This is a genomic window from Streptomyces sp. CNH189, from assembly GCF_000527195.1.
The window spans coordinates 55,332-112,725 of sequence record NZ_AZUS01000012.1; the positions used below are offsets into that span (position 1 = coordinate 55,332).

At 72.0% G+C, this 57,394-nt stretch carries 51 protein-coding genes and 1 tRNA gene (2 of these 52 only partly in view); 27 read left to right on the plus strand and 25 right to left on the minus strand.

Going from position 1 to position 57,394, the window contains the following annotated elements; translation table 11 throughout:
* Nucleotides 1–128, plus strand: the 3' portion of a protein-coding gene (locus B100_RS0117635) for a serine/threonine-protein kinase (RefSeq protein WP_024885751.1). It extends 1,744 nt beyond the left edge of the window; 128 of the gene's 1,872 nt are visible here — the last part of the coding sequence; its start codon lies beyond the left edge, outside the window; the stop codon is at nt 126–128.
* Between the two features lie 36 nt (nt 129–164).
* Here B100_RS0117635 and B100_RS36500 read toward each other — a convergent pair whose 3' ends face one another.
* Complete coding sequence (locus tag B100_RS36500; protein ID WP_158686729.1) at nt 165–764, minus strand: hypothetical protein; 600 nt, start codon at nt 762–764, stop codon at nt 165–167.
* Between the two features lie 302 nt (nt 765–1,066).
* Complete coding sequence (locus B100_RS0117645; RefSeq protein ID WP_024885753.1) at nt 1,067–1,813, minus strand: SLATT domain-containing protein; 747 nt, start codon at nt 1,811–1,813, stop codon at nt 1,067–1,069.
* 292 nt (nt 1,814–2,105) lie between these two features.
* Between B100_RS0117645 and B100_RS0117650 the strand changes: the two genes are divergently transcribed.
* The 3 genes from B100_RS0117650 to B100_RS0117660 all read left to right on the plus strand — a co-directional run bounded on the left by B100_RS0117650 (nt 2,106) and on the right by B100_RS0117660 (nt 3,802).
* On the plus strand, nt 2,106–2,447 hold the full coding sequence (locus tag B100_RS0117650) for a YbaB/EbfC family nucleoid-associated protein (RefSeq protein ID WP_024885754.1): 342 nt from the start codon (nt 2,106–2,108) through the stop codon (nt 2,445–2,447).
* Between the two features lie 103 nt (nt 2,448–2,550).
* Nucleotides 2,551–3,150 (plus strand): recombination mediator RecR, encoded by a 600-nt coding sequence (gene recR, locus B100_RS0117655; protein WP_024885755.1) that lies wholly within the window; start codon nt 2,551–2,553, stop codon nt 3,148–3,150.
* Nucleotides 3,143–3,802, plus strand: coding sequence for a DUF5063 domain-containing protein (locus tag B100_RS0117660; RefSeq protein ID WP_024885756.1), 660 nt, complete (start codon nt 3,143–3,145; stop codon nt 3,800–3,802). The genes recR and B100_RS0117660 overlap by 8 nt, the downstream gene beginning before the upstream one ends.
* A 44-nt stretch (nt 3,803–3,846) precedes the next feature.
* Here B100_RS0117660 and B100_RS0117665 read toward each other — a convergent pair whose 3' ends face one another.
* Together B100_RS0117665 and B100_RS34865 are read right to left on the minus strand one after the other, a co-directional pair.
* Complete coding sequence (locus B100_RS0117665; protein ID WP_024885757.1) at nt 3,847–4,119, minus strand: hypothetical protein; 273 nt, start codon at nt 4,117–4,119, stop codon at nt 3,847–3,849.
* 83 nt (nt 4,120–4,202) lie between these two features.
* Entirely contained in the window at nt 4,203–4,676 is a 474-nt protein-coding gene (locus tag B100_RS34865) for a hypothetical protein (protein WP_024885758.1), read from the minus strand.
* A gap of 680 nt (nt 4,677–5,356) precedes the next feature.
* On the opposite strand from B100_RS34865, the gene B100_RS0117675 reads away from it, so the two are divergent.
* From B100_RS0117675 to B100_RS0117690, 4 genes are all read left to right on the plus strand, one after another.
* Nucleotides 5,357–6,634, plus strand: coding sequence for an aspartate kinase (locus tag B100_RS0117675; RefSeq protein WP_024885759.1), 1,278 nt, complete (start codon nt 5,357–5,359; stop codon nt 6,632–6,634).
* Nucleotides 6,634–7,716 carry an aspartate-semialdehyde dehydrogenase gene (locus B100_RS0117680; protein ID WP_024885760.1) on the plus strand — a complete coding sequence of 361 codons (1,083 nt, stop codon included), beginning with the start codon at nt 6,634–6,636 and terminating at the stop codon, nt 7,714–7,716. Before B100_RS0117675 ends, B100_RS0117680 begins: the two co-directional genes overlap by 1 nt.
* Before the next feature lie 425 nt (nt 7,717–8,141).
* Entirely contained in the window at nt 8,142–8,813 is a 672-nt protein-coding gene (locus B100_RS0117685; protein ID WP_186568499.1) for a SigE family RNA polymerase sigma factor, read from the plus strand.
* Nucleotides 8,810–10,315, plus strand: coding sequence for a hypothetical protein (locus B100_RS0117690; protein ID WP_024885762.1), 1,506 nt, complete (start codon nt 8,810–8,812; stop codon nt 10,313–10,315). Before B100_RS0117685 ends, B100_RS0117690 begins: the two co-directional genes overlap by 4 nt.
* On the opposite strand, the gene B100_RS0117695 is transcribed toward B100_RS0117690, so the two are convergent.
* Nucleotides 10,282–11,184: an SURF1 family protein gene (locus B100_RS0117695; RefSeq protein ID WP_024885763.1), complete on the minus strand. Its 903-nt coding sequence runs from the start codon at nt 11,182–11,184 to the stop codon at nt 10,282–10,284. The genes B100_RS0117690 and B100_RS0117695 overlap by 34 nt on opposite strands.
* Nucleotides 11,185–11,430: 246 nt before the next feature.
* Here B100_RS0117695 and B100_RS0117700 point away from each other — a divergent pair, with 246 nt between their 5' ends.
* Nucleotides 11,431–13,278 (plus strand): prolyl oligopeptidase family serine peptidase, encoded by a 1,848-nt coding sequence (locus B100_RS0117700; protein WP_024885764.1) that lies wholly within the window; start codon nt 11,431–11,433, stop codon nt 13,276–13,278.
* A 207-nt stretch (nt 13,279–13,485) separates the two neighbouring features.
* Here B100_RS0117700 and B100_RS0117705 read toward each other — a convergent pair whose 3' ends face one another.
* Nucleotides 13,486–15,360 carry an NAD(P)-binding protein gene (locus B100_RS0117705; protein WP_024885765.1) on the minus strand — a complete coding sequence of 625 codons (1,875 nt, stop codon included), beginning with the start codon at nt 15,358–15,360 and terminating at the stop codon, nt 13,486–13,488.
* A 714-nt stretch (nt 15,361–16,074) separates the two neighbouring features.
* On the opposite strand from B100_RS0117705, the gene B100_RS0117710 reads away from it, so the two are divergent.
* Nucleotides 16,075–17,280: a cation:proton antiporter gene (locus B100_RS0117710; RefSeq protein ID WP_024885766.1), complete on the plus strand. Its 1,206-nt coding sequence runs from the start codon at nt 16,075–16,077 to the stop codon at nt 17,278–17,280.
* Between the two features lie 155 nt (nt 17,281–17,435).
* Here the strand turns inward: B100_RS0117710 and B100_RS0117715 are convergent, their stop codons facing one another.
* The gene (locus tag B100_RS0117715; RefSeq protein WP_037722996.1) at nt 17,436–17,924 is read right to left on the minus strand and encodes a cation:proton antiporter regulatory subunit; all 489 of its coding nucleotides are present in this window, start codon (nt 17,922–17,924) and stop codon (nt 17,436–17,438) included.
* A gap of 644 nt (nt 17,925–18,568) precedes the next feature.
* Between B100_RS0117715 and B100_RS0117720 the strand changes: the two genes are divergently transcribed.
* The 4 genes from B100_RS0117720 to B100_RS0117735 are packed head-to-tail and all read left to right on the plus strand — an operon-like array spanning nt 18,569 to nt 23,791.
* On the plus strand, nt 18,569–19,585 hold the full coding sequence (locus tag B100_RS0117720; protein ID WP_486585656.1) for a macro domain-containing protein: 1,017 nt from the start codon (nt 18,569–18,571) through the stop codon (nt 19,583–19,585).
* A complete protein-coding gene (locus tag B100_RS0117725; protein ID WP_486585657.1) occupies nt 19,576–20,226 on the plus strand; it encodes a hypothetical protein in 651 nt (216 codons plus the stop codon). The genes B100_RS0117720 and B100_RS0117725 overlap by 10 nt, the downstream gene beginning before the upstream one ends.
* A 3-nt stretch (nt 20,227–20,229) precedes the next feature.
* Entirely contained in the window at nt 20,230–20,904 is a 675-nt protein-coding gene (locus B100_RS0117730) for an RES family NAD+ phosphorylase (RefSeq protein WP_024885770.1), read from the plus strand.
* A gap of 1 nt (nt 20,905) precedes the next feature.
* Nucleotides 20,906–23,791 (plus strand): CHAT domain-containing protein, encoded by a 2,886-nt coding sequence (locus B100_RS0117735; protein WP_024885771.1) that lies wholly within the window; start codon nt 20,906–20,908, stop codon nt 23,789–23,791.
* Between the two features lie 20 nt (nt 23,792–23,811).
* Here B100_RS0117735 and B100_RS0117740 read toward each other — a convergent pair whose 3' ends face one another.
* The gene (locus B100_RS0117740; protein WP_024885772.1) at nt 23,812–25,653 is read right to left on the minus strand and encodes a caspase family protein; all 1,842 of its coding nucleotides are present in this window, start codon (nt 25,651–25,653) and stop codon (nt 23,812–23,814) included.
* A 475-nt stretch (nt 25,654–26,128) separates the two neighbouring features.
* On the opposite strand from B100_RS0117740, the gene B100_RS0117745 reads away from it, so the two are divergent.
* Nucleotides 26,129–26,968, plus strand: a complete 840-nt coding sequence (locus B100_RS0117745) for a hypothetical protein (protein WP_051490009.1) — start codon at nt 26,129–26,131, stop codon at nt 26,966–26,968.
* A gap of 98 nt (nt 26,969–27,066) precedes the next feature.
* Here B100_RS0117745 and B100_RS0117750 read toward each other — a convergent pair whose 3' ends face one another.
* Nucleotides 27,067–27,957, minus strand: a complete 891-nt coding sequence (locus B100_RS0117750; protein ID WP_024885774.1) for an NmrA/HSCARG family protein — start codon at nt 27,955–27,957, stop codon at nt 27,067–27,069.
* Between the two features lie 84 nt (nt 27,958–28,041).
* Nucleotides 28,042–28,482, minus strand: coding sequence for a MarR family transcriptional regulator (locus tag B100_RS0117755; RefSeq protein ID WP_024885775.1), 441 nt, complete (start codon nt 28,480–28,482; stop codon nt 28,042–28,044).
* A 312-nt stretch (nt 28,483–28,794) separates the two neighbouring features.
* On the opposite strand from B100_RS0117755, the gene B100_RS0117760 reads away from it, so the two are divergent.
* Nucleotides 28,795–29,151, plus strand: a complete 357-nt coding sequence (locus B100_RS0117760; protein WP_024885776.1) for a DUF6233 domain-containing protein — start codon at nt 28,795–28,797, stop codon at nt 29,149–29,151.
* 119 nt (nt 29,152–29,270) lie between these two features.
* Here the strand turns inward: B100_RS0117760 and B100_RS0117765 are convergent.
* The 3 genes from B100_RS0117765 to B100_RS0117775 form a co-directional block, all read right to left on the minus strand.
* Nucleotides 29,271–29,344 (minus strand) — tRNA-Pro (locus tag B100_RS0117765).
* A gap of 47 nt (nt 29,345–29,391) precedes the next feature.
* Nucleotides 29,392–30,144: a Pr6Pr family membrane protein gene (locus B100_RS0117770; protein ID WP_024885777.1), complete on the minus strand. Its 753-nt coding sequence runs from the start codon at nt 30,142–30,144 to the stop codon at nt 29,392–29,394.
* A gap of 232 nt (nt 30,145–30,376) precedes the next feature.
* Nucleotides 30,377–31,300, minus strand: coding sequence for a metallophosphoesterase (locus tag B100_RS0117775; protein WP_024885778.1), 924 nt, complete (start codon nt 31,298–31,300; stop codon nt 30,377–30,379).
* Nucleotides 31,301–31,404: 104 nt separating this feature from the next.
* Between B100_RS0117775 and B100_RS0117780 the strand changes: the two genes are divergently transcribed.
* Nucleotides 31,405–31,869, plus strand: coding sequence for a GatB/YqeY domain-containing protein (locus B100_RS0117780; protein WP_024885779.1), 465 nt, complete (start codon nt 31,405–31,407; stop codon nt 31,867–31,869).
* Nucleotides 31,870–32,028: 159 nt separating this feature from the next.
* On the opposite strand, the gene B100_RS0117785 is transcribed toward B100_RS0117780, so the two are convergent.
* Nucleotides 32,029–34,305 carry a transglycosylase domain-containing protein gene (locus B100_RS0117785; RefSeq protein ID WP_024885780.1) on the minus strand — a complete coding sequence of 759 codons (2,277 nt, stop codon included), beginning with the start codon at nt 34,303–34,305 and terminating at the stop codon, nt 32,029–32,031.
* 428 nt (nt 34,306–34,733) lie between these two features.
* Between B100_RS0117785 and B100_RS0117790 the strand changes: the two genes are divergently transcribed.
* Nucleotides 34,734–35,072, plus strand: a complete 339-nt coding sequence (locus tag B100_RS0117790; protein ID WP_024885781.1) for a WhiB family transcriptional regulator — start codon at nt 34,734–34,736, stop codon at nt 35,070–35,072.
* Between the two features lie 370 nt (nt 35,073–35,442).
* On the opposite strand, the gene bagB is transcribed toward B100_RS0117790, so the two are convergent.
* Both bagB and bagA read right to left on the minus strand, forming a co-directional pair.
* On the minus strand, nt 35,443–36,825 hold the full coding sequence (gene bagB / locus B100_RS0117795; RefSeq protein WP_024885782.1) for an ATPase BagB: 1,383 nt from the start codon (nt 36,823–36,825) through the stop codon (nt 35,443–35,445).
* A gap of 172 nt (nt 36,826–36,997) precedes the next feature.
* Nucleotides 36,998–37,975: an ATPase BagA gene (bagA, locus tag B100_RS0117800; protein ID WP_024885783.1), complete on the minus strand. Its 978-nt coding sequence runs from the start codon at nt 37,973–37,975 to the stop codon at nt 36,998–37,000.
* Between the two features lie 163 nt (nt 37,976–38,138).
* On the opposite strand from bagA, the gene sp36 reads away from it, so the two are divergent.
* The 4 genes from sp36 to B100_RS0117820 all read left to right on the plus strand — a co-directional run bounded on the left by sp36 (nt 38,139) and on the right by B100_RS0117820 (nt 40,664).
* Complete coding sequence (sp36, locus tag B100_RS36505; protein WP_003975360.1) at nt 38,139–38,300, plus strand: Sp36 family protein; 162 nt, start codon at nt 38,139–38,141, stop codon at nt 38,298–38,300.
* Nucleotides 38,297–38,767: a RidA family protein gene (locus tag B100_RS0117810; RefSeq protein WP_024885784.1), complete on the plus strand. Its 471-nt coding sequence runs from the start codon at nt 38,297–38,299 to the stop codon at nt 38,765–38,767. The genes sp36 and B100_RS0117810 overlap by 4 nt, the downstream gene beginning before the upstream one ends.
* A gap of 188 nt (nt 38,768–38,955) precedes the next feature.
* A complete protein-coding gene (locus B100_RS0117815; protein ID WP_024885785.1) occupies nt 38,956–39,837 on the plus strand; it encodes an NUDIX hydrolase in 882 nt (293 codons plus the stop codon).
* Complete coding sequence (locus B100_RS0117820; protein ID WP_024885786.1) at nt 39,834–40,664, plus strand: MBL fold metallo-hydrolase; 831 nt, start codon at nt 39,834–39,836, stop codon at nt 40,662–40,664. Before B100_RS0117815 ends, B100_RS0117820 begins: the two co-directional genes overlap by 4 nt.
* 115 nt (nt 40,665–40,779) lie before the next feature.
* Here the strand turns inward: B100_RS0117820 and B100_RS0117825 are convergent, their stop codons facing one another.
* Entirely contained in the window at nt 40,780–41,454 is a 675-nt protein-coding gene (locus B100_RS0117825; RefSeq protein WP_006132548.1) for a Crp/Fnr family transcriptional regulator, read from the minus strand.
* A 554-nt stretch (nt 41,455–42,008) separates the two neighbouring features.
* Here B100_RS0117825 and nth point away from each other — a divergent pair.
* The 3 genes from nth (at nt 42,009) to B100_RS0117840 (ending at nt 45,099) form a co-directional block, all read left to right on the plus strand.
* Complete coding sequence (gene nth, locus B100_RS0117830) at nt 42,009–43,067, plus strand: endonuclease III (RefSeq protein ID WP_037723036.1); 1,059 nt, start codon at nt 42,009–42,011, stop codon at nt 43,065–43,067.
* A 91-nt stretch (nt 43,068–43,158) separates the two neighbouring features.
* A complete protein-coding gene (locus B100_RS0117835; protein ID WP_024885788.1) occupies nt 43,159–43,854 on the plus strand; it encodes an NUDIX hydrolase in 696 nt (231 codons plus the stop codon).
* Nucleotides 43,855–43,899: 45 nt separating this feature from the next.
* Nucleotides 43,900–45,099 (plus strand): MarP family serine protease, encoded by a 1,200-nt coding sequence (locus tag B100_RS0117840; RefSeq protein ID WP_024885789.1) that lies wholly within the window; start codon nt 43,900–43,902, stop codon nt 45,097–45,099.
* Nucleotides 45,100–45,147: 48 nt separating this feature from the next.
* On the opposite strand, the gene B100_RS37640 is transcribed toward B100_RS0117840, so the two are convergent.
* From B100_RS37640 to B100_RS0117865, 6 genes are all read right to left on the minus strand, one after another.
* Nucleotides 45,148–45,330 carry a hypothetical protein gene (locus tag B100_RS37640; RefSeq protein ID WP_078540982.1) on the minus strand — a complete coding sequence of 61 codons (183 nt, stop codon included), beginning with the start codon at nt 45,328–45,330 and terminating at the stop codon, nt 45,148–45,150.
* A 138-nt stretch (nt 45,331–45,468) separates the two neighbouring features.
* The gene (locus tag B100_RS0117845) at nt 45,469–46,419 is read right to left on the minus strand and encodes an alpha/beta fold hydrolase (RefSeq protein WP_024885790.1); all 951 of its coding nucleotides are present in this window, start codon (nt 46,417–46,419) and stop codon (nt 45,469–45,471) included.
* Complete coding sequence (locus tag B100_RS0117850) at nt 46,416–46,904, minus strand: phage holin family protein (RefSeq protein WP_024885791.1); 489 nt, start codon at nt 46,902–46,904, stop codon at nt 46,416–46,418. Before B100_RS0117850 ends, B100_RS0117845 begins: the two co-directional genes overlap by 4 nt.
* Nucleotides 46,905–46,989: 85 nt before the next feature.
* Complete coding sequence (nhaA, locus tag B100_RS0117855; protein WP_024885792.1) at nt 46,990–48,426, minus strand: Na+/H+ antiporter NhaA; 1,437 nt, start codon at nt 48,424–48,426, stop codon at nt 46,990–46,992.
* 382 nt (nt 48,427–48,808) lie between these two features.
* Nucleotides 48,809–50,764: an acetate--CoA ligase gene (gene acs / locus B100_RS0117860; protein WP_024885793.1), complete on the minus strand. Its 1,956-nt coding sequence runs from the start codon at nt 50,762–50,764 to the stop codon at nt 48,809–48,811.
* Between the two features lie 193 nt (nt 50,765–50,957).
* The gene (locus B100_RS0117865) at nt 50,958–53,447 is read right to left on the minus strand and encodes a SulP family inorganic anion transporter (protein WP_024885794.1); all 2,490 of its coding nucleotides are present in this window, start codon (nt 53,445–53,447) and stop codon (nt 50,958–50,960) included.
* 333 nt (nt 53,448–53,780) lie between these two features.
* Between B100_RS0117865 and B100_RS0117870 the strand changes: the two genes are divergently transcribed.
* Nucleotides 53,781–55,046 (plus strand): polysaccharide deacetylase family protein, encoded by a 1,266-nt coding sequence (locus B100_RS0117870; protein ID WP_024885795.1) that lies wholly within the window; start codon nt 53,781–53,783, stop codon nt 55,044–55,046.
* Nucleotides 55,047–55,049: 3 nt separating this feature from the next.
* On the opposite strand, the gene B100_RS0117875 is transcribed toward B100_RS0117870, so the two are convergent.
* Nucleotides 55,050–56,030, minus strand: coding sequence for a nucleotide-binding protein (locus B100_RS0117875; RefSeq protein ID WP_024885796.1), 981 nt, complete (start codon nt 56,028–56,030; stop codon nt 55,050–55,052).
* Between the two features lie 101 nt (nt 56,031–56,131).
* Between B100_RS0117875 and B100_RS0117880 the strand changes: the two genes are divergently transcribed.
* Nucleotides 56,132–56,956: a hypothetical protein gene (locus B100_RS0117880; protein WP_024885797.1), complete on the plus strand. Its 825-nt coding sequence runs from the start codon at nt 56,132–56,134 to the stop codon at nt 56,954–56,956.
* A gap of 410 nt (nt 56,957–57,366) precedes the next feature.
* On the opposite strand, the gene B100_RS0117885 is transcribed toward B100_RS0117880, so the two are convergent.
* A protein-coding gene (locus tag B100_RS0117885) for an HAD-IB family hydrolase (protein WP_078540984.1) crosses the window boundary here: on the minus strand, nt 57,367–57,394 show its end. 803 nt of this gene lie beyond the right edge of the window; 28 of the gene's 831 nt are visible here — the last part of the coding sequence; the start codon falls outside the window, past its right edge; the stop codon is at nt 57,367–57,369.

Below are 57,394 nucleotides of genomic sequence, written 5' to 3' on the forward strand. Positions count from 1 at the left end.
CCGTCACCGTCGGCGAGCCGGGCGCCTGCACGCCCGGCTCCTCCAGCGAGATCACCCTGCTCCCCGACGGCTCCCTGCGCCGTGTGAGCAGCGGCACGGGCGAACAGCTGACGTACACCCGCGACTGACCGTCGCGAGCGCCCGGGCCGCGGCGCACCGCACGGTCAGCCGATGTCGAAGTCCATGTCGGTCACGTACCACCCGTCGTCGAGCTTCGACGACTGGATACCCACCTTGAGCTGGCCCTTCTCCAAGCCGGTGGAGTTGGACAGGATGACGTCCTCCAGGGTCCGGCCGTCGATCGTGATCTCGTCGGCGGAGTAGCGCGCCTTGTCACCGTCGGCCGGTGCCCCGGTGACCTCCACGCTCGGGTTCTCCGACCCGGAGGCGGGGGTGAACGATTCCTGGAACGCGCCGATGCTCTTCTGGACGCGCTTGCCCTGCGCCGAGTCGTCGGCGCAGGTCTCCTCGGAACCGGTGGTGGGCGGCGGGCCCTCCTCGCCCATCAGCAGGCACGCCTGCTTCACCTCGCCCTTGACGACAGCGGTGACCCACGCGGCGACCGTCGCCTCCGGCGAGGACCGGTCCGCGGCGGACGAGGACGCGGGGGCGGACGCCGAGGGGGACTGCGGGGACGCCGAGTTGCTCGTCGTCGCCTTGGCGTCGGTCGCGGGGCCGTCCTCGCTCGAGCAGCCCGTGAGACCCGCGGCCGCCACCAGCAGTCCCGCGGCCACCCATCCCACATGCTTCGTTCTGTCGCTCACGCACACCGTCCCAGTCGTCACGTCGTCGTGTACGGAGCCCCCTGTCACGTACGCACAGGGGGCGCCGGTCAGATCTCGAAGACGCGTTCGAGGAAGGGGTGGTTCCCCCGGGCTCAGGCCTGCTTGCGGCGGCGGGGCGGGGGCGGTTGAGGGCCTGGGAGGTGCCCCCCAGGGCGGCGCGGGTGGGTGCGGCGGCACCCCGGAAGCGCCGGGCCGCGCGAACACCCTCCGCCCCGCACCCGCACCGGCGCGAATCCACGCACCGTGCGAACAACACACCGTGCCCCACCCCGGCGGAGCCCTCAGCGGGCCTCCGGCGGCCGCTGGCGCGGCATGTTCGGCCGGGCACCGTTCGGCGGGGACGGGAAACGCCCGGCCGGAACGGCACCCTCCGGCCGCCCCGCGCCGGCCAGCGCCGTCCGCACCCCCAGCGGCGCGCCCCCGCTGCGGAACTCCATCATCCAGTCGGCGGTCTCGACCCGGACCAGCTCCGTCACGTCCTCCGTGAAGCGCCGCAACACCGTCAGACAGCGCTCCGCCGCCTCACCGGCCGTACCCTCCGCGGGGCCCAGCACCTCACGGACACACTCCGACGCCCAGTCGAACTGGAACGCCTGCAGCCGCCGGTGCACGGCCTGCACGGTCGCCACGTCCCGCATCCAGCCGGACGTCATCCCGAAGAACCGGTCGCCCGCCACACAGGCCACGGCGAGCAGCAGCGCCAGGTACCCCCACGGAGTGACACCGTCCGCCGCGCCGGTCAGATCCAGCAGCGGCAGCGCGGCCCCGGTCAGCCCGCCCAGCGCGGTGCCGGCCCGCAGCGCCCACGCACAGCGCCGCTTCCACGCCCGGTCCGCCAGGTACCAGGCGGCCGTGTCCAGCGCCCCGCGCTCCACCCACCGGTACAGCTCGTCCAGCCGCACGGCCGGCTCACCCCAGTCCCCGAGCGGGAACGCCCGACCGCCGGGGTCGCCGGGCCACGGTCCGGCCGCGCCGTCGCCCCGCCCGTCGTGTGGCCGACCCTCGGGCTGCATCTCCGGCTGAACCACCCGGTATCTCCCCTCCTGAACCGACCTGGCCGGCCCCGCGCCCACGCACCGTGCGCGCTCGGCCGGTCACGCGTGGTGCTCGCGCGCCGGGCCTTTCCTACCGCCCAACGGGTGGGCGCGTCGGGGGTTCGCGTCCTTTTACGCCCGGAAGGGGGCCGTGATCAGGTATAGGGCCCCCGAAGGGACTCACCCGAAAGAGTGCCGGGGCGACGGCTGTCCCGACCACGTAGGCTCGTGCCGAGCGGTGCGTCCCCTCGCACCCGGACCGACGGACCGACCTAGGAGCTGAATCGTGATCCCCGGTGGTGGCCAGCCCAACATGCAGCAGCTGCTCCAGCAGGCCCAGAAGATGCAGCAGGACCTGGCCAAGGCCCAGGAGGAACTGGCCAGGACGGAGGTCGAGGGCCAGGCCGGCGGCGGTCTGGTCAAGGCGACCGTCACCGGATCCGGCGAACTGCGGTCGCTGAAGATCGACCCGAAGGCGGTGGACCCGGAGGACACCGAGACCCTCGCGGACCTGGTCGTCGCGGCGGTCCAGGCGGCCAACGAGAACGCCCAGACGCTGCAGCAGCAGAAGCTCGGCCCGCTCGCCCAGGGGCTCGGCGGGGGCGGCATCCCCGGTCTCCCCTTCTGAGCGAGGTCACCGGCCGGGGCCTCGCGGGCCTTCGGGGCTTCTAAGCGGGGCCGCGGGCCTCTACCGTACGTAGTGAAGGAACACCAGGAAGGACGGCAGTCCGTTGTACGAAGGCGTGGTCCAGGACCTCATCGACGAGCTGGGGCGGCTGCCCGGCGTCGGTCCCAAGAGCGCGCAGCGGATCGCCTTCCACATCCTGCAGGCGGAGCCCACGGACGTACGGCGTCTGGCGCACGCGCTGATGGAGGTCAAGGCGAAGGTCCGCTTCTGCGCGACCTGCGGGAACGTCGCGCAGGAGGAGCAGTGCACCATCTGCCGCGACACCCGCCGCGACCCCGCGGTCATCTGCGTCGTGGAGGAGCCCAAGGACGTCGTGGCCATCGAGCGCACCCGTGAGTTCCGGGGCCGCTACCACGTGCTGGGCGGCGCGATCAGCCCGATCGACGGGGTCGGCCCCGACGATCTGCGCATACGGGAACTCCTGGCCCGGCTGGCGGACGGCACGGTGACCGAGCTGATCCTCGCCACGGACCCCAATCTCGAGGGCGAGGCCACGGCCACGTACCTCGCCCGCATGATCAAGCCCATGGGCCTGAAGGTCACCCGCCTGGCCAGCGGCCTCCCGGTGGGCGGCGACCTGGAATACGCGGACGAGGTGACCCTCGGCCGCGCCTTCGAGGGGAGACGACTCCTAGATGTCTGACGCCACGCTGCACGCGACGCACCAGAACCCGGACGACTTCGCGGTACAGATCGCCGATCAGATCGAGAGTTTCCTGGTCGCCGTCACCGTGGTCGCGAAGGGCGACGAGCCGGACTCGGCAGTGCCGTTCCTCCTCCTGGAGGTCTCCCAGCTGCTCCTGGCCGGCGGTCGCCTGGGCGCCCACGAGGACATCGTCCCCGACGAGCGCTACGAGCCCGACATGGGCCCCGAGGCCGACGTCGACGAACTCCGCGAGAACCTCGCCCGGCTCCTGGAGCCGATCGACGTCTACTCCGAGGTCTTCGACCCCTACGAGCCCCGCAAGGCCCCGGTCCCGGCCCGCATCTCCGACGACCTCACCGACGTCATCACCGACCTGCGCCACGGCATGGCCCACTACCGCGCCGGCCGTACGTCGGAGGCGCTGTGGTGGTGGCAGTTCTCCTACTTCTCCAACTGGGGCTCCACGGCGTCGGCGGCGCTGCGCGCCCTGCAGTCGGTCGTCGCGCACGTCCGCCTGAACCAGCCCCTGGCCGAGCTCGACGGCCTCGACACCGACCAGGGCATCGGCGACGACACCCTCGAGTTCGAGGCGGGCAAGGTCATGGCCGAGGAGATCGGCACCCCCCTGGGCGTGCGTCCCGTCAGCTGAGGGGCCTGCGAGGCCGCGGTCCTCGACGTCCGCGCCGCGCCCCGTCAGCCCCAGGGCGGCCCTTCGTTGAGCCCGAACAGCACGGACATCAGCACCAGCAGCCCCAGCGGTACGACGACGAACGCCGTCTCCGGCCGTTCCCGCCGTACCGTCTGCCACCCGAGCGCGACGAGCGGCCCCGACAGCCCTCCGGCCATCAGCGCCCATCCCGCCTCACGGCTGCCCACCACGTTGAACGCGACGAACGCCGCCAGGACGAACAGCGCGGGAGAGGCCCACAGGTGTCGCAGCGCCCGCGGGGCTTCGACGTCGCTCATCGATGTGTCTCCTTCCGCCGCGCGGGGTGGTGCGCCGTCCCCCCGGCACGGCGCACCACCCCCACGCGACGAGTCCCGGTGTCTCAGACGAGGCTGCGGATGTACGTGTACAGCTGGTACTGGGCCTCGGCGCCGGCCGCGACCCACGCGATGCGGACCGGGTGGTACCAGGGCAGGCCGTCCATGTACGAACGGAACTTGCCGCAGTTCGACTTGGCGGCCTTGACCGCGCCGCTGTACACCTTGCCGCCGTGCTTCTTCAGCAGGTTGAACAGGGCCTTGGCGGCACCGCCGACGGCCCCTCGGGCCTGCACCTCGGTGGCCGTTCCGTCGGCCACGGCACGCAGGGACGTGGTGTCCCGGGCGTTCAGTCCGGCGGAGACGGCCGGGTCGGCGAGGAGCGCCCGGGCCTGGGCCGCGGTGAGTGCCGGCGCGGACGAAACCGCCGCGGGGGCCGAGGCGGTGGCTTCCGCGGCCTGCGCCAGGCTCGCGCCCGCCCCGACCGTCAGGACGGCAACGGCCGAAACAGCGGCCAGACGCAGAGTAGTGCGGGTCATGTACGATCTCCCTTGTGTTCAATCACAAGGGGAGGAAGCCCAAAAGGGCGACCTGGACTGGCGTGGAAACCGAAATGGTCCCCCCGCGGACTTCTTCCCCCGATTAATGTCCCCTCCGACCGCCACGTCACTTCGTGACGGCGGTTCCGGCGTCCAACCCGGCTGGTCAGGCCAGGTGTTCGACGCGGCAGGAATGTAACACGGTGGATGATCATCCCGCCAATGGCTGTTTTTGTTCGCCTGTCCGCGGGATCAGGTAATTCAGTTTTGAATTCAACGTCCGGGGTTTGTCGACGGCCCCTCGATTTCCCCGCGCTTCCGCAGGTCGTCCCGGAGCTTGAGAGAAACCGGAGCGGAACACGGGCGGTGGCGGTTGCGTCCGACACGTTCCGGCCCGTCCGGCGTGGTCGGACTTCCCGAGCCCGTGGGCGTCAGCCTGGACACCCGTCCCCCCGGCCCCTCGAAGGTCTCGCCGACTGAAAACCGCCGCGTCGAGTGTGACGCGGGGCACTTTTCGAGTGGCTGGGCTGCGGCTGGGCATGAGCCCTTCGCGAGCGTCCGATGTCTCACCATGCGATATCGCGGAGGGGGGAATTTCGGACGTCGATAGACTGAGCGGACCGCAGCGCGCACATCTGTGGGCGGACTGTGGACAACGACGGACTGAGCGAGGAGCGCACGTGGGCCTTGTCGTGCAGAAGTACGGAGGCTCCTCCGTAGCCGATGCCGAAGGCATCAAGCGCGTCGCCAAGCGGATCGTGGAAGCCAAGAAGAACGGCCACCAGGTGGTCGCCGTGGTTTCCGCGATGGGCGACACGACGGACGAGCTGATCGATCTCGCCGAGCAGGTTTCCCCGATCCCTGCCGGCCGCGAGCTCGACATGCTGCTGACCGCCGGGGAGCGGATCTCCATGGCCCTGCTGGCCATGGCGATCAAGAACCTGGGCCACAACGCCCAGAGCTTCACCGGCAGCCAGGCAGGTGTCATCACCGACTCGGTCCACAACAAAGCCCGCATCATCGATGTCACACCGGGCCGGATCAAGGCCTCGGTGGACGAGGGCAACATCGCCATCGTCGCCGGGTTCCAGGGCGTCAGCCAGGACACCAAGGACATCACCACGCTCGGCCGCGGCGGCTCCGACACCACCGCCGTCGCCCTCGCCGCCGCGCTCGAGGCCGAGGTGTGCGAGATCTACACGGACGTCGACGGTGTGTTCACCGCCGACCCGCGCGTGGTGAAGAAGGCCAAGAAGATCGACTGGATCTCGTTCGAGGACATGCTCGAACTGGCCGCCTCCGGCTCCAAGGTGCTGCTCCACCGCTGCGTGGAGTACGCCCGCCGGTACAACATCCCGATCCACGTCCGCTCGTCCTTCAGCGGACTGCAGGGCACGTGGGTCAGCAGCGAGCCGATCGAGCAAGGGGACAAGCAGGTGGAGCAGGCTCTCATCTCCGGTGTCGCGCACGACACCTCCGAGGCCAAGGTCACGGTCGTCGGCGTGCCCGACAAGCCCGGCGAGGCCGCGTCGATCTTCCGCACGATCGCGGACGCCGAGATCAACATCGACATGGTCGTGCAGAACGTGTCCGCCGCGTCCACGGGCCTGACGGACATCTCCTTCACCCTGCCGAAGACCGAGGGCCGCAAGGCCATCGACGCCCTGGAGAAGAACAAGGGCACCATCGGCTTCGACTCCCTGCGCTACGACGACCAGATCGGCAAGATCTCCCTCGTCGGCGCGGGCATGAAGACCAATCCCGGTGTCACGGCCGACTTCTTCACGGCGCTCAGCGACGCCGGCGTGAACATCGAGCTGATCTCGACCTCCGAGATCCGCATCTCGGTCGTCACCCGCAAGGACGACGTGCCGGAGGCCGTGCGCGCCGTGCACAGCGCCTTCGGCCTGGACTCCGACAGTGACGAGGCCGTGGTCTACGGAGGCACCGGCCGCTGATGACCGGCACCGCAGGACCCGGACGTTCCGGGCGGCCGACGCTCGCGGTCGTGGGAGCGACCGGGGCCGTCGGTACGGTCATGCTCCAGATCCTGTCCCAGCGCGCGGACGTCTGGGGCGAGATCAGGCTCATCGCCTCCCCGCGCTCGGCCGGCCGCAAGCTGGCCGTGCGCGGCGAGGAGGTCGAGGTGGTGGCGCTCACCGAGGACGCCTTCGACGGGGTCGACGTCGCGATGTTCGACGTGCCCGACGAGGTCTCCGCCGAGTGGGCGCCCGTCGCCGCCGCCCGCGGCGCCGTGGTCGTCGACAACTCCGGCGCCTTCCGCATGGACCCGGACGTGCCGCTGGTCGTCCCCGAGGTCAACCCGCACGCGGTGCGGAGCCGCCCGCGCGGCATCGTCGCCAACCCCAACTGCACCACCCTGTCCATGATCGTCGCGATGGGCGCGCTGCACGCCGAGTTCGGCCTGCGCGAGCTGGTCGTCTCCTCGTACCAGGCGGTCAGCGGGGCCGGTCAGGCCGGCGTGCGGACCCTGCGCGAACAGCTGTCCCTGGTGGCCGGCACCGACCTCGGCACCAACCCGGGCGACGTGCGGCGGGTCGTGGGGGACAACACCGGGCCGTTCCCGGAGCCGGTCGCGCTGAACGTCGTACCGTGGGCCGGTTCGCTGCGGGAGGACGGCTGGTCGTCGGAGGAGATGAAGGTGCGGGACGAGTCCCGCAAGATCCTCGGCCTGCCCTCCCTCCCCGTCGCGGTCACCTGCGTCCGCGTCCCCGTGGTCACCGTGCACTCCCTCACCGTGCACGCCCGCTTCGAGAGCGAGGTCACCGTCGACAAGGCCCGTGAGATTCTCGCGACCGCCCCCGGCGTGGTCCTCTTCGACAACCCGGCCGCGGGCGAGTTCCCCACCCCCGCCGACGTCGTCGGTACCGACCCGACCTGGGTCGGCCGGGTGCGCCGGACCCTGGACGACCCGACGGCGCTGGAGCTGTTCGTGTGCGGGGACAACCTGCGCAAGGGCGCCGCGCTCAACACCGCGCAGATCGCCGAACTGGTGGCCGCGGAGCGGTCGGCGGCCTAGCACCGGGCCCATACCCCCGGCCGGTAAAAGTTCTGGATCACAGAGGATTCATTTGTAGGATCTGTGAGGATCTTGTGGACCGGTTCTTCGGTCTGGACCACTTGAACATGCAACTTCCTGGGCCGAGGATTGCAGACGAGGTTTCACCTCCCCGCCAGCCGCAACCGAGCGGAGGGCGGGGAGCGTCTTTGCGGTCACCCTTATCCGGGGCGTGGGGACGCTGCTTCCCAGACGCGGGGACGTCTGGAACCGGGCGTGGGGACGTCCGTTCATATGAAACACAGGGGAAGAGCGGGTCGCATGAGGGCATTCGATGTGCTGTCGGTGGGGCTGCCTGACGCGGGTGGGCGGTGGACGGCACCGGTCGGCGCATACGTGACGCCCGGCACGTACAACCCTTACGGGGGGAAGCGTGTCCAACTGGCGTGGCAGAGGTACTCGACTTCACAGCGCCGCGCGGCACGGCCCTCCGGCCGCCCCGCGCCACGCTCCGGCCCCGCGTGGCCGGCGCGTCCGGTGGCATGCCGGTGATCGCGCCCATGCCCGCAGCGCGCCCCGCCCGCATCCCCGGTCAGCGCGACGGCGCCGACGACACCGTGGCGGCCGGTACCACGGTCGACCACCTCACCGAGACCTACCGCACCCACTACCGCTCCCTGCTGGGACTCGCGGCGCTCCTCCTCGACGACACCGCCTCCTGCGAGGACGTCGTCCAGGAGGCGTTCATCCGCGTCCACTCCGCCCGCAAACGGGTCAGGGACCCCGAGAAGACGCTGGCCTACCTGCGGCAGACGGTCGTCAACCTCTCCCGTTCCGCGCTGCGCCGCCGCATCCTCGGCCTGAAGCTGCTGTCCAAGCCGATGCCGGACATGGCGAGCGCGGAGGAAGGAGCGTACGACCAGCTCGAACGCGACTCCCTCATCAAGGCGATGAAGAATCTGCAGCGCCGCCAGCGCGAGGTGCTGGTGCTGCGCTACTTCGCCGACATGACGGAGGCCCAGGTCGCCGAGACCCTCGGCATATCGCTGGGCTCGGTGAAGGCGTACGGCTCACGGGGCATCGCGGCGCTGCGGGTGGCCATGGAGGCACCGGCATGAGCGAGGGCCAGGACATGCGGGACCCACGGCACGAGGAGCGTGAGCCGGAGGGCCCGCGCGGTACGTCCACCGGCGCGGCGGGACCCGCGGCCGGTCAGGAGCCCGCCGACGGCCGGGACTCCGCTGAGTCCGGGGACGGCCGGGAGCCCGCTGACGGTCAGGATCTGGAGGACGGGCACGAGTACGGGGACGGCCGGGAGCCCGCTGACGGTCCGGAATCCGAGGGCGTCCGGATGTCGGATGCCGTTGAGGACTCCGGCGACGTCGCCGTCGACGTCGACGGGCGTGCCGAGGCCGACGAGGCCCCGCCCGTGTCCGAACCCGCGCCCGGACATGCACCCGCGCGCGGCCCGGAACACGAGGGCGTGCCCATGGCGGACGGGCTCGCGCGGCTGCGGGCGCTCGTGACACCGCCCGGGCAGCACCCGACACACACGCACGCTGGGAACGGAACTGTGAACGACGGCCGGGACGAACAGAGCCCCGAAGGGCTCGACTCGGACGAGCTGCGACTGCGAGCCCTGCTGCACCAGGCCGTCCAGGACGTGCAGCCCAGCGACGGCACCCTGGACTACCTGCGCCGGGCCGTCCCCGCCCGCCGTGCGCGTAAACGCCAGGCCCTCGTCGGCGCGGCCGCCGCCGCGCTGTTCCTCGGCACCGCCGTCCCCGCGCTGGTCCACGTCTCAGGCGCCGCCGGCTCGGACGCCAACCCGTCCGCCGTCGGCCACGCCTCGCAGGCCCAGGGCGGCACCGGCCAGGGCAAGGACCCGGGCCAGGGCGAGACCACCGCCGGCGGCGCCTCCGACGAGGTCGAGGGCGACGACGAGGGCGGCAAGAAGGAGGGGGACAAGGCCGGCACCGGCACCGGTACCGGCACGGGCGCGACCGAGGGCACCGACCCGTCGGCCGGCACCACGGCGGCCGCCCCCGCCTGCACCGGCGCCCAGCTCGGCCCGGCGACCGTGACCAGCGCCGCCCCCGACTCCGCGGGCGCGGTCTACGGCTCGTTCCGGGCCGCCAACGTCTCCGGTGCGAGCTGCACCGTGGAGGGCGCGGGCTCCGTGGGCGCGACCCCGCAGGGCGCGGCCGACGCGGCGAAGATCGCGACGGCCCGGCATGTCGCGGGTGACGCGGCGGCCGGACTGCCCGACCCGTCCCTGGAGGCGGCGACCCTGGTGCTCAAGCCGGGCGACGCGTACGAGGTGCGGTTCGCCTGGGTGCCCTCCGAGACCTGTCCGGCGCCCGGTGACACCACGGGTGGCGGTACCGGCGGTCCGACGGCGGATCCGACCCCGTCCGAGAACCCGACGAACACGGCCGGCGCGACGGCAGGCACCGGCAGCGGTACGGCGACGCAGCTGCTCCGCGAGGACGGCGGCACCGAAGGCAGCGTGACGGTGACCTACACGGCGGTGACGGGCTCCGGCCCGGCCACCGCGACCGTCGCCAACGCCTGCGCCGGCACGGTCTACTGGACGGGGCTGCTCACGCCCGTCGGCTGACGGGGGGCCTCGTCGCCGTCGGTCCCGTCGGTCCTGTCGGTGGCCTGCGGCTTCCCGCCGTCGCCGCCGTCCCCGTCGGTCTCCCGCCGCTCACCGCCGTCGCCGTCCGCGTCCGGGCCGAGGCCCAGCTCCGCGTCGCGGGCGAGCTCCACCTCGCGGCGCAGCAGCCGGAACCACATGAAGATCACGAAGCCGACGAAGGCGAACCACTCGGCGGTGTAGCCGAGGTTCTGGAAGGCCTTCAGGTCCAGCCCCGTGCCGCCGGGCGCGGCCGCGGGCACCGCGCTCATCCCCGAGTCCCCGTGGTTGAGCGTGACCCAGGCGTCGTACACGTCGTACGGCACGAGGTTGACGAGGGTGGCCGCGCTGATCGCGGCGGTCTGGCCCTCGGGCAGGCCGCTGCGGCTGCTGACGCCGTTGCTTCCCGGGGTCTCGGACGCCTGGAGCGCGCCGGTGACGGTGACCTGGCCGGCGGGCGGCGCGGGCACCTTCGCCGGGTCCGGCTCGCCGGCCAGCCAGCCGCGGACGACGGGCAGGGCGCGGCCGGTGTCGGTGCGCAGCAGCGTCAGGACGTAGTAGCCGTGCTTGTCGTCCAGCGTGCGGTCGGGCACGAGGAGCTGGGTGTCGTACCGGCCGGTCGCGGTGGCCTGCTTGCCGGAGGTGGCCTTGGTGACGGGCAGCAGGCCGTCCAGGGGCCGGGCTCCCTCCCGCTGGGCCGAGGTGACGCGCTCCTCCGCCTCGCGGTGGTTGTCCACCCGGTCCTCGAACCGGCCCAGCTGCCAGGACCCCATGAAGATGCAGAAGGGGATGGAGAGCAGCAGGAAGACGTTGATCGCCCACCAGCGGGGGGTCAGCAGAAACCGGTACACGCCCTCAACGGTACGGGCCCGCGGACGGTTCCCGTCCCGCGGGGTGGGCTGCGGCGTGGCCTCCCGACGGCCCGCCGCGCCGCGCGTGAGGCGGGTGCTGATCGGCGGTGGAGCGCCGGGGGGAGCGTCCGGCGGGCCCGGCCGGGGGGCCTCGGGTGAGAGGTCCGGTGGAAGTTCCGGAGGAAGTTGTCCACAGGCTGGGGACCTCGGACGCGCGATGGGCGTCCGGACGGGCAGTATGGGGTCATGACTGAGAGCAACGGGTCCGACGCGCCGGACCGGGCGGACCACCAGACCGAGCGAGTGCAGCAGACCGGGGAGATGCCCGACTGGGAGAGGCGCTTCAGGGCGCCCCGGGTGTCCCTTCCCGACTGGGCGGAGGACGCCCCCGACCGCTCCCTGTTCGTGTCGAACGCGACGGGGACGTACGAGCTGTACGCCTGGGACCGGGCGACCGGCGAGCAGCGCCAGGTGACCGACCGGCCCAACGGCACGACGGACGGCGTGCTCTCGCCCGACGGCGAGTGGATCTGGTGGTTCGACGACAAGGACGGCGACGAGTTCGGCGTCTGGCGCCGTCAGCGGTTCACGGGCGGCGAGGACGAGCTCGCCGCCCCGGGCCTGGACCCCTCGTACCCGGCGGGCCTGGCGCTCGGCCGTGACGGGCGTACGGCGGTCGTCGGCCGCTCCACCGACGAGGACGGTACGACGATCCACCTGGTGCGCGGCGGCGAGGCGCCGGTCGAGCTGTACCGCCACCGTGAGTCGGCGGGCGTGGGCGACCTCTCCCACGACGGTTCGCTGATCGCCGTGGAGCACACCGAGCACGGGGACGCGATGCACTCCGCACTGCGTGTGATGCGCCCCGACGGCATGACGGTCGCCGAGCTGGACGACACCCGGGGCGGCACCGAGGAGCTCGGTCTGGAGGTGCTCGGCTTCGCCCCGGTCGAGGGCGACACCCGGCTGCTCATCGGCCATCAGCGGCGGGGCCGCTGGGAGCCCCTGGTGTGGGACGTGGCGACGGGCGCGGAGACGGACCTGGCGCTGGACCTGCCCGGTGACGTGAGCGCCGAGTGGTTCCCGGACGGCTCGGCCCTGCTCGTCGCGCACGGCTTCGAGGCGCGCGGTGAGCTCTTCCGCTACGACCTGGCGGAGCGCCGGCTGGAGAAGATCTCCACCCCGCGCGGCGCGGTCTCGGGCGCGACGGCCCGTCCCGACGGCAGCGTGGAGTACCTGTGGTCCTCGGCGGCCCAGCCCCCGGCGGTGCGCTCCACGTCCGGTGGCGTGGTCCTCGACCCGCCCGGCATGAAGTCGCCCGGCTCGGTGCCGGTGGAGGACGTGTGGGTGGAGGGGCCGGGCGGCCGTATCCACGCGCTGGTGCAGAAGCCGGCCGGCGCGACCGGCCCGCTGCCGACGGTCTTCGACATCCACGGCGGCCCCACCTGGCACGACAGCGACTCCTTCGCGGCCGGCCCCGCGGCATGGGTCGACCACGGCTACGCGGTGGTCCGCGTCAACTACCGGGGCTCCACGGGGTACGGCCGGGCGTGGACGGACGCCCTGAAGCACCGGGTGGGCCTGATCGAGCTGGAGGACATCGAGGCGGTCCGCGCGTGGGCGGTCTCCTCCGGTCTGGCGGACCCCGCCCGGCTGATCCTCACCGGCGGCTCCTGGGGCGGCTACCTCACCCTGCTCGGTCTCGGCACGCAGCCGGACGCGTGGGCGCTGGGCATCGCGGCGGTCCCGGTCGCCGACTACGTCACGGCGTACCACGACGAGATGGAGGCGCTGAAGGCGATGGACCGCACGCTGCTCGGCGGCACCCCGGAGGAGGTCCCCGAGCGGTTCGAGGCCTCGTCCCCGATCACCTACGTCGACCGGGTGAAGGCCCCCGTCTACATCTCGGCCGGGGTGAACGACCCGCGCTGCCCCATCCAGCAGATCGAGAACTACGTCAAGCGCCTGGAGTCCCGCAACGCAGTCCACGAGGTCTACCGCTACGACGCCGGTCACGGCTCGCTGGTGGTCGACGAGCGCATCAAGCAGATCCGTCTGGAGCTCGACTTCGCGGCCCGCCACCTGCCGTCCTGACCCACGGCTCCGGTACGCCGGGGCGGACCCGCCCCGGCCCTGGCTCTTGTACGCCGGGGGACGGGCCCGCCCCACCCCGGGCCCGGTACGCCGGACGCGGGCTCGCCCTGGCCCCGGTTCCCGTGTGCGGGGCGCGGGCTCGCCAACAGTCCGGGCTCCCGTACGCCAGGGGGACGGGCCCGCCCCCCTGGCGTACGGGCCGCCGCGTCATGCCGTGCTGCGCGTCCGGCGTCCCAGCAGCTCCGCGAGTCCCCTGCGGGTCGCGGCCAGCACGATCCGGTCGCCGGCCCGCAGGACGTAGGTGGCCGGCAGGTCCCACACCAGCCCGGACCCCGGCGCGTCGGCCGCGGCCGCGCCGCCCCGGGCCGCCGTGTCCAGCGCCAGCACCCGCCAGGCCCCGGGCCGGAACGCCTCGGCGACCGTGCGGCCCTCCAGCTGCGGATGCCCGTTCACGACGAGCGCAGCGAACAGCAGCACCCGCCGTTCCACGGGGATCGCGCCGAGGATCTGCCGCCCCATCATGGCCCCGGCGAAGGCGGGCGCCGCCAGGTGCGACACGCTCCGGCTGCGGGTCAGTCCGGTGGGGTGCGCCATGCGCAGCGTCCGGTAGACGGCCTTGGCGAAGTCGTCGTCGTACAGCCGCAGCACCGTGCGCAGGTCGGGGCGCAGCGAGCGGGCGTACAGCACGGACTCCAGGTTCGTGGTGTCGATGCTGGTCAGGGCGAGCAGCGCGTCCGCGCGGTGGATCTTCGCCGATTCCAGGACACCCTCCTGCGTGACGTCGCCGACGACCACCGGCACCCGCAGCCGCCGTGCGACGGCCACGCCGCGTGCCTCCGGGTCGGCCTCCACGCACACCACGGGGATGTCCAGCTCCCGCAGCCGGGTGAGCACCCGGGTGCCGATCTTGCCCAGCCCGAGCAGCACCACGTGTCCGCCCAGTCCGCGCGGCGGCTTGCGCAGCGCCGACGCCGTACGGAACGTGCCGAGCGCCTCCAGTACCGCGGCCAGCAGCACCGGCAGCAGCAGCAGCCCGACCAGCCCCGACAGCAGTTGCAGCACCTGCTGTCCGGTCGGCGCGTCGAGCGCGGGCTCGTTGATGGCGAACAGGTCCAGCAGCGTGACGTAGATGGCGTGCAGCGGGTGGTCGTCGGTGAGCAGGATCAGCGCCACCGCGAGCGCGACGACCGCGGCCACCAGTCCCGCCAGCGACCAGCGCAGCCGCGCCGAGAACAGCGAGGCGAACGGCGGGACGCCGCCGCGCCGGGAGGGCAGCGGGGGACCGGAGTACGACAGCTGCTCCAGCACCACCGTCCCGCGTCCGGTCGCCGCCGCCACCGCCTCGGTGCCGGGCAGCAGTTGGGGCCCCTGGTCGCCGCTGTCCTCCGAACCCTCGGCTCCGGCCGGGTCGTTGCTCGTCGCGGACAGCAGTGCCAGCGTGCACAGCCCGGGGTCGGCCACCTCGCCGGGCCCCGGCGGGCGTCGTTCCACCGCGCGCAGCAGCAGCCCCTCGGCGTCGACGACCTTGCTGGTGCCGACGAGGGCGGTGGCGACCAGCGCGGGCGCGGCCGTGTCGGCGTCGGACAGCACGGTCGTCGCGTTGTCGTGCCCGTGGCCGGCGCGCCCGGGGGTGGTGCCGCCGGCCAGTTCGGCGGCCTGGTCGAGGAGTTCCTCGATGTGCTGGCCCAGCCGCCGGTTGTAGAGCCGCAGCACCAGGCGGAGCCGGGGGTTGAGCCGGCGGGCGGTGAGCGCGGCGCGGATGTTGGTCTCGTCGTCGTCGTACACCAGCGCCAGCGCGGCGGCCCGCTCCACGCCCGCGTCGGCGAGCACGGCCTCGGTGGGTTCGGCGGCCTCCATCACCCGCTCGTCGGGGACCAGGGTGTCGTCGGAGCCGCCGTTGCCCCGGTTGACGGCGGTCACGACCCGGTCGAGCAGTGCGGCGGAGGCCGCCCGGGCCCGTCCCGTCATCGGCTGGGGCGCGCGCCCGGCGGCGGGCACGACGAGGACGACCTGTTCGCGGTACACGCCGCGCAGTTCGGCGGCGAGGCGGTGCGCCAGCCCGTCGTCGCCGCACACCACCATGTGTGCCGAGGGGTCGCTGGGCGGGGCGGGGTTGGGAAGGAGGCTCACCACAGGGCAGAAGACTGCCTGATGACGGCGCGTGGTTCCAGGGAGCATGGCGTGCGCACACCGCGTCGAGCGGGGCCACGCCCGCGGCAGGACGGTGCTCACCGTGGGGTGAGTGGGGGGCCGGGGGGAGCGTCGGCGCCGCCGTGACCGGGGCGCGAGGGGACGCCCGCGCGGCCGGAGGGTTTACGCAGGTCGTACACATAAGCGACAAAGATGTAATTTGTCGTACGGTAAACTTTACTCGGCCTTGGCGCTCCGTTGAGCCGCCGGATGCTCAGTCCGCGGGAAGTGGACCTGGATGCGAGGGGGGACGTGACATGAACCGACGCGCAGTACGGCGCGACACGAACCGGCCCGTACGCATCGACATCACCCCCCGCGACAGCGTTCCCGAACCGGACGCCACTCACTTCGGCGCCTGACCGCCCGGCCGCCGCCCCTCCGTCAAGGGTGCCGGCAGCCGCCCGTACGCACGCCCCCCGCCCGCTCACCCCGGGCCGGCCCCGGCGTCGCGTCGTACACGGACCAGGACACCCCGCCGTCACCCGTCACCGCACCCCGCGGATTCCGCGCGCGACCCACGGCCCCCGCCGTCCGCCCGCTCGCCCCACCCCAGCCCTTTACAGGCACTGACGCCGCCGTCACCGACCCGGAGGACCGACGCCCGTGCACAACACCGCCACCATGCTCATCGAACTGGGCGCGATCATCCTCGCCCTCGGCCTGCTGGGCCGCCTCGCCGGACGGGTGGGCTTCTCGCCCATCCCGCTCTACCTGCTGGCCGGGCTCGCCTTCGGTCACGGCGGCATCCTGCCGTTGCAGGCCAGCGTGGAGTTCACCGCCGTCGGCGCCGAGATCGGCGTCATCCTGCTGCTGCTCATGCTGGGCCTGGAGTACAGCGCGTCCGAACTGGTCACCAACCTCAAGACGCAGTATCCGTCCGGGGTGGTGGACTTCGTCCTCAACGCGGTGCCAGGCGCCGTGGCGGCGCTGATCCTGGGCTGGGGTCCGGTGGCGGCCGTCGCGCTGGCCGGCGTCACCTGGATCTCCTCCTCGGGCGTGATCGCGAAGGTGCTCGGCGACCTGCGGCGGCTCGGCAACCGGGAGACACCGGTGGTGCTCGGCGTCCTCGTGATCGAGGACCTGGCGATGGCGGTCTACCTGCCGATCCTCACCGCGGTGCTGGCGGGCGCCGGCCTGGCGGGCGGCTCGGTCACCCTGCTGATCTCCCTCGGCACCGTGGGCGCCGTCCTCTACGTGGCGCTGCGCCACGGGCGTCTGATCAGCCGCGCGGTCTCCTCGGACAACGCGGAGATGCTGCTCCTGGTCGTGCTCGGCCTGACGCTGCTCGTCGCCGGTCTCGCCCAGGAACTGCAGGTCTCGGCGGCCGTCGGCGCGTTTCTCGTGGGCATCGCCCTCTCCGGTGAGGTCGCCGAGGGTGCGAGCAACCTGCTGACCCCGCTGCGGGACCTGTTCGCCGCCGTCTTCTTCGTCTTCTTCGGCCTGTCCACCGACCCGGCCGACATCCCGCCGGTGCTGGTCCCGGCTCTGCTCCTGGCCCTCGTCACCACGCTGACCAAGATCGCCACGGGCTGGTACGCGGCACGCCGCGCGGACATCAAGGGCGCGGGGCGCTGGCGTGCGGGCGGCACGCTGGTGGCGCGCGGCGAGTTCTCGATCGTCATCGCGGGCCTCGCGGTCGGCGTCGAGCCCCGCATCGGCCCGCTGGCCACGGCGTACGTCCTGATCCTGGTGGTCGTCGGCCCGCTCACCGCCCGCTGGACCGAGCCGCTGGCCCGCCGCCTCACCGGCGGCCGGACGGAGACGCCGGTGGACGCGGAGCGGTCGACGCCGGAGCCGGCGAAGGTCTGACGGCCGGGGGCCACCAGTCACTCCTGACCGGTGACGGCCGTCGGGGCACTCCCGGCCGGCGTCCTGCGCGGGTCACTCCCGGCCGGTCACCTGCGGACCGGGACTCCCCACGGGTCATCCCCGGTCGGTCACTGCGGACCGGGACTCCCCACGGGTCATTCCCGGCCGAGGATCTCGGCGGAGACACCGACACCCTCACGTGTGCCGATCACGATGAGGGTGTCGCCGCCGGCCAGCCGGAAGTCCGGGCCCGGCGACGGGATCGCCTCGGCGCGGCGCAGTACGGCCACGATGGAGACGCCGGTCTCCGTGCGCATGCGGGTGTCGCCCAGCAGGCGCCCGTTCCAGTGCGAGGTGGCCGACAGTTCGATCCGCTCGGCGACCAGGCCCAGTTCGGCCGTCGCCAGGAGGCTCGGGCTGTGGTGCGAGGGGAGCAGGGCGTCGACGACGGCCGCCGCCTCCTCGGTGTTCAGGCGCAGGCACAGCGCGGTGTCGTCCGGATCGTCCCTGCGGTAGACGTTCAGCGTCCGGGAACCGTCGAGATGGGCGATCACCGACAACCGCCGCCGCTCCCGCGTGACGAGGTCGTACCGCACACCGATCCCCGGCAGCGGAGTGTGCCCCACGCGCCCAGCGCCGCCCATGACCGTCCCCCTACACCTGAGTTGTCCTACGGGCCATGACCGACGGCACCCTACGGCACGCGCGGGCCGAAGCGTCATCCGGGCCGACCTCGCCCCTTGACACTTCCTGGCGTGGCGGCGGCGAAGGAGCCGGGTACGACCACGAAGCGGGACACCGTCAACACCGCCCTCCGCGAGATCGTGGCCCTCACGCCTCCCGCACGCCCCGCACGAACTGCGGGACCTCACGGACGAGGACGCCGTCGACGTCGAACTCCTCCTCACGCCGTCGCCGGGGAGGCGGGACTCACGCTGCCGGCGGCGGCGCTGCCGGTCGCGGGCCGACTGCTCCGAGCGATCCGGGGTCGGGCCCCGGCCGGCCGCGGGGCGCACGGCCTGGCTTCCGCCCGGGTCCCGACCGGACGGAGACCTGACCCCGACCGGATGACGACCGGCCCGCACCGGTCGACGGAGGCCGGCGCCCAGTACCGTGAAGGGACCGCGCGAACAGGCACTTGCGGCTCGTGTCAGCTGCCCGGAATCATGCCTGCATGCCACCCGGTGCCACGCCCTTCGATGTCGCCACGGTCCTTCGGGAGGTGAAGGTGGTCCGGGTGGAAGGCTTGGTCCGGATCCGCGACCTTCCCCTCCCTCTTCTGCGCCGGGTGGCTGCCGCACGCTCCACCGCAGTGACCGACGCCTGGCCTGTCGAGGTCGAGAACCTCCTGCGTACGGCGGTGTCCGGCCTGGGCGGGGGAAACCTGCAGGAAGCAGCCGGACTCACGCTCGGGGTGGCTCCCGGGATGCGAGACCGGCCGGCTGCGGACCGTCGCAAGCTCGCGGCCAAGGTGTACAACGTCAGCGTCGAACGGTTCAGGAAGAGCCATGAGGAGATCGTCCTCAGGCAGATCGCCGAGCAGATCTGCTGGATCGCCGGGCACCGCCCCAGAGGCACCGATACCTCTCATGTCTCCCTGCTCGCACCGTACTTGCAGCACCGCGTGCTGCGTGTGGGGGCCGTACGACTGACCCTGCACGTACACCCCGTCGAGCTGGTGCGGGACGTCGATGTGATCGTGTCGCCGCTCAACACTCACCTGAGCCTTCCCGAGATGTACAAGGCGTCCGTGCCCGCCGCACTGCGCCGCGCGGGAGCCGTGCGGGACGCCACCGGCGACGTCGTCGCCGACCCGATCCACGACGAACTGCTCGACTGGCGGACCGTCAAGGGTGTGCGCGGTCGTCCCGTCCTCCCTGGGACGGTGGCGCCGACCGGTCCCGGCGCCCTCGCGGCACGGGGAATCCGCCGCATCTACCACGCGGCCGTCACCGTTCCCCGGCCCGGCACGAACGACTACGACGTCACCCCGCAGGACGTCACCGCGGCCGTGGCCCGCGCGTTCGTCCTGATGGACGAGGAGCGGGACGGATTCGGACCGCCGCTGAGGTCGGTCTGCTTCCCGATTCTCGGCGCGGGCCGGGGGCGCCTGCCGGCGCAGACCGGCATCAGTGCGCTGTGGGCCGGCATCGCGGCCGACACCGCCCAGGACCGGGACATCCACCTGGTCGTCCGGAGGCCGTCGCTCGCCGACCTCGTCGTCGACGTGCTCGGAGGCGGCCGGCCTCACCGAGCGGGCGGCGCGTTACCCGACGACGAGGAGACGAAGTACCGGTGCCTGTGAACCCCTTCCAGGTGCTCGCCGCGTGCGCCGCGCGGTGGAGCACCTATCGGAGTCTGCTCGGGCCCGCTGCGGCACGGGTGTTCGAACAGCGGCTCGCCGAGCTGCGCACGGGCGGCGACGACCAGGAAGCGGCGGCCGACCGCGCGGCCCGGACCCTTCTCGACGCCCTGCCCCCCGACGCCGCCGCCGCGCTGCGGCAGGACGGAGCCCAGCCGCGTTTCTCAGGTCCGCCCTCGACGGTCCTGCACGAGGGGTTCGGCGTGCACGACCTTTACCTGCTCGTCCTCGACAGCAACCCGATGGTCGGCCCGGTCTACGGCCCCGTACGCGAACGCCTGCTGTCCGAACCGGCGATGCCGTGGCACGAGGGACACGACGCGCTGCTGATCGTGCTCTCCGGCGACGACGGCCGCAGACACGTCCCGCTGTTCCAGTTCGAGGCCGGCAGCATGCCCTGGCAGGTCGTCCTCGACGTCAACTCCGTACTGCGGGCCGACCTGGACCCGTGGGGTGCGGCGGACTGGTGGCTGTCCGACAGCACCTGGTGGCGGGGCACTCCGGCCTCGCTCCTCGGACAGGGGCGCGACGCCGAACTGCGCGGCGCCGCGGACACCCTGGTGAGCACGGACACGGGGGAGTAGCCGATGCCCAAGTACCCGCCCCCCGACAGCCTTCCCGGAGAACCGGTCCGCGCCGTGCTGCGCGCGGGCATGCCGCTGTACCGCGTCCACTCCACCCGACGCGATCCGACCGCGTACAACTCCCGTCCCTCGCACGCCTTCTACTTCGGCGGCCGCTTCGACAGCACCCCTCACGACCGCTACGGCTACCTGTACGCCGGGTTCAGTCCCGGCGCCGCCGTGTCCGAAGTGCTGCTGCGCTCGCTGGCCTTTCCCGGAGACGGCGGTCCGCGGCTGCTTCCACGAGCGGCGTTCGAGCGGCGCAGCTTGTCCTTCCTGCGGCTGGCCGACGACACGGAGGTCCTCTCCCTGATGTCCGCGTCCGACCTGGCGGCGCTCGCACAGGACCCCTGGCTCGTCCAGGCCGAGGGCTCGGACTACCCGCAGACCCGGGACTGGGGGCACTGGATCCGTGACCGGACCAAACCCTGGGCGCAGGGCTTCGTCTGGCCCTCCAAGCGAGATCCCGCCGACCGGGTCGCCGTCCTCTTCGACGACCGGGACCGTGTACCGGCGCTCGAACCCACGGGGGCCCCGCCCGTCGACTTCGGTACCGAAGAGGGCGAGCGCTGGCTCAACGGTGTACTCACGCCGTACCTGACGCGGACCGCGCCGCGCATGCCCCCGAGGGAGTTCTGACATGGCGTATTCGCCGTACGACCTGCGTGCGCTGATGTACGAGTTGAAGGAGGCGGCCGGCGGTGGGATGACCGACGCCCGGGACCTGAACCGCCTGACCAGGCTCGTCCTCGACCGCCTGGGCTGTGCGACGGGCCGTGAGGCCTTCGACCGCCTGTACGCGGACTGGCGGGAGCTGCCGAGGGGCACCGCGGCATCGGGGCTGCGGGCCGGGCAGATCCTCGCCGTGCTGCCGATGCTGCGGTTCGACCAGACCGTCTCCCATCCGCGCAGGGAGGAGGAGCTGCGCCGTGAGGCGGCGGAGTACGGGCCCGCCGAGGACACCTGGCAGGGCGCGGTCGCCACCGTGGCGGCCTCGTCAGGGCTGCAGCAACTGGACTCCCCGGCCGATCTGGAGGCCGAGATCGCCCGGCTGGAGGAGACGCGCGCGCTGTTCCCTCCCGGCAGCACCCAGCGGCAGTTGCTGGAATACAACCATGCCGCCCTGCGCGTCCACCTCGCGCAGCTCAGCGGAGGGGAGGACGACTTCGACTCGGCTCTCGAAGACCTGGCCCGGCTCTCCGACCTGCCCGTCTTCGACGACGAGCAGCGCGCGGCCGGGGCGGGTCAGCTCGCCATGTTCCGTCTGCGCCAGGCCGTGCGCCGGGAGGACGAGAACGCGCTGGCCGAGCAGATCCAGGTGCTGGAGTCGGTGCTGGACCGGCTCCCGCCCGGACACATGGACGGTCTCGGACTCCAGGCCCACCTGACGAACGCCAGGACATCGCTCGAGCTTCTCCGTGCCCGTCGCGCCGGACGCATGCCGAGCGCGGACGGTCACCCCGTGCCCTCCTCGTCGGAGGAGGTACGGCGGCAGATCGCGGCCCTGCCCCGCGACTCCCGGATCGACCAGCTCAGTCTTCTGGGCAGCAGTCGGGCCGCCCAGGCCATGGCGGCCGGCGACTATCAGGGCGCCTTGGATGCCCAGCGGATGCTGGAGGACGCGCTGGACATGCTCGACGACCCGGACGACGACCGCTGGATCCGCTCCGCCTTCGCCCTCGGCACGAGCCACTGCAGCCTCGGCATCATGCCCATGGGGCCCCACGGTCGCCGGTTCCATCACCTGGACCAGGGCATCTCCTGGCTCCGGCACGCCTGGAGGCTGGCTGCCGGGCCGGAGCACCCGAGCTGGGGAACCATCGGGTCGATCCTCGCCGACGCCTACCGGTTCCGCGGAGACGTCGCGCATCTCTACAACCCGTCGGCGAAGCGGCCCAACCACGACGAGGCCCGGCGCGTCGGCCTGGAGTCGCTCAAGGCGGCGGCCTGGACGGTCCTGCTGCAGTCCGGTACGGCGCATGCCGCCGAGACCGCCCGCCGCGCCGGGGAGGAGGCGGTCTCCGTGGCCCGCTGGTGCCTGGCCGACGGAGCCCTCACCGACGCAGTCCGCGCCCTGGACGCCGGAAGGGGACTCGTCCTGCACGCGGCCACCGTGGCCGCCACCGTGCCCGACATGCTGACCGCCCTCGGGCAGGAAGATCTCGCTCAGGAGTGGCGCCGTGCGGGCGTCGTGGCAGCCCCACCGCCGGAAGGCGTCCCGTCGCTCGGCGCCGTGTCGCTCGGCGCCGTGTCACCGAGCGGCCCCGACAGCAGGCTGCGCCGCCGGGTACTGCGGGCGCTGGCCGCCTCCCCGCTGCGCCGCCGACTGCTGGAAGCCCCGTCGACCGAGGAGACCGCCGCGGCGCTGCGCGCCCTGGGCGCCACGACACTGGTCTACCTGGTGCCCGCCGCGGAGGAGCAGCCAAGCATGCAGGACCAGTTCTTCTTCGGACGGCGGCCCGAGCCCGGCCGAGCGCTCGTCATCACCGCCGACGACGCCACCCGCGTCGTCGACCTGCCGGGACTCGTCCTGTCCGCAGGCCCGTTGGCCGACTACCGGGCCGCCGGCACCCCGGGCCGTGACGCCGGCGGCCCGCCCTTGCCGGACGCCCCCTCCGGAGCCCCGCTCCGGCCGCACGACAGCCCCGGCGCGCTGCGGCGCCTGTGCGACTGGGCCGGCGAGGCGGTGATGGGGAAGCTGCTCGGCGAGCTGCCCCGCGGGTACGGCCGCGCCCCGTCCGTCATCCTGGTCCCCATGGCCGAACTGGGCACCGTGCCGTGGCACGCGGCGCGTCTACCCGGGGGACGCCGCGCCTGTCAGCTCGCCGACATCTCGTACCTGCCGTCCGCCCGGCTGCTGTGCGAGGTGGCCGCACGCCGCGCCACCCCACACAGGCAGGTGCTCGTCGTCGGCAACCCCACCCGTGACCTCCACCACGCCGGCGAGGAGGCCGAGGCCATCCACCGCACCTTCCACCCGGACGGTGAACTGCTCGGCCCCGGTGCCGCCACCCCCGCCGCCGTCACCGACTGGCTGGGACGGCAACGCGGCGGCCTGCTGCACCTCGCCTGCCACGGAGTGGTACGCCAGGGCGAACGGCACAGCGCCTATCTCGCCCTGTCCGGCGGCAGCCTGGCCGCCGAGGTGCTCACCGAGGGCGTGGCCCGCTACCGCGACCTTGACCTGGTGGTCCTCGCCGCCTGCCGCACCAACGTGTCCGGACACGGTTACGACGAGGCGTACAGCCTGTCCACGGCGTTCCTCGTCGCCGGCGCGCGTTCGGTCATCGGGTCGTTGTGGCCGGTGCCGGACGAGGCGACCTCACTGCTGATGTACATGACCCACCACTTCATGCACCGCGACGGGCTGCCGCCCGGGCAGGCCCTGCGCAGTGCCCAGTTGTGGATGCTCGACGACCTGCGCACACCTCCGCCCGGCATGCCCGCCCACCTCCGGGCGCGCGTCGGGCGGATCCGCGGCGACGACCTGACGGCGTGGGCCGGGTTCACCCACCTGGGCTGGTGAGCGGGGTCCCGGGGCCCCGCTCAGGACACCTCGGTGCGTATGCGGACGTGAGCCGTGCCCCAGCGGCCCGGGCCCTGTGGGGGTCCGCCCGCGTTACGGCCGCCCGCCGGCGAGGTCAGCCGCAGCAGTCCCTCCGTGGCGGTCCCCTGCGTGCCGGCGGTCCGCGCGGCGGACGGCACGCCGGGCGACCACGCGTCCAGGACGAACGGAGCGGTGTTGAGCTCGGTCTCCGCCACGATCACCTTCAGCCAGTCCCGGGTGAACGCCCCCGGCACGACCGGGCGTTCCGGCGGAAGGTACAGCCACACCGGCTGGCCGCGCCGGGCCCAGCCGGTACGCCCCGGGGCGATGAAGTCGCCGTCGTACAGGTGCGGGGAGGAGCCGTAGCTGTCCGTCAGATCGAGCAGGACACACCACAAAGGACGCTCGGAGTCGTTGTGAACGCCCACCATCACCTGGGGCGGCTGCTGATCGGCGGTGTAGGAGCAGACGATCTCCCCGTCGGCCGAGTGCCGTACGGTGCCCCTCCCCGTGGGCTCCACCGTGATGCGCACGAGTGACGACAGCCAGGGGTCCGGATTGACGAGGTCGCGCAGCTGCTGCCAGCGCGCGAGATGTGTCAGGCACTCGGCGACGCGGTCCGCGTCGGCCGGTGACCGCACCGGCAGCGGCGGCACGTCCCGTCCGGCCCCACCGGACACCCGCGCCTGTCCCGGAGCCGCCTCCACGCGCAGTGACACGCTGCCCGTGCCGTCCGCCGTCGTCGACAGCATCGGCGCTCCGGTGACGGCGGCCTCGACCAGGCGCACAACGGCCGGATCGCCCGTGAGTTCCACGGCCGCCGGGGGGAACGCCAGCGCCGAGGGAGTCACCCCGAACACCGCGTCGTGGTCGGTGGGCTCCGGCCACCAGCCCACCGGGTCCACCAGCGCCGATTCCGCCCGGATCTCCCGGACGACGACGGCCCTCGGCGCACCGCCCTCACCGAGCAGAGTGAACTCCGCCCCCACCGCGCGCAGACCGTGTGCCTGGCCGCAGTTGATCTCCCAGCCCGCAGCCGTGTGCCGCAGCAGGAAGGGAGAGGCGGCAACCCGGTCGTCGGAGAGGAAGCGCCGGTCCTCGCCGCCGCGCAGCTCGGGGTGCTGCACCGAGCTGCGCCGTCGCACGCGTTCCTCGACGAGCGCGTGCAGGCCGCCGTACGTGGCCGAGGGCCCCAGCAGGCCGAGCGCCTCCAGCAGGGCGTGACTGAAGTAGCCGCGCACGTGGCCGTCCAGCACCTCCTCGTGGGCGCGCTCCTGCGGCCGGCACGCGGCGAACAGGGTGTGCCGCCGCGGCAGCGGGCCGTGCCCCCCGCCGTCCCGGGCACCGGGCACCGCCCGCGAGGACCACCAAGGGCGCCAGGACACGGCACGCACCGCCGCGCCGTCCCGGGTGGCGCCCCCCGAGTGGCAGCAGTCGAGCACCGCCACCACATGGGCACCGCGGGCGGCGACACCGTCCAGCAGCGCACCGAGTTCGACGTCCCACAGCGGCGGCCTGCCGTCGTCGAGACTGTCGTGACACACCAGGGCCTGCGACCGGCCGGTGCCCTCCCACGGCGCGTCGGTGGGCTCTTCGCTGCCGTGGCCGCTGAACCACAGGAGCGCGGTGTCGCCCGGCCCACTACGGCCGAGGTGGCGCTCGATCCCGGCCTTCACGGCGGCCAGGGTGGCGTCGGCGTTGTGCAGGCGCCGGATGTCGGAGGTGAGATGGCTCTGCCGTCGCAGCCACGTCTCCGCCTCCCGCACGTCGTTCACACACCCCCTCAGTGGTGCCCGGGGATAGTCGTCGATGCCCACGAACAGGGCGTGCACGGTCCGCATGCGGAGATCCTGCCAGGTGTCACCGGGCGGGCGCGGGGCGTATGCAGGGCGGATGCCGGTCTTCTTGACCATTCAGCATGTACAAGCCACCGAGAGGCAGTTGACTTTCCTGAGCACCACCAGCAGCTCAGGAAAGGACAGCAGCGTGAGTTTCGGGGGACACAACCCGTACCGGCCGCCGGAGCCACCGCACGGCAATCCCTACCAGCCCCCACCGGCTCCGTGGGGCAACCCGTACCAGCCCCCACCGGCTCCGTCGGGCAACCCGTACCAGCCCCCACCGGCTCCGTCGGGCAACCCGTACGTGACACCGCCCGGGCCTCCCCCGGGGGCACCGTTCGTCCCACCGCCCGGGCCTCCTCCGGGGGCACCGTTCGTCCCACCGCAGCCCGGCCCGTACCCGTACGGGCCGCGTCCGTCGCACAGCTCCCTGTGGCAGCGGCTGCGCGAGGACGAGTGGCCGACCCTCGGCGAGATGCTGCGGGGCGGGCGGCAGCGCGTCCACGGCTGCGTGTGGGCGCTCCTGCTGATCCCGTGCCTGTGGTGGACGACCCTCCCCCTGATGGGGTGGTACGTGCTGGCCCGTTCGGCCCGCCGCCGCGCACGGCGGCACTTCCCCGCGCGCGCTCACCGCCGTGTCGAGGACCCGGAGGTCGCACGGGTCCAGAAACTGCGCGCATGGACGGCCGCCGTCATGTCCTTCCTCATCCTGATCGTCTACGGCAAGCCGGAGGACATGTCCGAGGCCCAGGAGCAGTACTGGCTGCGGCTGGTGACCACGCCCTGGCTGCTGCTGTTGAGTGCGCCCGTGGTCGTGGCCCTTCTGATGCGCTGGGCGCCGCCGCACGCGCGCGGGGCCATGCGCATGCGTCTGCGCGCCGCCGGGCGCTCGGCCCTGTGGTACTTCGGCGCGTTCGGCCTGGTACCCGTGTTCGCTGCGCTGGGTGGCCTGGCGACCACGGTGCTCACGATGCGGTCGCCGTCCGGCGCGACGCAGTTCCTCCTGGTGCCCCTGCTCATCTTCGGCGCGTTCGTCCCGATGGTGTACACACTGCTGTTCGTGGTCTTCGCCTCCAGGCCCGCCGTCCGCAGCGCCTTCAACACCGCGGAGGTGCACCCTGCGCTGCCCGCCCTGCTCACGGGCGTGCTCGTCTGGGAGTTCGCGGCCATCGGCCTGGTGGCAGGGGGGCTTCCCGCGGGACCGTTGCTGATCAAGGTCTGCGCCCTGCTCGGCGGCCCGGCCTCGGTGACAGCGGTGGTGTGGTGGGAGATCCACCGTCTGCGCACCCGATACGGAGTGACTCTGCGCAGCTGACAGCCGCCGGCGGCCGGCTCCGCCGTCGTCAGGGCGCGCCGGCTCCCGGAGCGCCGAGAAGTGGGCAGGATCGCGGGGCGTTCATCGCGGCCGGAGGCTCAGGAACCAGCCGCGTTCGTGGGCGCGGTCCAGCCGGTAGCTCGGATCCACTCGGCCAGGTCCAGGGTGGCCGGCTCGATCGAGCGCACCGCCGCGAGGTCCGCAGGGTGTTCCGCCGCCTTCGCGAACTCGCGGAACATCACCTTGTCGAGGTCGTTGGGAAGCACGCTCAACGGGAGGGTCTCGTACCGCGCGGGGAGCCCGGCGCGCGCGCCGAACGCCGTGGCGATCTGGGGGCCCGTCAGCTCGTCGCCGACGAGCTCGACGGCCCCGTTGGGCGCCTCCGCGGTGCCGAGCAGGAGCGCGGCGGCGACGCGGCCGATGTCCCTGACCGAGATCATCTTCAGGGGGACGTCCTCCGGCAGCGGCAGCCTCAGCACGATCTCCCCGTGCTCCAGGCTCGGCGCCATCACGCTCTCGAAGTTCTCCATGAAGGCGGTCGCGCGCACCATGGTGGCCCTGAGGCCGGACTTCCTCAGGTGCTCCTCGATCGAGTGCTTCGAGTCGTGGTGCGGCACACCCGACTCCCGCTCCGCTCCGAAGACCGAGTTGAACACGACGTGCGGGACGCCCGCATCGATCGCCGCGTCGACGAGCGCGGTGCCGATGCGGATCTCCGCCTCGACCTCTTCCAGGCTGTTAGCCTCCGGGGTCATGAAGTAGAACCCCTCGACCGTCGCCAGCGCGGTGGCCGGCGACGCCGGGTCGTCGGCCCGGATGGCCGCCAGCTCGACGCCGCGGGCGGCCAGCGCCTGAGCCCGCTCGGACTGTGGGTTGCGGACCAGGGCCCGTACCCGCGCCTTGTGGTCCAGCAGTGCGTCGACCACCGCTCCGCCCTGTCGTCCCGTCGCGCCGAAGACTGCGATCGTGCCGGTCGCCTGTGTGCTCATCGCTGACACCCTTCACTAGTTCATGCCGTGAACGAAACTAGTTCACGGCATGAACATCGTCAAGGGTGTGGGTGGAGCGGGACCTCACGGTGTGAAGGGCTGGTTCGAGGTGGGCGAAGAGAGGTCCGAGGTGTCCACGATGGCGGTGGCCAGGCGCTCGAAGTCGCGCTGGTCGTCGGCGTCGAGGTTCCTCGCGATCTCGGGCAGGCGCTTGGCGACCTCGGCGTAAACGGCCTCGGCGAGCACCTTCCCCGTGGGTGTCGCACTGAGCATGACGACCCTTCGGTCCTGCGCCGAGCTTGCCCGGCCGACCAACTCGCGCCGCGCGGTGCGATCGACCAGCTGGCTCAATGCGTTCTTGGTCATACCCAGCGACGCGGCGAGGTCAGCCATCTTCCGCGGCTCGTTCCTGACTGCGCAGAGCAGCGTGGCCTGCGAGGGGGTCAGGTCGAACCCGGCACAGACCTGCGCGTACTTGCGTTGAATCACCACCGAGAGCCAGAAGAGCTTGTCGCCATAGTCCACGCCGACCTCCCCGGTCCGATGACCATTGGTGTTCGTCCCACAATGTGGGTGATGACCATACCGCTGGCGGCCTCCTGACTGGTCCTGGCGTTGAGCCCCGCAGGCAAGGTGCGCGAACGGTCACTCACCGTGGCGTCAGGCCATCCTGGCCGGACAGGCGATACGGCTACGCGTTGCCAGAGGCAGTCGAAGGACAAGCGGCTGTCCGAGCCCCCGAGCGGGACTCGCCCCTGTGCCCAGCGCGGGCGCGGGGCCAACCATCGCTGAAGGTCGCGTCTTGGCATCCGCGCGGCCGACCGTAGAATCGAACATGTGAGCGATCAACCGTCTCGACTGGAACTGCTGCGCTTCGCGCGCCGTGTGGTCGTGCAGCAGGCGACGGCCGCCGTACGGCAGCTCGACGGGTGGATCGCGGACGAGGAGCGGCGCGAGACCGAGCGACGCCGGGGTGAGGAGATGCGGCCGTCACCTCCGGACTGGCTGCTCCAGTACGGGCTCAACCGGAAGAACGTGGATGCCGTCCATGTCGGGGACTGCTGGGCGGCGGCGAAGTCGGGCCGGTGCCGTCCGGCATCCCGCGACCAGGTGGTCGAGGCTCTGCGGCACGGCATAGTGGCGTGCGTGCACTGCCGTCCGGACACGGCACTCGGTCTGCTGGACAACCCGTGACGGAGGAGTGGGCGGACGGGGGCGCCCGGCCGTCCAGAGCTACAGCGGTGCTGGACTCCGCTGCTGGAGCATACATCAGAGGCCGCTTACGGAATTCCGTAAGCGGCCTCTGATGAGCGTCGGGGTGGCGGGATTTGAACCCACGACCTCTTCGTCCCGAACGAAGCGCGCTGCCAAGCTGCGCCACACCCCGGTGTCGCTGCTGTCGCGGCGACGACGTTTACTTTAGCCCACTGGTGGCTAGAGACGAAATCTGGTTTTCGGGCGGGTGTGGTCCAGTGCCACCAGCAGGACCGCCACCGCGTAGAACGCGAGCCCTACGAGGAGCCCGTTGGCCAGCACGCTCTTGTAGCCGTGCCGGGTGACGTCGAGGAACGGGTAGAGGTAGCGGACCGGGGAGCCGGGCAGGAGCTCGCCCCGGCCGAGGGTGAAGGCCAGGTAGGCCAAGGGGTACAGGAGCCACGTCGGGGCCTGGCGCAGGTGCATGCGGGCCGGTGGCGTCAGGATCAGCCAGTCCAGTACCGCGGCCACCGGCAGCACCGTGTGCAGCGTGTGCGCGGCGACCGGCTCCAGCCACGACACGCCGCCGGCCGCCGGGCCCGTCATGGAGAAGGCCGGGGACGCGTCCGCCAGGAGGATGTGGTGGACCAGGCCCGCCATGACGACGTACAGCAGCGCGGCCCCGGTGACCGCGCCCGGCAGGGGGTGCCGGGCGGTCCAGGCGCGGCGGGCCGAGGCGAAGGTCACCAGCGCCAGCAGGACCCCGCTCTGGATCACGAAGTAGCTCAGCACCCGGGTGGGGCTGCCGAGGAGGATCTCGATCAGTACGGCCGCCGTCGCGACCACCGCCAGGACCAGCCGGTACACCGCTGTCAGCGGGCGGCGCACCAGCGGCACGACGGCTCTGGCGGGGACGACGGAGGGGAGCAGCGCCGGTGCCTTCCGCGGCAGGGCGGGGAGGTCCGGGATGTCCCTGGGTATCGGGGCGGTCACGCACCCCAGCGTGGGCCGGTGTCCGGTTCGGGGCGATGTGGGGTGGGCCGGTCGGGTTACCCACCCGCCCGGTCGCTCGCCCGCGCCTGGGTCTCGGGCGGTGCACCCGTCGCGATATGTAGCCGGCTGGCCCGGCGGGCTCCGCGATACGCCGACGGGCCCGCCGACTCACGTCAACGGGCCCGGCAGTACGCCGACCTCTTCAGGGACCGGCCTCAGCGACCGACCACCCTCACCGGCCGACCAGCGTCAGCAGCGTCGCCTCCGGCGGGCACGCGAAGCGGACCGGCGTGTAGCGGCTCGTGCCGCAGCCCGCCGAGACGTGCAGATACGACCTGCGGCCTTCCGCCGTGTGGGTGGACAGGCCCTTCACACGGTCCGTGTCCAGGTCGCAGTTGGTGACCAGGGCGCCGTAGAAGGGGATGCAGAGCTGGCCGCCGTGGGTGTGGCCGGCCAGGATCAGCGGGTAGCCGTCGGCGGCGAAGGCGTCCAGCACGCGCAGGTACGGCGCGTGCACCACGGCCATCGAGAAGTCGACGCCGGCCGACGGGCCGCCCGCCACCTCCGGGTAGCGGTCGCGCTTGATGTGCGGGTCGTCCAGGCCGGTCAGCTCGATCGACGAGCCCTCGATCTTCAGGGTGCCCCGGGCGTTGGTCAGGTTGAGCCAGCCCGCCGAGTCGAAACCGTCCCGCAGGTCCTCCCACGGGTTGTGCACGACGTTCTCAGCCGGCGGGTTGCCGTTCAGGCCGTGCCGGCCCTGGACCTTCTCGACCAGGTAGCGGGCGGGGTTGCGGAGCCGGGGCCCGTAGTAGTCGTTCGAACCGAAGACGTACGCGCCGGGGAACTCCATCAGGGGGCCCAGCGCGTCCAGGACCTCGGGGACGCCTTCGGGGTCGGACAGGTTGTCACCCGTGTTGATCACGAAGTCGGGACGCAGCCCCGCCAGCGAGCGCAGCCAGCGCTGCTTCTTGCGCTGGCCGCCGACCATGTGGATGTCGGACACCTGCAGCACGCGCAGGGGGCGCATCCCGGAGGGGAGGACAGGGACGGTCACCCGTCGGAGGCGGAAGGAGCGGGCCTCGAAGCCCGCGGCGTACAGCAGTCCGGCGGCGCCGGCCGCCGTGATTCCCAGGGGGATTCCGTATCGCGCGCGCATACACCCATCGTGTCAGACCCTGACGGTCCCTCCGAACGGACCTCGGCGGCGGGGCACCGCAAATCAGCAGGCGCCGCCGCCCCCGCACCTGCGACAATCAAGTCATGACCACGCTCAAGTCGAAGCTGCACGACGACCTCAACGCCGCGATCAAGGAGCGCGACGAGCTCCGCTCCTCGACGCTCCGGCTGACGCTCGCCGCGATCACCAAGGAGGAGGTCGCGGGCAAGGAGAAGCGCGAGCTCTCCGACGACGAGGTGCAGAAGGTGATCACCCGCGAGGCGAAGAAGCGCCGTGAGGCGGCGGACGCCTTCGCGCAGGGCGGCCGTCCCGAGCAGGCCGAGCGGGAGAAGGCGGAGGGCGAGGTGCTGGCCGCGTACCTGCCCAAGCAGTTGTCCGACGACGAGCTGAACGCGATCGTCGCGCAGGCCGTGGAGGAGGCCCGGGCCGCCGGCGCCGAGGGTCCGCGTGCCATGGGTGCCGTCATGAAGATCGTGAACCCGAAGGTGGCCGGTCAGGCGGAGGGCGGCCGGGTGGCCGCCGCCGTGAAGAAGCTGCTCGCGGGCTGAGCCGAGCGAACCGGCGCGGCCGCGTCCCGTCCACCGAGCGAGGCGGCTGCGTACGGTACGTCGTCTCCGTGACTGAACAGCCGTAACGGCGGGCGGCCCCTTCCCCACCCGGGGAAGGGGCCGCCCGCCGTTCGCTTCGTCCTTGCCGCCCGCCAGGGCTCAGCGGCGGCCGCCCGGCCCGTTGCCCGGGCCCTGGATGAAGCCGTCGGGGAGCGAGATGCCCGGGTTGGGCTCGTCGCCTCCGCCTCCGCCGTCGCCGCCTCCGTTGCCGTTGCCGCCGTTGATCAGGCCGCCGATGAAGCCCTCGTCGCCGTTGCCACCGTCGTCGTTGCCGCGGCCGGGCTTGTCACGGTCGTCCTTGTCCGGCGGGTCGGGGATGTGGACGGGGACGAAGGACCCGGAGTCCTTGCCCTCGAGGGCGCCGGTCATGGCGTCCTTCCAGATGGGGCCCGGGGTGTCGCCGCCGTAGACGAGGTCGTGGTAGACGCCGCCGATGGTGATGTTCTGCATCTTGACCTGCTGGGTGGCGCTGCCGACCCAGACGGCGCCCGACAGCTTCGGCGTGTAGCCGACGAACCAGGCGTTGCGGCGCTCGTCGGTGGTACCGGTCTTGCCCGCGTTGTCCCGGTCGGAGAGGCCGGCCTGCTTGCCGGTACCGGAGTCGACCACGCCCTGGAGGAGGGCGTTGATGGTGTCGGCCGTCTTCTCCGACATCGCCCGTGAGCAGGCGGACTTCGGCACCTCAAGGCTCTTCTGGCTGTCGCCCACCCGCTGCGTGACCGCCTCGACGGCGACAGGGGTGCAGTACATTCCGCGGTTGGCGAAGGCAGCGTACGCCGACGCCATCGTCAGCGGGGGGACGGACTCGGTGCCCAGGGCGATCGAAGGAACCTGCGGCAGTTCCTTGCCGCTGCCCTGTCGGATATGCAACTTCTCGGCCAGCTCGGTGACCGGGCAGAGGCCGATGTCCGCGACCATCTCGATGAAGTAGGTGTTCACCGAGAGAGCCATGGCCTTCTTCAGCTGATAGGGGCCCTTCTCCGACTCGCTCTCGTTGGGGATCTTGGTGCCGTCCTCGTTGGTGTACGGCTTGCCGCAGGTCTGGATCGGGCTCGGAACCGTCAGCTCGTACGGTGAGGGGTACTCCTGGGTCGCGGGACGCCCCGCCTCCAGGGCGGCTGCCGCCACGAACGGCTTGAACGTGGAGCCCGTGGGGAAGCCGGCGCTCGTGCCCATCTTGTAGTCCACCGAGTAGTTGATCTCGGTTTCGTTCTCCTTGGGGTTGGAGCCGTACGGCTTCGACTGCCCCATCGCCACGATCTTGCCGGTGCCGGGCTCCACGAGGGTGGCCGCGGCGGCCACCTCGTCGCTCTTGTTGACGTGGTCCTTCAACGACTCCTGCACGGACTTCTGGGCCTGCGGGTCGAGCGTGGTGCGGATGGTGAGGCCGCCGCGGTTCCACAGCTTCGCGCGGGTCTGCTTGTCCTTGCCGAAGACCGGGTCGTTGAGGAAGACGTTCCTGACGTAGGCGCAGAAAAAGCCGGCACCCTTGACCGCAGTGGTGCAACCGTTCTGCGGCTTGCTGACCTTGAGCCCGAGAGGCTGCCTCGCCGCTTCGGCGGCCTCCTCCGTCGAGACGGCGCCGACCTCGGCCATCCGCTGGAGGACGACGTTGCGTCGCTTCTTCGCCTCCGCCTCGTCGTTCACCGGGTCGTAGCGGCTCGGCGACTGGACGATGCCGGCGAGAAGGGCCGACTCCTGGAGGTTGAGGTCCTTGGCGGGCTTCGAGAAGTAACGCTGGGCGGCGGCCTCGACACCGTAGGCCTGCTGGCCGAAGAACGTGATGTTCAGGTAGTTCTCGAGGATCTTCTTCTTGCCCAGCTCCTCCTCGACCTGGATCGCGTACTTCAGTTCCTGGATCTTGCGGCCGATGGTCTGCTGGGTGGCCTGCGCGACCTTCGTCGGGTCGTCGCCCGCCTCCTCGACGAAGACGTTCTTCACGTACTGCTGGGTGAGCGTGGAGGCGCCCTCGGAGACCTCACCGCTGCGGGCGTTCTTGTTGAGCGCGCGCAGCACGCCCTTCAGGTCGACCGCCCCGTGCTGGTAGAAGCGGGAGTCCTCGATGGCCACGATCGCCTTCTGCAAGTGCGGCGAGATGTCCTTGAGGTCGACCACCGTGCGGTCGCGCGAGTAGACGGTGGCGATGAGGCCGCCGTCGGCGTCGAGGATGGTGGTGCGCTGGCTCAGCGGCGGCGTCTTCAGATTGGCCGGGAGCTCGTCGAAGCTCTCGACCGAACCCTTCGCCGCGAGGCCCAGCGCGCCCACGGCGGGCAGTGCGATGCCGGCCATGACGGCCCCCGCGAGGACACTGACACCGAGGAACTTGGCGGCCTGCTGCGTGGAGGACAGACCACCGCCCGAGCGCTTCTTTGGCATGGGAGCAGCCTACGTTCTCATTCGCCGGACAAGCGTATATGCCTTGGCCTAAGCTGCACTCAACTGTCACAGCAGTGAGGCCACGTATCAATACGTCCGGCGACCCCGAATCGTTCCGGATCCTCTCGACTTTCTTCATATGAGTTCAGTTGAGAAGCGTGGAGACCGTGTCCGGATCGCCTCGTGTGTCACGCGGTGCCCGTTGTGACGTAACTGAACTACCCCTATACGCCCGTTTGGTCCCGCATGTCGCCCCCTCACTCCCCCGGGTGATCTGCCGCTTACCCATAGTCCGTTCGGACCATTCAAGATTGGGCCCGCTGGGGGTGTTGCGCTGTGTCCACCTTCCGTAACGTCCTCAACTGGCGGCGGTGAATATGCCGCTGCCGCCGTGGGGGAGCCTCGATTCGGGAGAGGACGGCGCCGGTATGGGCTGGGTTACCGACTGGAGTGCGCAGGCTGCCTGCCGCACTACCGATCCGGATGAACTGTTCGTTCAGGGAGCAGCGCAGAACAGGGCCAAGGCGGTGTGCACCGGCTGCCCGGTGCGTACCGAGTGCCTGGCCGACGCGCTCGACAACCGCGTCGAGTTCGGCGTGTGGGGAGGCATGACGGAGCGTGAGCGCCGCGCGCTGCTGCGCCGGCGGCCGACCGTGACCTCCTGGCGCCGGCTGCTGGAGACCGCGCGCTCGGAGTACGAGCGCGGCACGGGCGTCGTGCCGCTCAGCGACGACGAGGTCTTCCAGGACTACGCCGCGGTGAGCTGAGAGCTTTCGAGGGTCCACGGCGCGTGCCCGGTTCCGTGACCGGGTCCACGCGGTCCCTCGGGGTCAGGGGTCTTGGCGATCAGCCACCAGGCCATGGCGCCATGGGGTCATGGGGCTTTGGGGCCACTGGGGCGGGGGGTCATGCGACTTCGGGTCCGACCGTAGGCCCGTGGAGTGCCGGGTGCCCCGCGCCGGTGGGGGTGCGCCCCGCCTTTGTCGCGCCTCCTCGCGCGCGAGTGCGGAACGGGGCGCGGACCGGCGCCGACGAGTGCGTCGCCGTACGTGCGTGACGTTCCGTTTCTCGTGGTGCCTGCGTGCCGTGCCTACGCCCCTTCCTGCCGTGCCGCGTAACGGGACGCTTCGCGTCACGTCAGGGCGTTTCCGGCAGCTCCGGTCGCCCGGCCGCGAGCCGCTCGCCGATGTCCCGCAGCCCCGCGAGGTCGTGCACGTCCCCGGGCAGGGCGGCCACCTCGGCCACCGCCACCTCGGGGTGCAGCGCGGTGAAGCGGTCACGCGTGCGCTGCTCGCGCGAGAGCAGCTGCATGCGCTCGGCGTGCAGCCTCAGCAGGCCCGCGGTGAGACGGTCCACGGACCGCTCCGCGTCCGCGTCGCCGTCCGCTGCCGGATGGTCGGGAGCCGCGCCGGTACCGTCCTCGGTGGCGGGGGAGCCTCCGTCGGTGACGTTACGCGCGGGTGATTCTGAACTGCCGTACGTGTCGGGAGAGTTACGAAGTCCAGCTTTCCCGTCCCCCTGATCCACAATGCGGGAGTCCTCAAGATTTTCCGCGGCGGCCAGCGCCCGCTCGGCCGACAGCCGGTCGGCGCCGCTGCCGTGCACCCGGTTGAGCACCAGACCGGCCAGCGGCATGTCCTCCGCGGCCAGCCGCTCCACGAAGTAGGCGGCCTCGCGCAGCGCGTCCCGCTCCGGGGCCGCCACCACCAGGAAGGCCGTCCCGGGCGCCTGGAGCAGCTTGTACGTGGCGTCCGCGCGGGTACGGAACCCGCCGAACATCGAGTCCATCGCGGCCACGAAGGTCTGTACGTCCTTCAGCAGCTGACCGCCCAGCACCTTGCCCAGCGCGCCGGTCATCATCGACATCCCGACGTTCAGGAACTTCATCCCCGCACGGCCGCCGACCTTGGCCGGCGCCAGCAGCACCCGGATGAGCTTGCCGTCGAGGAAGGAACCGAGCCGCTTGGGCGCGTCCAGGAAGTCCAGCGCGGAACGGGACGGCGGGGTGTCGACCACGATGAGGTCCCACTCGTCACGGGACCGCAGCTGTCCCAGCTTCTCCATCGCCATGTACTCCTGCGTGCCGGCGAAGCCCGCGGAGAGCGACTGGTAGAAGGGGTTGCCCAGAATCGCGGCGGCCCGCTCCGGGTCCGCGTGCGCCTCGACGATCTCGTCGAAGGTGCGCTTCATGTCGAGCATCATCGCGTGCAGCTCGCCGCCCGCGGAGTCGTCGACGCCCTTCACCCGGCGCGGGGTGTTGTCGAGGGAGTCGATACCCATGGACTGGGCGAGGCGGCGCGCGGGGTCGATGGTGAGGACCACCACCTTGCGGCCCCGCTCGGCCGCGCGCAGACCCAGGGCCGCGGCGGTGGTCGTCTTGCCGACACCGCCCGAGCCGCAGCACACCACGATCCGGGTGTCCGGGTTCTCGATCAGCGGGTCGATGTCGAGGGAGAGGGTGTGCGAGAGGTGGTGACGGACCGGGTCGTCCGCCTGCGCCGGTTCCGGACGACGACTCATGACATCCCCTGCTTCCGGTGGATCCGACTCGTGACGGGGCCGATACGGCGGTGACGGCGGTGCGGGCGGGTGCGACAGGAACGCTCGGCGAGCGGCGACCGGGCCGTACGGCGGCCGGTCACGGCCGTCCGCGCCATGCGACCGGTCACGACCGTCCGCGTCGTGCGGCCGGTCACGAGACGCCCTGTCCGCGCAGCTTCCGCGCCAGCGCGTACAGCCCGGCCAGGTCCATCCCCTCCGCCAGCAGAGGCAGTTCGTGCAACGGCATCCCCAGGTCCGCCAGCACGGCCCGCTGCTCGGTCTCCAGCGCGTACCGCTCGGCGTACTCCTCCGCCTGCCCGAGCAGCGGCTCCACCAGCCGCTCGGCGTGGCCGCCGCGCCGTGCGCCGCCCAGACCGGCGGACGACAGCGACCGTGCGACGGAGGAACGGGGGACGGACCCGACGAGTTCCAGGGCGTCCGCGTCCAGCACCTGCGGACGCACCATGTTCACGATCACCCGCCCCACCGGCAGACTGGCCGCGCGCAGCTCCGCGATACCGTCCGCGGTCTCCTGCACCGGCATCTCCTCCAGCAGGGTCACCAGGTGCACGGCCGTCTCCGGCGACTTCAGCACCCGCATGACCGCCTGCGCCTGATTGTGTATCGGGCCGATCTTGGCGAGCCCGGCCACCTCGTCGTTGACGTTGAGGAAGCGGGTGATGCGGCCGGTCGGCGGGGCGTCCATCACGACGTAGTCGTAGACGAACCGGCCGTTCCGCTCCTTGCGCCGCACCGCCTCGCACGCCTTGCCGGTGAGCAGGACGTCCCGGACGCCGGGCGCGATGGTGGTGGCGAAGTCGATCGCGCCGAGTTTCCTCAGGGCGCGGCCGGCGCTGCCCAGTTTGTAGAACATCTGGAGGTAGTCCAGAAGGGCCAGTTCGGCGTCGATGGCGAGGGCGTACACCTCCCCGCCCCCAGGAGCGACGGCGATCTTCCGCTCCTCGTACGGCAGCGCCTGCGTCTCGAAGAGCTGCGCGATGCCCTGCCGGCCCTCGACCTCGACGAGAAGCGTCCGCTTCCCCTCCTCGGCCAGGGCCAGCGCCAGAGCGGCGGCCACCGTGGTCTTGCCGGTTCCGCCCTTGCCACTCACGACCTGGAGCCTGCTCACGTCTTCGAGCCTAAATGCTTGCCGCGCGCAGTGGCGGCTCCGGGTGCTGTTCGCGGCCTGGTGTGCCGCCCCGCGCCCTCGTCCCGTGCCGCCCCGCGCCCTCGTCCCGTGCCGTGTGACGGCGGCGCGGGAGGCGGTCGCGGCAGCGGCTAGAGTCGGCCGCATGACCAAGTGGGAATACGCGACTGTGCCGCTGCTCGTCCACGCGACGAAGCAGATTCTGGACACCTGGGGCGAGGACGGCTGGGAGCTCGTCCAGGTCGTGCCCGGGCCGAACAACCCCGAGCAGCTGGTGGCCTACCTGAAGCGCGAGAAGCAGGCATGAGCGGCGTCGTCGAGACCAGGCTTGCCGAGCTGGGCCTGAGCCTGCCGGAGGTCGTCCCGCCGCTCGCCTCGTACCAGCCGGCCGTCACCTCGGGTCGCTACGTGTTCACCTCCGGCCAGCTGCCGATGGTGGACGGCAAGCTTCCGACGACCGGCAAGGTCGGTGCGGAGGTCACCGCGGATGAGGCCAAGGACCTGGCCCGCACCTGCGCGCTGAACGCGCTCGCCGCGGTCAAGTCCGTCGTCGGTGACCTGGACCGCGTGGCGCGCGTGGTGAAGGTCGTCGGCTTCGTCGCCTCCGCCGCGGACTTCACCGGCCAGCCCGCCGTGGTGAACGGCGCGAGCGAACTCCTGGGCGAGGTGCTCGGCGACAAGGGCGTCCACGCCCGCAGCGCGGTGGGTGTCGCGGTCCTGCCGCTGGACGCCCCGGTCGAGGTCGAGATGCAGGTGGAGCTCACGGAGGCGTAGCCCTCCGGAGCGCCCCGCGCGCGTTCCCTTCGTACGTACCGTCGCCCCGGCCGTGGCCACCTCGGCCGGGGCGACGGCCGTCCGGGCCCGCTGCTCCGGGCGGGTGACGACGGCCGCCCCGGGCCCGTGCTCCCCGCCCGTCCCGAGGGGCACTCGAACATCCGGGCGTCTCGGGATAGCCTCCGGCCATGGCGAATGCGCAGGCTGGCGGGCAGTGGTACCCGCCGGAGTGGCCCGAGCGGATCAGGGCGCTCGCGAGCGGTGAGCTGACTCCCGTCACGCCGAAGCGGGCGGCCACCGTCATGCTCCTCAAGGACACCGCCGACGGACCCGCCGTGCACATGCTGCGCCGCCGTACGTCCATGGCGTTCGCGGGCGGCGCGTACGCCTACCCCGGCGGCGGCGTCGACCCGCGCGACGACGACCGGCACGTCCGCTGGGCCGGCCCCTCCCTCGACTGGTGGGCCGACCGGCTCGGCGTCGACCGGGCGGTGGCCCAGGCGATCGTCTGCGCGGCCGTACGGGAGACGTACGAGGAGGCCGGCGTGCTGCTGGCCGGGCCCGCCCCCGACTCCGTGGTCGGCGACACCACCGGCCCGGACTGGGAGGCCGACCGGGCCGCGCTCGTCGCACGGGAGCTGTCCTTCGCGGAGTTCCTCGACCGGCGCGGGCTGGTGCTGCGCTCGGACCTGCTCGGCGCCTGGACCCGCTGGATCACCCCCGAGTTCGAGCCCCGCCGCTACGACACCTGGTTCTTCGTCGCCGCGCTCCCCGAGGGCCAGCGCACCCGCAACGCCTCCACGGAGGCCGACCGCACGGTGTGGATCACCCCGCGCGAGGCGGCGGCCGCGTACGACCGGGGTGAACTGCTGATGATGCCCCCGACGATCGCGACCCTGCGCCAGCTCACGGGGTACGGCACGTCGGCGGAGGCGCTCGACGCGGCGCCCGCGCGGGACCTCACGCCGGTGCTGGCTTCCGCGCGCCTGGTGGACGGCGAGATCGTCCTCTCCTGGCCGGGGCACGACGAGTTCACCAAGCACATCCCGACCGGGGGAGCCCCCGCATGACGGACGCCAACACCCTCCCCGGCCAGCCGCGCGGCGACGTCCTCACCGGCCCCGCCACCGCGCGCGCCGTCAACGTGCTCGCGCCCAACCCGTCGGCGATGACCCTGGACGGCACCAACACCTGGATCCTCTCCGAGCCGGACTCGGACCTCGCCGTCGTCGTCGACCCGGGACCGCTGGACGACGGGCACCTGCGGCACGTCATCGGCACCGCCGAGCAGGCGGGCAAGCGGGTGGCCCTCACCCTCCTGACGCACGGTCACCCCGACCACGCCGAGGGCGCCGCCCGGTTCGCAGAGCTGACCGGCACGAAGGTCCGCGCCCTGGACCCGGCGCTCCGGCTCGGCGACGAGGGGCTGGCCGCCGGGGACGTCGTCACCGTCGGCGGCCTGGAGCTGCGGGTCGTCCCGGCCCCGGGGCACACGGCGGACTCCCTGTGCTTCCACCTGCCGGCGGACCGGGCGGTCCTCACCGGCGACACCGTGCTGGGGCGCGGCACGACCGTCGTGGCCCATCCCGACGGCCGCCTCGGCGACTACCTGGACACCCTGCGCCGGCTCAGGTCGCTCACGGTCGACGACGGCGTCCACACGGTGCTGCCCGGGCACGGTCCGGTGCTGGAGGACGCGCAGGGTGCCGTGGAGTACTACCTCGCCCATCGCGCCCACCGGCTCGCCCAGGTGGAGACGGCCGTCGAGGACGGCCACCGCACCCCGTCCGAGGTCGTCGCCCACGTCTACGCCGACGTCGACCGCTCCCTGTGGCCGGCCGCGGAGCTCTCCGTGCGCGCGCAGCTGGAGTATCTGAAGGAGCACGGCATCCTCTGACGCGGCCCGCCTTGCGTGCCGTGCCCCGGACACACCCGCGGCCTGCCCCCGGACACACCCGCACCCCCACAGGCCGGGGGCCGTGGGGGCGCGGAGGTGGTTCTGAGATGAGGCGTCAGCGGGAGCGCTTGGCGAGGCGTTCCACGTCGAGGAGGATCACCGCGCGGGCTTCCAGACGGAGCCAGCCGCGCTGGGCGAAGTCCGCCAGGGCCTTGTTGACCGTCTCGCGGGACGCGCCGACCAGCTGGGCCAGCTCCTCCTGCGTGAGGTCGTGCACCACGTGGATGCCTTCCTCGGACTGCACGCCGAAGCGGCGGGACAGGTCGAGCAGGGCGCGTGCGACACGGCCCGGAACGTCGGAGAAGACCAGGTCGGACATGGCGTCGTTGGTCTTGCGCAGGCGGCGGGCGACGGCCCGCAGCAGCGCCGTGGCCACCTCGGGGCGGGCGCTCAGCCAGGGCGTCAGGTCGCCGTGGCCCAGGCCCAGCAGCTTCACCTCGGTGAGTGCCGTGGCGGTCGCGGTGCGCGGTCCCGGGTCGAACAGGGACAGCTCACCGATCAGCTCGCCCGGGCCGACCACGGCGAGCATGTTCTCGCGGCCGTCGGGGGAGGTGCGGTGCAGCTTCACCTTGCCCTCGGTGACCACGTACAGGCGGTCGCCGGGGTCGCCCTCGTGGAAAAGTGAGTCGCCCCGTGCCAGGGTCACCTCACTCATGGAGGCGCGAAGCTCCGCGGCCTGCTCGTCATCGAGCGCCGCGAAAAGCGGGTTCCGCCGCAGAACGTCGTCCACGAGTACTCTCCTTGTCGACCTGCTCAGGGGATCTTGTTCCCCAACGTGCCAGGGGACCGTGGTTCCCATTTTGCCGGACGGTCCAAACAGTGTGATCTGTCACAAGGATGCCGCACGGGTCGGCCGGGGTAAGCGGCAGGGGTCCAATTGGACGCCGATCTTCGGGGTCCGGGGCGGATGTCCGTGTCGGGTCGTAGGCTGGCCGGGTGTCCAAATCGCCGGTGAGAGCACAGGCCGAGGGGGCTGCGCGGGTGAGTTCAGGTCGTGATTCCGCTGTGGGCGAACAGGGCTCCGATGGTGGTAGGGAAACGGTGAAAGCGGCGAAGCGGTCGGCGTCGCGGGGGGCCGCGACGCCGGACGACGTGAGGACGTCCGGCCGGGGCCGCGCGGGAGCGACCGAGGGTGCGGCCAAGAAGGCCGCCGCGAAGAAGGCTCCCGCCAAGAGGGCGGCCGGCAAGGAGGCGAGCGTCGGCGAGGGAGCGGACCTGCCGAAGAAGGCGCCGTCCGCCGGGAAGGCGCCGCCCGCCAAGAAGGCGCCCGCCGCCAAGAAGGCCGTGGCCCAGAAGCCCGCGCATGCTGAGAAGGCGAACCCCGCCAAGAAGGCCGTCTCTGCGAAGAAGGCGGCGTCCGTCGAGAAGGCCGTCTCTGCGAAGAAGGCGGCGTCCGTCGAGAAGGCCGCGGTTGCCAAGAAGGCGCCCGCCGCCAAGAAGACGCCCGCCGCCAAGAAAGCTGCCCCCCTCAAGAAGGCGCCCGCTCCCAAGAAACAGGTTGTCGCGCCCAAGAAGGCCACCGCCGCGGTGTCGGCCGCGCCTGCCAGGACCGTCGACCCGCACCCGCGGGGCGAATCGCGCACCGCACTGGTGCGGCGGGCGCGCCGGATCGACCGCGAGCTCGCCGAGGTCTACCCGTACGCCCACCCCGAGCTGGACTTCGAGAACCCCTTCCAACTCGTCGTCGCCACCGTGCTGTCGGCCCAGACGACCGACCTGCGCGTCAACCAGACGACGCCCGGACTGTTCGCGAAGTACCCCACCCCCGAGGACCTGGCCGCCGCCAACCCGGAGGAGGTGGAGGAGATCCTCCGCCCCACCGGCTTCTTCCGCGCCAAGACCAAGTCGGTCATCGGGCTGTCGAAGGCGCTCGTCGAGCAGTTCGGCGGGGAGGTGCCGGGCCGCCTGGAAGACCTGGTCAAGCTGCCCGGCGTGGGCCGCAAGACCGCGTTCGTCGTGCTCGGCAACGCCTTCGGGCGCCCCGGGATCACCGTCGACACCCACTTCCAGCGCCTGGTGCGCCGCTGGCGCTGGACCGAGGAGACCGACCCCGACAAGATCGAGGCGGCGGTCGGCGCGCTGTTCCCCAGGAGTGACTGGACCGACCTGTCCCACCACGTCATCTGGCACGGCCGCCGCATCTGCCACGCCCGCAAGCCGGCCTGCGGCGCCTGCCCGATCGCCCCGCTCTGCCCGGCGTACGGCGAGGGCGAGACGGACCCGGAGAAGGCGCGGAAGCTGCTGAAGTACGAGAAGGCAGGTCAGCCGGGTCAGCGCCTGAAGCCCCCGCAGGCGTATCTGGACGCCGGCGGCCGGCCCGCCCCGCCGCTGGGGGCCGGATGACGGCACGGCGGGCACCCGCGTGGCCTGCGGAACGATCCCGGGGCCGCCGGGCGTTGGACCCGTGGGACGGGGCAGGACGACGGGGGTGGGTATGACGCGCGCGAGCGGGACGCAGGGGGGTCCGGTGACCCTCAGCAGGGACGGGCTGCCCGCGTGGCTGGACCCGGTGGCCGGCGTGACCGAGACGATCGCGCCGAAGCAGCTCAGCCGCTTCCTGCCGCCGGGGGACGGCTCGGGGAGGCAGTCCGCCGTCCTCATCCTCTTCGGCGAGGACGAGCGCGGCCCCCTGCTGCTGCTCATGGAGCGGGCGACCTCGCTGCGCTCGCACGCCGGCCAGCCGTCGTTCCCCGGCGGTGCCCTCGACCCGGAGGACGGCGACCCGCAGGGCGACGGACCGCTGCGCGCGGCGCTGCGCGAGGCCGAGGAGGAGACCGGGCTCGACCCGTCCGGCGTGCAGCTCTTCGGCGTGCTGCCGAAGCTCTACATCCCCGTCAGCGGCTTCGTCGTCACGCCCGTGCTCGGCTGGTGGCGCGAGCCCAGCCCGGTCGGCGTCGTCGACCCGAACGAGACGGCGCGGGTGTTCACCGTGCCCGTGGCCGATCTCACCCACCCGGACAACCGTGTGACCGCGATCCACCCCAGCGGCTTCCACGGACCGGCATTCCTGGTCGAATCGGCCCTCGTATGGGGGTTCACCGCGGGCGTCATCGACCGGTTGCTGCACTTCGCGGGCTGGGAGCGTCCCTGGGATCGGGACAAGCAGGTCCCGCTGGACTGGCGGGCGTGACAGGGTGGGCGCCGTGCTGCGTAGGACAAGGCGAGGCTTGAATCGGTGAACGTGCTGGACATCCTGTTGCTGGTGGCCGCCGTGTGGTTCGCCGTGGTCGGCTACCGCCAGGGCTTCGTCGTCGGCATCCTGTCGGTGATCGGCTTCCTCGGCGGCGGACTGGTCGCCGTCTACGCACTGCCCGTCATCTGGGACGCGATGACGGAGAACTCCGAGGTGAGCACCGCCGCCGCCGTCGTCGCGGTCGTGATCGTCATAGTCTGCGCCTCCGTCGGCCAGGCCCTGACCACGCATCTCGGCAACAAGCTGCGCCGCCACATCACCTGGTCACCGGCCCGGGCGCTGGACGCCACCGGCGGGGCCCTGGTCAACGTCGTCGCGATGCTCCTGGTCGCCTGGCTGATCGGCTCCGCCCTGGCGGGGACGACACTGCCGACGCTCGGCAAGGAGGTGCGCGGCTCCAAGGTGCTGCTCGGTGTCTCCCGGGCGCTGCCGGACAAGGCCGACATCTGGTTCGCCGACTTCTCCTCCGTCCTCGCGCAGAACGGCTTCCCGCAGGTCTTCAGTCCGTTCGCCAACGAGCCCATCACCGACGTCCGCCCGCCGGACCCGGCGCTCGCGGGCAGCCCCGTGGCGCTCCGCGCGCAGCGATCCATCGTCAAGGTGACGGGTACCGCGACGAGCTGCGGCAAGGTCCTGGAGGGCACCGGCTTCGTCTTCGACGACCGGCGCGTCATGACCAACGCCCATGTGGTGGGTGGCGTCGACGAGCCGGTCGTGCAGATAGGCGGCGAGGGCAGGAAGTACGACGCGACGGTCGTCCTGTACGACTGGGAGCGCGACATCGCCGTGCTCGACGTACCCGATCTGGACGCGCCCGCGCTGCGGTTCGCCACGGAGGACGCGAGCAGCGGGGACAGCGCCATCGTCGCCGGCTTCCCGGAGAACGGCGCGTACGACGTCCGCGCGGCGCGGCTGCGGGGCCGCATCACGGCCAACGGCCCCGACATCTACCACCGCGGCACGGTGCGCCGCGACGTGTACTCGCTGTTCGCGACGGTCCGTCAGGGCAACTCCGGCGGCCCGCTCCTCACCCCGGAGGGCGAGGTCTACGGCGTGGTCTTCGCGAAGTCGCTGGACGACGCCGAGACGGGATACGCGCTCACCGTCGACGAGATCCGCGAGGACATCGCCGAGGGCCGTACCGCCGGCCAGCAGGTGGACAGCGACAAGTGCGCGCTCTGAGCGGGTGCTGCCGGACCGGTGGCCCGGACGAGAGGACCGGACGGGCCGTCAGCCGCGCGGGTGACGCAGTCGGACCGAGACCCAGCGCGCACGGCGGCGGAGGATGCGCGGGATTCCGACCCTGAGGTCCGTAGCTGCCATCTGTGGTGCACCGCCTCGCTGGTGGGAACCCATACCGCTCGCCGAGCGGCGATTGCGGCTTGCGTCACTGTAGTCGTGCGTCCAGCCCATACACCGACGTGTGCCCCCGCCCCAAGGTCCATAACCGCCTGAGGGGCCGCCAATTGGCCTATGCGTCAGGCAATTGGCGTTCGTAGGACAAGCGCTCAGGCTGCGGGGGTGTGACGGGTACCGAGAGCGTCCGTACGGTCACCGATCCGGCTCGGGATCCTTCAGCCAGTTGATCAGTTCCGTCGAGAAGCTGACCGGGTCCTCCTCGTGCGGGAAGTGCCCCAGCCCGTCGAACAGCCGCCACCGGTACGGCGCTTCGACGTACGCGCCCGAGCCCGCCGCGCTGCGCGTACGCACCACGGGGTCCAGCGAGCCGTGCAGATGCAGGGTCGGCACCCGCACCGGGCGCTTCATCCTGCGGTTGAACTGGATGCCGTCGGGGCGCGCCAGCGACCGCACCATCCAGCGGTACGGCTCGATCGAGCAGTGCGCGGTGGACGGGATGCACATGGCCCGCCGGTAGATCTCCAGGGCCTTCTCGTCGGGCGGCTGCGGCCCGGACCAGTCCTGGATGAGCCGTGCCACCAGCGCCCCGTCGTCCGCGGTGAGCCGGCGCTCCGGGACCCACGGCCGCTGGAACCCCCAGACGTGCGACTGGGCGGCGGTCTGCCGGGCGTCGGCGAGCATCGAGGAGCGCCAGCGCCTCGGGTGCGGCATCGAGGACACCGCCAGCCGCCGTACGAGCTTGGGACGCATGGCCGCGGCCGTCCAGGCCAGGTAGCCGCCAAGGTCGTGGCCGACCAGCGCCGCGTCCGGCTCGCCCAGGGAGCGGATCACACCGGTGATGTCCAGCGCGAGGTTCGCCGGGTCGTAACCGCGCGGGGTGCGGTCGCTGCCGCCGACACCCCGCAGGTCCATGGCGACGGCCCGGAAACCGGCGTCGGCGAGCGCCGTCAGCTGGTGCCGCCACGTCCACCAGAACTGGGGGAAGCCGTGCAGCAGCAGCACCAGCGGGCCGTCGCCGAGCTCCGCGATGTGGAAACGGGCGCCGTTGGCGGCGACGTCCCGGTGGATGAGTCCCGGGCCGCCCGGGATGTCCAGGCGTACGGCCGAGGCTGGTTGCGCCCAAGGAGTGGCGGGGTCCGTCATGAGGACGAGCGTGCCACAGCCTCGATGGCCTCGGGGCCCCGGTTCTCCGGCAGGGCGGGACGCGGATGCGGCTTGGCCTTCTGCAGGACGCCGGCCGTCTCCTTCATCGAGGCGGCGACCTTCTGCGGGCCGCGGCCCTTCTTGGCCTTCTTGGCGAAGGTGACGCCGATCAACGCGAGGAGGCCGGCGACGATGCAGTTCGCCGCGAAGGACAGCAGGAAGCACCACCCGAGGTTCCAGCCGCTCCAGGTGCGGATGCCGTACGCCAGGGCGAAGTTCAGCATCGGCAGGGAGAACAGCAGCAGCACACCCGCCGCCATGAACGCGCCGCCGCTGGTCGCGCCCCGCTTCACGTCCTGCCTGAGCTGAGCCTTCGCCAGCGCGATCTCGTCGTGCACCAGGGCCGACATCTCCGCCGTCGCCGAGGCGAACAGCTGGCCGATGCTGCGTTCGGCGCCGACCGGGCTGCCGTCGGGTGCGCTCATCGCGGTCTCCCTCTTCTGCGTACGCGTCGCGTACGTCCGTCGTGCCTGCGCGGGACGGTCCCGTCTTTTGTACCGTCTCGTCAGATCATGCCGGACCGTCGTGCCGATCGCCTGCCCCGCCCGGCACTTCGGCAAGCGCGTCACGTTCGGCTGCCTTCTCCCGGGCGAGTCGCCGGTGCTTCGCGGCCTTCTTCTCCAGGAGCTCGGCCATGCGCAGGTGGTACTCCGGGTCGTCCTGCTCGTAGACGTCCGGCACACCGCTGAGGTCCTCGTCCCGCTCCTCTTCCTCGGCCAGCCTGCGGTACCTGGCGTTGCGGATCTTGAGCAGGACGGTGGCCACGACGGTGGCGATCAGCGAACCGGTGAGGACGGCGGCCTTCACGCTGTCCGTCATCGTCGCGTCGTCCTCGAAGGCGAGCTCCCCGATGAGCAGCGACACGGTGAAACCGATGCCGGCGAGCGTCGCCACGGCGAACACGTCCGGCCAGGCCAGGTCGTCGCTGAGCGAGGCGCGCGTGAAGCGGGCCGTCAGCCAGGTGCCGCCGAAGATGCCAAGCGTCTTGCCGAGGACCAGACCGAGGACCACGCCCAGCGTCTCGGGCTGGGTGAATACCTTCGCGAGCGCGTCGCCGGAGATCGCGACCCCGGCGCTGAACAGGGCGAACAGCGGGACCGCGAGGCCCGCCGACAGCGGCCGGACCAGGTGCTCGATGTGCTCGCCGGGGGACTGCTTCTCGCCCTCGTGGCGGTGGCAGCGCAGCATCAGGCCCATCGCGACACCGGCGATGGTGGCGTGGATGCCGCTGTTGTACATCAGCCCCCAGATCACCAGGGCCAGCGGCACGTACACGTACCAGCCGCGCACGCCCTTGCGCAGCAGCAGCCAGAAGACCAGCAGGCCCACCACCGCACCGGCCAGCGCAGCGAAGTTCAGTTGGTCGGTGAAGAAGACGGCGATGATCAGGATCGCGAACAGGTCGTCCACGACGGCGAGGGTGAGCAGGAAGGCGCGCAGCGCGCTGGGCAGGGAGGTGCCGATGACGGCGAGCACGGCCAGCGCGAACGCGATGTCGGTGGCGGTGGGCACGGCCCAGCCGGCGAGGGAGCCGCCGCCCACACCGCTGGTGACCGCGTAGACCAGCGCCGGCGCGGCCATGCCGCACAGGGCGGCGACGACCGGGAGCGCGGCGGCCTTCGGATCGCGCAGGTCACCGGCGACGAGCTCACGCTTGAGCTCGATACCGGCGACGAAGAAGAAGACCGCGAGCAGACCGTCGGCCGCCCAGTGCGCCACGGACAGGTCCAGCCCGATGGCCCCGGGACCGAAGTGGAAGTCGCTGACGCTCTCGTAGCTGTCGTGCAGCGCGGGTATGTTCGCCCAGACCAGCGCGGCGACGGCGGCGAGCAGCAGCAGTACACCGCCGACGGTCTCGGTGCGCAGCGCCTCCGCGACGTAGTTGCGTTCGGGCAGGGAGAGGCGTCCGAAAGCCTTGCGGGGGGTGGGGGTGCGGGGGGCGCTCACAGTGTGGTCCTTCGGTTGGCGGGCAGCACGAATCGCGTGCCGACCAGACTTCCCGGCGCCCCATGAGACAGCGTGTTGTGTTCTTTAGCGTAGCTAACGTGCCCCGAGGCCGCACCAGGAACACCTGTGGCCCCGGCGCGGTCAGGCACCGGGGCCAGCAGTGTGCGGTCAGACGGCTCGGGACACGCGGACGAGCCCCTGACCTGCGGAAAAGCGTCGGTTCAGCGATCTCTGCCGCGAGGTCACCGCCCGTGCGAAGGACGTCACCTCGCGGTGACCGGGCACCCCGGACGTGGCTCGCCTCACATGACGGGCGAAGGACCTGCCCATGCGGCCGGGCGGGCGGGCGGGGTCGACCCGCCCCGCCCGCCCGGGCTGTGTGTCAGTCCTCGCTCGGCGCGGCCGGCAGCTTGGTCTGGATGAGGTCCATGACCGTGGAGTCCGTCAGCGTGGTGACGTCCCCGAGCTGGCGGTTCTCCGCCACGTCCCGCAGCAGGCGGCGCATGATCTTGCCGGAGCGGGTCTTCGGCAGCTCGGCCACCGGCAGGATCCGCTTGGGCTTGGCGATCGGGCCCAGCGTGGCGCCCACGTGGTTGCGGAGTTCGCCGACCAGGCCCTCGCTCTCCGCCGCCGTGCCCCGCAGGATCACGAAGGCGACGATCGCCTGGCCGGTCGTCTCGTCCGCGGCGCCCACCACGGCCGCCTCGGCGACCGACGGGTGGGAGACCAGCGCGGACTCGACCTCCGTGGTCGAGATGTTGTGGCCGGACACCAGCATCACGTCGTCGACCCGGCCGAGCAGCCAGATGTCGCCGTCGTCGTCCTTCTTGGCGCCGTCACCGGCGAAGTACTTGCCCTCGAAGCGCGACCAGTAGGTGTCGATGAACCGCTGGTCGTCGCCCCAGATGGTGCGCAGCATCGACGGCCACGGCTCGGTGAGCACCAGGTAGCCACCGCCGCCGTTGGGCACCTCGCGGGCCTCGTCGTCCACCACGGTGGCGGAGATGCCGGGCAGCGGGGTCTGGGCGGAGCCCGGCTTGGCCGCGGTCACGCCCGGCAGCGGGGAGATCATGATGCCGCCGGTCTCCGTCTGCCACCAGGTGTCGACGACCGGGGTGCGGTCCGCGCCGATGTTCTTGCGGTACCAGATCCAGGCCTCGGGGTTGATCGGCTCACCGACGGAACCGAGCACCCGCAGCGACGACAGGTCGAACTTCGCGGGGATGTCGTCGCCCCACTTCATGAACGTCCGGATCGCGGTGGGCGCCGTGTAGAGGATCGTCACGCCGTACTTCTGCACGATCTCCCAGAAGCGGCCCTGGTGCGGCGTGTCCGGGGTGCCCTCGTACATGACCTGGGTGGCGCCGTTGGCGAGGGGGCCGTAGACGATGTACGAGTGCCCGGTGACCCAGCCGACGTCGGCGGTGCACCAGTAGACGTCGGTCTCCGGCTTGAGGTCGAACACGGCCCAGTGCGTGTACGACGTCTGGGTCAGGTAGCCGCCGGAGGTGTGCAGGATGCCCTTCGGCTTACCCGTGGTGCCCGAGGTGTAGAGGATGAACAGCGGGTGCTCGGCCCCGAACGCCTCCGGGGTGTGCTCGCTGCTCTGCCGGTCGACCACGTCGTGCCACCACACGTCGCGGCCCTCGGTCCAGGCGACGTCCTGGCCGGTGCGGCGGACGACGAGGACGTGGTCGACGCTCTCCACCCGGCTGACGGCCTCGTCCACGGCCGGCTTCAGCGCGGACGGCTTGCCGCGCCGGTAGCCGCCGTCGGCGGTGATGACCACGCGCGCGTCGGCGTCCTGGATACGGGTGGCGAGCGCGTCGGCCGAGAAGCCGCCGAAGACCACGGAGTGCGCGGCGCCGATGCGGGCGCAGGCCAGCATCGCGACGGCGGTCTCCGGGATCATCGGCATGTACACGGCGACCCGGTCGCCCTTGCGAACCCCGAGCTCCAGCAGGGCGTTGGCGGCCTTGGAGACCTCGTCCTTGAGCTGGGCGTAGGTGAGGGCGCGGCTGTCGCCCGGTTCACCCTCGAAGTGGATTGCGACCCGGTCCCCGTGCCCGGCCTCCACGTGCCGGTCGACGCAGTTGTAGGCGACGTTGAGCTCGCCGTCCTGGAACCACTTGGCGAACGGCGGGTTCGACCAGTCGAGGGTCTCGGTCGGCTCCTTGGCCCAGGTCAGCCGACGGGCCTGCTCGGCCCAGAAGCCGAGCCGGTCAGCCTTGGCCTGTTCATACGCCTCCGCGGTGACGTTGGCGTTGGCGGCCAGGTCGGCGGGGGGCGCGAAGCGTCGCTCCTCCTTCAGGAGGTTGGCCAGGCTTTCATTGCTCACGGCATCTGCCTTTCCCAGGGTGTCCGTTGTGTCCCAGGCCACAGCTCATCAGACCCGGGGGTGCGGTGACAAGGGTCGACGGGAAATTGGTTTAGACCTGTCGGGGCCCTGTGCGGGCGCCCGACACCTCTTCCCACGGGGCGGGGAGCAAGCCGGTTCAAGAGGTGTAACGCCTCTCACATCCGGCCGTGTCTCACACCACCAGGTCCACGTCCCGCACCCGGTCGAACACCCGGTCCTCACCCTGCTCGGTGAGGAGATACGCCTGGGCCTCACCCACATGGAAGTACAACCCGTGCAGTTCCAGCGCCCCGTCCCGCAGCGCGTGGGCCACCGACTCGTGGGCACGCAGATGCTCCAGCTGCTGGACCACATTGGCAAGGCAGAGGCGCTCGACGTCGTCGGCGGGGGCCCGCCCGGTCAGTCGCGGTGCGGGCGCACCGGCGTCGCGCAGGCGCTCCACGCTCGGCCCGCCGTGCCGCAGCCAGCGTCTCAGCGGCGTGGTGACGGAGCCGGCGGGCCGGGAGTCGAGCAGCGCCTGCATGGCGCCGCACCCCGAGTGCCCGCACACCGTGATCGAGCGCACCGCGAGCACCTCGACGGCGTACTCGATCGCGGCCGCCACCGAGTCGTCGCCGCTCTCCGTACCGGGCGGCGGCACGAGATTGCCGACGTTGCGCACCACGAACAGGTCGCCCGGGCCGCTGGACGTGATCATCGACGTGACCACGCGGGAGTCGGCACAGGTGAGGAAGAGCTGCGAGGGCCGCTGCCCTTCGCGCGCCAGTCGCGCCAGCTCCCCCCGGACCAGGGGCGCCGTCCTGCGCTGGAACGTGCTGAGCCCGCGCACCAGTTGGCTGCCGCCCGTGTCGCCCGCGCGGGCCGGGGCGAGGGTGCCGGTCCCGTCGGAGGCCGTCGGTGCCGGTCCGGTCGTCGCGGGGTGGGTCCATGCCGTCGCGAGGTCGCGTGCGGTCGTCGTACCCGGCGAGGACGCGGTGTCCGGCGGGCCGGAGGACGGGTGGTCGCACTGGTGGTTGCGCCAGGCCGTCCAGGGGCGGCAGCGGCAGTCACCGGTGCCGCCGGCTTCCGCGTCCGCCCCGGCCGCGGGCCCGGAGGTGAGGACCGCGGGCTCGGCGATCCGTACCCCGGCGCGCCGGCCGGTGATCTCCACGGTGCCGCCCCGCGCGGTGTGCGTGTTCTGCCAGTCCTGCAGCGTCTCGTACGCCGCGTGGTCCATGAAGGATCCGTCCAACGACACGACCACGTCGGCGCCTTGCGGCACGAGATGCAGCGCCCGGCTGAGCCGTGGCACCGCGAGGAACGTCAACTGCCCGCGGACGTGGACGTGATGCACCCCGTCCTCCTCCCGGTGCGTGATCCGGGTCCGGGTGAGCCGGTGCAGGGCCACCCCGACGGCCACGGCGATGCCGAGTGCCACGCCCTCCAGCACACCGAAGGACACCACGCCGAGGGTGGTCACGGCGTAGACCATGACCTCGCGGTGGCGGGTCACCGTCCGGATGTGGTGCAGGGACACCATCTGGATGCCGACGGCCATGACCAGGGCGGCCAGCGCGGCGAGCGGGATGAGCTCCAGCAGCGGGACCAGGAGCAGTGCGGCCGCCACCACCAGAACGCCGTGTGCCATCGTGGAGTTCCGGCTGACGGCGCCCGCGTGGACGTTCGCGGTGCTGCGGACCGCGACCCCCGCCACGGGCAGGCCGCCGAGCGAGCCGGAGACGACGTTGGCCGCGCCCTGTCCCAGCAGTTCCCGGTCCAGGTCGGAGCGGACGACGTCCCGGGAGGCGGGCCGGGCGGCCGCCAGCTTGTCCACGGCCACCGCGCCCAGCAGCGACTGCACGCTGCACACCAGTGTCGTGGTCAGCACGGCCGCGACGAGGCCGAGCACCGGGCCCTCGGGCAGCCCGGCCAGGGCGTGGCTGCGCCATGACGGCAGGTCCACCAGGGGCAGGATCAGACCTGCCGCCGCGGCGACCGCGGTGGCGGTGGCGACGGCGACGAGCGCGGCCGGCATCTTGCGCAGCAGGTGCCCGGCCCGGCCCGGCAGCCGGGGCCACAGCAGCAGGACGGCCAGGGCCAGCACGCTCACGGCCAGGGCCGCGGGGTCCAGATGCGCCAACTGGGCGGGGAGCGCGCGGAGGTTGTCGGGCACGGAGCTCTGCGGCTCGCCCCCGAGCACGATGTGCACCTGGGCGACGGCGATGGTGACGCCGATACCGGCGAGCATGCCGTGCACGATCGCGGGGCTCACGGCGAGGGCGCCGCGAGCCACCCGCAGACAGCCGAGCCCGAGCTGGGCGAGGCCGGCGAAGACGGTGACGGCGCAGGTGGTGCGCCATCCGTAGTGCTGGATGAGGTCGGCGGTGACGACGGTGAGGCCCGCCGCCGGTCCGCTCACCTGGAGCGGTGAGCCGCCGAGCCGTCCGGCGACGAGTCCGCCCACGGCCGCGGCGACCAGGCCGGCCTGGAGCGGTGCGCCGGTGGCGAGGGCAATACCGAGGGACAGGGGGAGGGCGATGAGGAACACCGCGATCGCGGCCGAGAGGTCGGCGCCCGCGATGCGGAAGCGCCGGCGACGGCCGGGCGGTGGCGGGCTGTGCGGCGGATGGGCACGCTCGGTGTGCGCCGAGTCGGTGGTGCCCGGGGGAACGCAGGCTGACATGGTCTCCCGTCTCCTTCGGGTCTGCGCGGTCGCGTGACGTGGTGGCCCCGCTCGGTGCGAGCGGTCGCGGCCGTGGGGCACGGCCCCAGAACGGCGGGATAAAGCAACACTCAGTAAACAGAGCGTAATTGCGAGTAAAGGGCTGGCATAGACTTACCGGGCAAATGGCGGCACTAGTCACTCTGAGGAGTGAAGTAGCCATTTCATCGGCTTGTCGTATTAATTCCCTTCTTCTTTCCGTGCGACGTTGACGGCGCGGTCGGCAAGGACCGGCGCAGCACCACACAACGCCCCTCATCAGGCTCGGCCCGAGAGAAGGAAGAAGGTGGGCGAATGGCCGCCACCCACAGGATCGCCACGGGCACCGTGATCGTCGCGGTCTCCCTCGCCTCGCTCGCCGGCTGCGGAACCGGCGCGGACGGCGACGGCGGACCGGAGAAGGAGAAGGCGCAGCCGGCACCCGCGCCGAAGAACGTCGTCCAGCTGATCGGCGACGGCTCCACCGCGTACACCGGCGCCCAGCCGCACCTGCCCCGGCCCGAGCGGCTGAAGCCCGGTGAGGAGCCACCGCAGTTCGTGGTCTTCTCCTGGGACGGCGCGGGTGAGGACAGCCAGAAGCTCTTCTCCCACTTCCGCAAGGTCGCCAAGAAGAACGACGCGACCATGACGTACTTCCTGAGCGGCGTGTACCTGCTTCCCGAGGAGAAGCGGGACCTGTACCACCCGCCGCAGCACTCGCCGGGCCGCTCCGACATCGGCTTCAACGACCAGCAGGGCATCGCGGACACCGTGAAGCAGCTGCGGCTGGCCTGGATGGAGGGCAATGAGATCGGCACCCACTTCAACGGTCACTTCTGCGGCAGCGCCGGCGGGGTCGGGGAGTGGTCGGTGGACGAGTGGAAGGAGGAGATCTCCCAGGCCAAGCAGTTCGTGAAGACCTGGAAGACCAACACCGGCATGAAGGAAGCGGCCCCGCTGCCCTTCGACTACGACAAGGAGCTGATCGGGGCCCGCACCCCCTGCCTGGAGGGGCAGAAGAACTTCATGAAGGCCGCCCGGGAGCTGGGCTTCCGCTACGACACCAGCGGCGTCAACAACCAGGTCTGGCCGGACAAGAAGGAAGGGCTGTGGGACCTGTCCATGCAACTCGTGCCCTTCCCCGGGCACTCCTTCGAGCAGCTGACCATGGACTACAACTTCATGGTCAACCAGTCCGGCACCACCACCCAGGGCGACCCCGCCAAGCACGAGATGTGGGGCGACCAGATGCGGGACGGCCTGCTCCAGGGCTTCGAGCGCGCCTACAACGGCAACCGGGCACCCCTGATCATCGGCAACCACTTCGAGTCCTGGAACGGCGGCGCCTACATGCGGGCCGTCGAAGAGGTCGTCGAGGCGGTGTGCACCAAGTCCGACGTGCGGTGCGTCTCCTTCCGGCAGTTGGCCGACTGGCTGGACGCGCAGGACCCGGCGACGTTGGCGAAGCTGCGCACGCTGGGCGTCGGGGAGGCGCCGAAGAAGGGCTGGAAGCCCTTCCTGGCCGCCGGCCCCGCGCCGGCCCCCAAGGGCGCACCGGGTTCCCCCGCGCCGAAGGAGTGAGGGTCAGGCGCCGGCGGTGACGCTCCCGCCGAGCACGAAACCGGGGTCGACCTGCGCCGCCAGGTCGGCCCCGGTGCGCTCGTTGCCCCACGACTGGGCGTTCTTCAGATGGAAGTGCACCATCTGCCGGGTGTAGCGCTCCGGGTCCCGCAGCTCGTACGTCGCGTCGGCGGCGGCACGCAGCGTGCGCAGGGCGAGCCGGTTGGACTCCTCCAGACGGTCGAAGCGGGGCGGGCGGCCCTTCTCCATGGCCCGGACCCAGTCCGAGTGGCCCACGGTCACCAGCAGGTCGTCCCCGACCTCCGCGCGGAGGAAGTCCAGGTCGTCCGGGCCCTGCACCTTGTTGCCGACGACCTTCAGCGCCACGCCGAAGTCACGGGCGTACTCCTTGTACTGGCGGTAGACGGAGACCCCCTTGCGGGTCGGCTCGGCCACCAGGAAGGTCATGTCGAAGCGGGTGAACATGCCGGACGCGAAGGAGTCGGAGCCGGCCGTCATGTCGACGACGACGTACTCGTCGGGGCCGTCCACCAGGTGGTTCAGGCAGAGCTCCACGGCGCCGGTCTTGGAGTGGTAGCAGGCGACCCCGAGGTCGGCGTCGGTGAAGGGCCCGGTGACCATCAGACGGACGGCGCCGCCGTCGAGTTCCACCGGCCGGGCGCAGGCGTCGTAGACCGGGTTGTCCTCGCACACCCGCAGCAGGCGGGAGCCCTCACCGGGCGGCGTCGTCTTGATCATCGTCTCTGCGGACGCGATGCGCGGGTTGCCGCCGCGCAGGTGGTCCTTGATCAGTCGCAGGTTCTCGCCCATCGCGGGGAGGGCGGCCGCTTCCGCCTCGTCCAGGCCCAGGGCCGCCCCGAGGTGCTGGTTGATGTCGGCGTCGACCGCGACGACCGGAGCGCCGTCGGCCGCGAGGTGACGGATGAAGAGGGAGGACAGGGTCGTCTTTCCGCTCCCGCCCTTCCCAACGAAAGCAATTTTCATGTTCACCAAGCGTAGTGGACCGATAGCTGTACGTCATGGTCGGGCGTGAAGAAGACCACTCCTTCGTGGGGCGGGCGTCCGGGGTGCGTAGGGTCGTACTCATGAGTACGACGGGCGCGACCGCCGATCCCCTCGCGGCCCTGGGCTCCCTGCCCGGTGTGGCCGACTCCGTGGAGTCCGTACGCAAGGCCGTGGACCGGGTCTACGGCCACCGGGTCATGCGGCGGCGCAGCAACGAGATCACCTCCGAGGCGGCCCTGCGCGGCGCCCGCGGCTCGGCGGCGCTGTCCGGCGCGGACTGGGCCCTCGAGGAGGTGCGGCGGCGCAGCGACTTCAGCGGTGACGACGAGGCGCGCGCCGTGGGCGCGGCGCTGCGGCTGACGGCCGAGGCGGGCCAGCTGCTGTCGATCTGGCGGCAGTCGCCGCTGCGGGTGCTGGCGCGGCTGCACCTGGTCGCGGCGGCCGACAAGGCGGAGCAGGTGGGCCGTCCCCGGCAGGAGGGTGAGCAGGTCGACGAGCCCCTGGTCGGGCTCCCGCTGCCCAGCGCCGCGGAGGCGCACGGCCGACTGGACGGACTGGCCGAGCTGATCATCGCGGGCGGTTCGGCGCCGGCGCTGGTGACGGCCGCCGTGGTGCACGGCGAGCTGCTCGCGCTGCGCCCCTTCACCTCCCACAACGGTCTGGTCGCGCGGACGGCCGAACGCATCGTCCTGGTCGGCAGCGGCCTGGACCCCAAGTCGGTGTGCGCCGCCGAGGTCGGCCACGCCGAGCTGGGCCGGGACGCCTATCAGCGGGCGCTGGAGGGCTATGTGTCCGGCACGCCGGAGGGCATGGCCGCCTGGATCACCCACTGCGGGCGCGCGGTCGAGCTGGGCGCGCGCGAGTCGACGGCGGTGTGCGAGGCGCTTCAGCGCGGAGCGGCCTGAGCGGCGGCACTGATCGCGCGGGCCGGGAAGCCTGTCCTCGCACAGAGATGCGGCGGTACGAATACTCGTACCGCCGCTGGCATGTCCACCGCGTTACCAAGCGTCCTCGATATGTGCCCATCAGGTCGGGGTCTTTGCCCGTCACCTGGTGCGGCTGGCCCGTAATCGACGGGTCGACGTCGCGTGGGTGCGTGGTCTCCATGCTCGGTCCGTGGGGCCAGAAGCGTTCTGAAGGTGATCCTCGCGGATGTCCTTGGTCTCGCGGGCCGCTTAAACCCTTTGTACTCCGGCTTCCCGGAGAGGGGAAGTCCTGGTCGCGCTTCTTTGCTTTTGGGTTCAAAGGCGCAGTAAACGGACGTCGAAATGCCGGGCGGGACCGGTAGAGGGCAACGCGCTGCAAATAGGTACGTTCAGGCAACCGTGCGGCGCCTGCTGGCG

Coding starts and splice junctions, on each gene's coding strand:
- B100_RS0117660 (WP_024885756.1), top strand. CDS start 3,143: ATGTCTGACGCCACGCTGCACGCGACGCACCAGAACCCGGACGACTTC.
- B100_RS0117665 (WP_024885757.1), bottom strand. CDS start 4,119: ATGAGCGACGTCGAAGCCCCGCGGGCGCTGCGACACCTGTGGGCCTCT.
- B100_RS34865 (WP_024885758.1), bottom strand. CDS start 4,676: ATGACCCGCACTACTCTGCGTCTGGCCGCTGTTTCGGCCGTTGCCGTC.
- B100_RS0117680 (WP_024885760.1), top strand. CDS start 6,634: ATGACCGGCACCGCAGGACCCGGACGTTCCGGGCGGCCGACGCTCGCG.
- B100_RS0117690 (WP_024885762.1), top strand. CDS start 8,810: ATGAGCGAGGGCCAGGACATGCGGGACCCACGGCACGAGGAGCGTGAG.
- B100_RS0117700 (WP_024885764.1), top strand. CDS start 11,431: ATGACTGAGAGCAACGGGTCCGACGCGCCGGACCGGGCGGACCACCAG.
- B100_RS0117705 (WP_024885765.1), bottom strand. CDS start 15,360: ATGGTGGTGTGCGGCGACGACGGGCTGGCGCACCGCCTCGCCGCCGAA.
- B100_RS0117715 (WP_037722996.1), bottom strand. CDS start 17,924: ATGGGCGGCGCTGGGCGCGTGGGGCACACTCCGCTGCCGGGGATCGGT.
- B100_RS0117730 (WP_024885770.1), top strand. CDS start 20,230: ATGCCCAAGTACCCGCCCCCCGACAGCCTTCCCGGAGAACCGGTCCGC.
- B100_RS0117735 (WP_024885771.1), top strand. CDS start 20,906: ATGGCGTATTCGCCGTACGACCTGCGTGCGCTGATGTACGAGTTGAAG.
- B100_RS0117740 (WP_024885772.1), bottom strand. CDS start 25,653: ATGCGGACCGTGCACGCCCTGTTCGTGGGCATCGACGACTATCCCCGG.
- B100_RS0117745 (WP_051490009.1), top strand. CDS start 26,129: ATGCTGCGGGGCGGGCGGCAGCGCGTCCACGGCTGCGTGTGGGCGCTC.
- B100_RS0117750 (WP_024885774.1), bottom strand. CDS start 27,957: ATGAGCACACAGGCGACCGGCACGATCGCAGTCTTCGGCGCGACGGGA.
- B100_RS0117775 (WP_024885778.1), bottom strand. CDS start 31,300: ATGCGCGCGCGATACGGAATCCCCCTGGGAATCACGGCGGCCGGCGCC.
- B100_RS0117780 (WP_024885779.1), top strand. CDS start 31,405: ATGACCACGCTCAAGTCGAAGCTGCACGACGACCTCAACGCCGCGATC.
- B100_RS0117785 (WP_024885780.1), bottom strand. CDS start 34,305: ATGCCAAAGAAGCGCTCGGGCGGTGGTCTGTCCTCCACGCAGCAGGCC.
- B100_RS0117790 (WP_024885781.1), top strand. CDS start 34,734: ATGGGCTGGGTTACCGACTGGAGTGCGCAGGCTGCCTGCCGCACTACC.
- bagB (WP_024885782.1), bottom strand. CDS start 36,825: ATGAGTCGTCGTCCGGAACCGGCGCAGGCGGACGACCCGGTCCGTCAC.
- sp36 (WP_003975360.1), top strand. CDS start 38,139: ATGACCAAGTGGGAATACGCGACTGTGCCGCTGCTCGTCCACGCGACG.
- B100_RS0117810 (WP_024885784.1), top strand. CDS start 38,297: ATGAGCGGCGTCGTCGAGACCAGGCTTGCCGAGCTGGGCCTGAGCCTG.
- B100_RS0117815 (WP_024885785.1), top strand. CDS start 38,956: ATGGCGAATGCGCAGGCTGGCGGGCAGTGGTACCCGCCGGAGTGGCCC.
- B100_RS0117820 (WP_024885786.1), top strand. CDS start 39,834: ATGACGGACGCCAACACCCTCCCCGGCCAGCCGCGCGGCGACGTCCTC.
- B100_RS0117835 (WP_024885788.1), top strand. CDS start 43,159: ATGACGCGCGCGAGCGGGACGCAGGGGGGTCCGGTGACCCTCAGCAGG.
- B100_RS37640 (WP_078540982.1), bottom strand. CDS start 45,330: ATGGGCTGGACGCACGACTACAGTGACGCAAGCCGCAATCGCCGCTCG.
- B100_RS0117845 (WP_024885790.1), bottom strand. CDS start 46,419: ATGACGGACCCCGCCACTCCTTGGGCGCAACCAGCCTCGGCCGTACGC.
- B100_RS0117850 (WP_024885791.1), bottom strand. CDS start 46,904: ATGAGCGCACCCGACGGCAGCCCGGTCGGCGCCGAACGCAGCATCGGC.
- B100_RS0117865 (WP_024885794.1), bottom strand. CDS start 53,447: ATGTCAGCCTGCGTTCCCCCGGGCACCACCGACTCGGCGCACACCGAG.
- B100_RS0117870 (WP_024885795.1), top strand. CDS start 53,781: ATGGCCGCCACCCACAGGATCGCCACGGGCACCGTGATCGTCGCGGTC.
- B100_RS0117875 (WP_024885796.1), bottom strand. CDS start 56,030: ATGAAAATTGCTTTCGTTGGGAAGGGCGGGAGCGGAAAGACGACCCTG.
- B100_RS0117880 (WP_024885797.1), top strand. CDS start 56,132: ATGAGTACGACGGGCGCGACCGCCGATCCCCTCGCGGCCCTGGGCTCC.